This is a genomic window from Kitasatospora purpeofusca, from assembly GCF_000718025.1.
Lineage (GTDB): Bacteria > Actinomycetota > Actinomycetes > Streptomycetales > Streptomycetaceae > Kitasatospora > Kitasatospora purpeofusca.
In genome coordinates, this window is record NZ_JODS01000036.1 from 1 (window position 1) to 56,338 (window position 56,338).

Here is a 56,338-nt window from a genome sequence, read left to right on the forward strand (position 1 = left end):
CGGTCACCCGGTGCCCCGCCTCCAGCAGGTGGGCGGCGACCACACTGCCGACATAGCCGGCGCCACCCGTGACCAGGTACTTACTCATGATGCGACCTCGCTCCGATCATGTCGTCCTTCGCGCGGGCTCCCGCAGTCCGTGGGTCACCCCGGCAAGTCGAGTAAACATAATTAAACGTAAAACGACACGAGTCAACATCGCAATGGTCCAGGACAAGAGCCCGCCGGTATCTGCTGCTGTCGGCGCGCGCGGTCGCGGCCCGCTTCGAGCGGGTGGGCGACCGGTCGAGGGCGTCCACCGAAAGAGCCCGACCGGCGGGCACCGGTCGGGCTCTTCTTCTGACGGCCCAACAACAGGCGCCGCCCGGTTGCGTGCCGCCGGCCGTCGGGCCGGTCGTCAGCCGACGGTGGCTGGCTCCTCGACGACCCGGCCGTCGCGGAGTTCGACCACGCGGTCGGCGAGTTCCATCAGGTTGGGGTCGTGGGTCGCGACCAGGACGGTGACGCCCTCGCTGCGCACCACCGCGCGCAGCAGCTCCATGATCGAGCGGCCGGTCTCGGAGTCCAGCTGGCCGGTCGGCTCGTCCGCGATGATGAGGTCGGGCTCGTTGGCCAGGGCCCGGGCGATCGCGACGCGCTGCTGCTGGCCGCCGGAGAGCTCCCCGGGGCGCTGGTTGGCGTGGTCGGCCAGTCCGACCAGGGCGAGCAGGGTGCGGGCGCGCTCCTCGCGCTGGGCGGCGGGCACCTTGCGCAGCCGCATCGGGATGCCGACGTTCTCGGCGGCGGTGAGCACGGGCAGCAGGCCGAAGGACTGGAAGACGAAGCCCAGCCGGTCGCGGCGCAGGGCGAGCCGTCCGTCCTCGTCCAGGCTGCCGAGGTCGGTGCCGTCCAGGGTGATGGTGCCGCCGGTCGGGGCGTCCAGGCCGCCGACCAGGTTGAGCAGGGTGGTCTTGCCGGAGCCGGACCGGCCCTTGAGGGCGGTGAGTTCGCCGCGGCCGATGGTGAAGGAGACGCCGCGCAGGGCGTGCACGGCGCGCTCGCCGGAGCCGAAGCTGCGGTGGACCTCGGTGACGGCCACCATGGGAGTGGTCACGGTGCCGGCCGGTTGCTGAGTCATGCGGCGTCCCCCTGGGATTCGCCCGGCGGGTCCTGCCGACGGCGGCCGGCCGAGGTGATTTCGCGGTGTTGCTTCGAGAGGTGTACTTCGAAGCGTTTCTTTGAAGTGCTCATGTCTTAGCAGAATCGCGGGCCTGGTGCTCCGTCGGCCGCCGACCTGCATTGCCTTGTCGTACTGCGCATGCGATGCGCAGCATTTGCTCATTACTTACATCCTTCGCGCAAGTCCCTTCCTTTCCTTGACCGGATCTGAAAGCATCGTCCGCTATCCGGTGATCAAGCGCCGGTGATCACCATGACGAAAGCGCCCCGGGGGCCCGTCCGCGCAGTGCGAGACACCTGCCCGGACCGGATGCGGCGCGGACACCATTGACGACCGGGGGAGGATCGGGATGCTCGGCTTTGTCATGCGCCGTCTGCGCGGGCGACTGCCCCTGGCCACAGCCGCCCTGCTCACCGTACTGATCACAACGGCGGTGCTCACGGCGCTGGTCGCCTTCCAGCGCACCGTCGGCGAGATCGGACAGCGACAGGCACTGCAGGGCGCGGGCCACCCGCGGACCACCGTGGTGGTCAACTCCGAGCACGGGCTGGACCGGAAGGCCAAGGACGACGAGGCGGTCGCCGACTACGCCCGGACGCTCTTCGGCGACCTGCCGGCCGAGACCCGCGGCCTGTCCCGCAGCCGCTCCTACGGACTGCCGACCGGCCCGGCGGGCGGTGCGCAGGCTGCCCCGACGGGCAAGCAGGCGGGCACTCCGGCCGCCCCGGCGGACACCGGCGCACAGCCCGGCACCACCAGGGCCGACGACCTCACCCTGCTCGCCGCCCTCGACCGCGGCCACGTCCAACTCCTCGCCGGGGACTGGCCCGCAGCCGCGGCCCCCGGCACGTCGGGCCCCGTCCAGGCGGCCGTCCCGAGGTCCGTGCTCACCCGCCTCGGCCTCACCGCCGAGGCCCTGCCCGCCGAGGTCCGGCTCACCGACCGCTACGGCGGTCCCCCGCTGGTGGTCCGGGTCACCGGCGCCTACCGCGCCAACGACCCCGCCGACCTCTACTGGCGGCTCGACCCGGTGCAGGGCCGCGAGATCCTCTCCGGCGGCTTCACCACCTACGGCCCGCTGCTCGTCGACGAGACCGCCTTCGGTGCCGGCGGCATCCCCCAGAACGGCCGCAGCTGGCTGATCGACGCCGACTTCACCGGCGTCGGCACCGCCGCCGTGGACGCCGTCCGCGACCGGGTCACCCCGGCCGGCGACGCGCTCAACCGGAACGCCGGACTCATCGCCCGCACCGAACTCCCCGCCCTGCTGCGGGAACTGGACTCCGGTGCGATGGTCGCCCGGTCCACCCTGCTGATCGGCGCGCTCCAGCTGATCGTGCTGGCCGCCGCCGCCCTGCTGCTCGTCGTCCACCTCATCGCCAGCCGCCAGCAGTCCGAGAACGCCCTGCTCGCCGCCCGCGGCGCCTCCGGGACCCGGCTCGGCGGCTACACCGCCGTCGAGGCACTGCTGCTCGCGCTGCCCGCCGCCCTGCTGGCCCCGCTGCTCACCCCGCCGCTGCTGCGCGTCCTCGGAGGCTTCGGCCCGCTGCGCCACGTGCCGCTGGACACCTCGCTGCACTGGACGCTGTGGCCGGTCTCGGTCGCCTGCGCCCTCGGCTGCGTCCTGCTCGCCGCCGTCCCCGCGCTGCTGCGCGGCGCCGGCACCGCCGTACTGCGCCGGGCCGGCCGCCGCCAGGCCCTGGCCGCCGGCGCGGCCCGCTCCGGCGCCGACCTCGCCCTGCTCGCCCTGGCCGTCCTCGCCTACCAGCAACTCTCCCAGTACAGCGGCGGGTTGTCCCCGGACGCCGACGGCCGCCTCGGCCTGGACCCGGTCCTGGTCGCCACCCCCACGCTCGCCCTGGGCGCCGGCACCCTGCTCGTGCTGCGGCTGCTGCCGCTCGTCGCCCGACTCGGCGCCCGGCTGGCCGCCCGCGGCCGCGGCCTCGGCCCCGCCCTGGTCGGCTGGCAGCTCGCCCGCCGCCCCGGCCAGGCCAGCGGACCGGTCCTGCTCCTGGTGCTCGGCGTCTCCACCGGCGTCCTGGCGCTCGGTCAGCACGACACCTGGAACGACTCCCAGCAGGACCAGGCCTCCTTCGCCACCGCCGGCGGCCTGCGCATCCACGGCGCCCACACCGCCGCGATCGGCCAGGGCAGCCGGTTCGGCGCCCTGCCCGGCGGCGACCGGATCATCCCGGTCGGCCGGCAGGAGCAGTCGCTGCCCGACGGCTCCCACGGCCAGGTCCTGGCCCTGGACGCCGCCGCCTTCGCGGAGCACGTCCCGATCCGCTCCGACCTGCTCGACGGACAGGACCCGAAGAGCCTGTTCACCCCGCTCGCCGCCGACACCGCGGGCGCCGCCCCGACCGGCGTCCCGCTGCCCGGCAAGCCGCAGCGGATCGACGTCGACCTCACCTACACCCCCGGCCCGCGCCCCGCCGCGGCCACCGACGACAGCTTCGGACCGGCCCCGGCACCCAGGGCCCCGGAAGCCTGGCTGCTGCTCCGGGACGGCCACAACCTCTCCTTCGTCGCCCCGGTCACCGGCATCCCCGCCAGTGGTGACGCCCGCGCCACCGTCGACCTCGCCGCGCTCACCGACGGCGGCCTCAGCTCGGTGTCCGCGCCGCTCTCCGTGATCGGCCTGACCCTCTCCCTCGGCCCCAAGGACACCGGTGAACTGACGATCCGCCGGCTCGCCGCCGCCGACCGCGCCGGCGACCCCGGGGTACCGGCCGCCGTCCCCGCCGGACTCGGCTGGAGCACCAGCGGCGACGCCGCCGAACGCCCGGTCGGCGTGGACGTCGTCCCCGGCACCTCCGACGACCGGAAACTGCTGAGCGTGCGCTACGGCATCGGCTCCAACGCCCTCAGCAACCGGCGCGCCGTCATCACCCCGGCCGAGGCCAAGCCCCCGGCCGCGATCCCCGGCGTCGCCACCCGCGGCTACCTCACCGCCACCGGCTCCGCCGTCGGCGCGACCGTCCGGGTGCCGTTCGGCCTCACCACGGTGCCGGTGCGGATCACCGGCGAGGTGTCCTCCCTGCCCGTCGTCGGCGACAACGCGGTGCTCGTCGACCTCGGCGCGGTCGGCCGGACGCTCGCCGTCGGCGGCCGGGAGACACCCGCCCCCGCCGAATGGTGGCTGCCCGCCACCGGACCGGACGACCGGACCCCCGCCCAGGCCGCCGCCGCACTGCGCGCCGCGCCCGGCACCCCCGGACTCCAGCTCCGCGACGAGGTCGCCGCCGACCTGCTCGGCGACCCGCTCAGCGCGGCCCCGCAGAACGCCCTCGCCGCCATCGCCGTCGTCACCACCGTGCTCGCCGCGATCGGCTTCGGCGCCGCCGGGGCCGCCGCCGCCGGCCAGCGCTCCCGCGACTCCGCGCTGCTGCTCGCCCTCGGCGCCCCCAGGCGCCGCCTGGTCCGCACCGCCGCCGCCGAACAGGCCGTCCTGGTGGGCCTCGGCAGCGTCGTCGGACTCGCCCTCGGGGCCCTGATCGTCCATCTGATCGTGCCCCTCGTCGTCCTCACCCCGGCGGCCCGCCGCCCCGTCCCGGAGGCCCTGGTGGCCCTGCCGCTCGGCACCGCCGCGCTGCTGGCCGTCGCGATCTCCGCCGTCCCCCTGCTCTCGGCCCTGCTCGGCGGCCGCCGCCGCCGCGACGTGGCGCAGCGCCTGCGGCACCTGGAGGAGATGTGACCGGCCCGGCCGCCACCACCGCCCCCCGACCCACGGGCACCGGAGCGGGCCACCGCCCGGCCCCGTGGGTGCGCACCCGGCTGCGCGCGACCCCGCTCGCCGCCCTGCTCACCGCCGTCCTCGCGCTCGGCACGGTCTTCCTGGCCACCGCCTTCCCGCGGGTCCTCGACCGGGCCGCCGACCACGGCCTGCGCGACTTCCTCCGCGACCGGGGCACCGTCGCCACCAGCATGTACGCCTCCGCCGCGCTGGCCGGCGGGGCCAAGACCCTGGACGACGACGCCGCCCTGCTCGCCGCCCACGTCGGCCCCACCCTCGCCGTCGCCCCGGGCGGACTCGTCTACGGCGCCCGCAGCGGCAAGTCGCGCTCCCTGACCAACCCCGGCCTGGCCCGGCCCGAAGGCGTCGACCCGCAGATGGGCCTGCTCTACGTCCAGGGCCTGCGCGAGCACACCACGCTCGCCGAGGGCCGCTGGCCTGACGCCCCCAAGGGCGTCGCCGCGCCGGTCCCGATCGCACTCGTCCGCGACTCCGCCACCACCCTCGGGGTCCACCTCGGCGACATGCTGAACACCGGCGAGGCCCTCGACGGGGAGGAACCGCGCAAGGCCGAGGTGGTCGGCATCCTCGACGCCAAGGACCGCAACGACCCGTACTGGGCCGAACTCTCCTGCCCCGTCCAGGCCTGCCTCGACTTCACCCGGGGCAAGCAGTCCTACGCCTACTGGCGCCTCACCGGACTCGTCGACGGCAGCGCCCTCGACGCGGTCCAGACCTGGCAGACCGGCGCCCAGGACTTCTGGCGGATCCCGGTCGACGTCGACCGGCTGCGCGCCGACCGACTCGACCGCACCGACCGGGAACTCGCCGCCTTCCTCACCGGGAACACCGCCAACGCACTGGCGAACGCCACCAGCCGCCCCGGCCTGCAGATCACCTCGCCGCTGCCGGACCTGCTGGACAAGGCCACCGCCCGGCAGCAGGCCGCCGCGCCGCTCGCCGCCATCGGCCCGGCCGGCCTGGCCGGCGTCGGCCTGGTCGTGCTCGGCCTGGCCGCCGCCCTCGCCGGCGACCGGCGCTCCGCCGAACTGCGCCTGCTCCAGGCCCGCGGCGGCTCCCGGAGCGGCGTCGTCGGGCGACTGCTCGGCGAAGGCGTCGTCACCGTCCTGCTGCCCGCCGTCCTCGCCGGGGCGCTCGCGCTGTGGCTGCTGCCCAGCCCGCGCTGGGGCGGCGCCGTCCTGGCCGGCGCGGCCGTCGCCCTGTTCTCCCTGCTCACCCTGCCGGTGCGCGCCGCCCGGCTCTGGTCGCGGCCCCGGGCCGGCAGCGGCCGGCGGCGCCTGGCCGGCGAACTCGCCGTCCTGGCCCTGACCGTCGCCGCCGTCGCCGAGGTCCGGCGGCGCGGCGTCGCCCCCACCGGGACGGGCGTCGACCCGCTGCTGGTCGCCGCACCGCTGCTGCTCGCCCTCACCGGCGGACTGCTGCTCGCCCGCCTCCAGCCGCTGCTGCTCGGCGCCTTCGCCCGGGTGGCCACCCGGCGGCCCGGCGCCATCGGCTTCCTCGGCCTGGCCCGCGCCGCCCGGGGCAGCACCGAAGGGGCCCGGCCCTCCGTCCTGCCCCTGATCGCCCTGCTGCTCGCCGTCACCACCGCGGGCTTCGGCTCCACCGTGCTCGGGGCCGTCGACACCGAGCGCACCCACGCCGCCCGGCTGACCGTCGGCGGCGACGCCTCGGTGGTCGTCCCGATCGGCGTCCCGGTGTCGGAGGGCTTCGCCGAGGCGGCCGCCAAGCTGCCCGGGGTCCGCGCCTCCGCCCGGATCTGGGCCGACACCGAGGTGTTCGTGCTCGACGGCAACGGCTCCACCCGGGTCTTCGCCGTGGTCGCCGACCCGGTCGCGTACGCGGAGATGTCCCGCTCGCTCGGGCGGGGCGCCTTCGACGCGGCCGCGCTCTCCGGCGGCACCGGCGCGGCGGACGCCCCGGTGCCCGCCCTGGTCTCCACCGCCCTCGCCCGCAAGCTCGGCCCGGGCGCCACCCACCGCCTCCGGCTGCCCAACGGCGGGGAACTGCTCACCAGCACCGCCGCCACCGTCGACGGCACCCCGGCGCTCCAGGGCGACGACCGCCTGTTCGTCGTCCTCCCGGCCGGCCCGGCCGTCGCCCTCGCGCCCGAACTCGGCCGCGCCAACCTCTGGCTGGCCACCGGCTCCGTCGACCAGGACCGGCTGCGGAGCCTGGTGCGCGAGCAGATCGCCACCGAAGCCCAGCGGGCCACCGCCTTCCCCACCGCGGCCGGCGAAGGGAACGACGGACTGCCCCCCGGCTACAGCGTGCGCACCAGCGCGGCCGTGAGCGCCGCCCTCGCCGCCGACCCGCTCCAGTCCGCCGCGGCCCGGCTGTTCTGGACCGCCGTCCTCGGGGCCGGCACCCTCGCCCTGCTGGCCGTCCTGCTCACCCTGGTCCGGGCCGCGCCCGAGCGCACCGCGCTGCTGGCCCGGCTGCGCACCATGGGCCTGCGGCCCCGGCAGGGCCTGACCCTGATCCTGATCGAGACGCTGCCGCAGACCCTGGTCGCGGCGGTCGGCGGCGGCCTGGTCGCGGTCGCGGCGGTCGCGCTGCTCGGGCCCGCCTTCGACCTGTCGGTGCTGGTCGGCGCGGACATCGCGCCCGGCCTGCCGGTCGCCGTCCCGCCGGTGCTGCTGCCGACGGTGGGCCTCGCCGCCCTCGTCTCCGCGGGCGTCGTCGCCGAGGCGCTGATCGCCGGCCGGCGGCAGATCGCCACCGAACTGCGGGCGGGGGACCAGCGATGACCCTCCCGCCCCGATCCCCGTCCGGGGCCGGGAACGACCCCGGGTCCGACCCGGCGTCCGGGAACGACCCCGGGTCCGACCCGGCGTCCGGGACCGACCCCGGCGCCGCGTCCGGGGCCGCTCCCGGAACGCCGACCACACCCACGACGACAGGCCCCACGCCGACGAGAGGAGCACCGCGGTGAACGGCAGCGCCCAGGACCAGAAGACCGCCCCGGCCCCCACCTTCCAGGAACTCCAGGAGCGCGCCCGCGCCGCCGCGGCCGGACCGGCGGCGCACAGCGCGGACGCGGCCATCGTCTGCGACCGGCTGGTCCGCATCTTCAGCGCCCAGGGCGTCGAGGTGCAGGCCCTCCAAGGGCTCGAACTGACCATCCGGCAGGGCGACCTGGTCGCCCTGGTCGGCGCCTCCGGCAGCGGCAAGTCGACCCTGCTGACCATCCTGGCCGGGCTCGACGTACCGACCGCCGGCACCGCCACCGTGGCCGGCTGCGACCTGCTGGAGATGTCCGCCCGGGAACGGCTGCGCTACCGCCGCGAGGTGGTCGGCTTCATCTGGCAGCAGACCGCCCGCAACCTGCTGCCGTTCCTCACCGCCGCCGAGAACATCGCCCTGCCGATGCAGCTGCGCGGCGGCCGGTCCTCGCGCGTCGGCTCCCGGCAGCAGGCGGCCCGGGTCGCCGAGCTGATGGAGGCGCTGGAGATCGGCGAACTCGCCCGCCGGCGCCCGACCGAGATGTCCGGCGGCCAGCAGCAGCGCGTCGCCATCGCCGTCGCCATGGCCAACAACCCGCCGGTGCTGCTCGCCGACGAGCCCACCGGTGAGCTCGACTCGGAGACCGGGGCGAGCATCTTCGAGGCCTTCCGCACCGTCAACCGCGAACTCGGCGCCACCGTGGTGATCGTCACCCACGACCCGATGGTGGCCGGGGAGGTGCGCCGCACGGTCGCCATCCGCGACGGCCGCACCAGCAGCGAGGTGCTCCGCCGCACCCTCACCGACGAGCACGGCGAGGAGTCGGTCAACGAGACCGAGTACGTGATGCTGGACCGCACCGGCCGGGTCCAGCTCCCGGCCAAGTTCCTGGAGGCGCTGGGCATGGAGCACCGGGTCGCCGTCGAGCTGGCCCCCGACCACATCGCCGTCCGCCCGGACGACCTCGAGGGCCATTGAGGGTCCTGAGGGCCATTGAGGGTCCTGAGGGCCACTGAGGGTCCCGAGGGCCGCTGAGGGTCGCTGGGGGTCCGCCGTCGGTCCCGTCGCTGTCGGAGTGTCAGCGGCGGGACCGGCGGTCCTCCCGGCGGAACCGGAGGTACTCCCGGGCGAGCAGCCGCAGCGCGGCGGGCTTGGCGGGGCTCGCCGAGCGGCGCAGCAGCGCGCCGAGGTCGGCGCGCGCCGCCGCCCCGGTGAGCTGCTCCACCCCGACGATGCAGCGGACCATCGGCCGGTGGACGGCCGGGACCAGCCCGATCACGGTCCGGGCCTCGGCCAGGGTGCGGTCCGCCTCGTCCAGCAGGCCGCCGAGCAGCTCCCGGACCGCCGGCAGGTCGCGGGCCTGTTCCAGATCGGCGCGGGTGACCCCGTGCCGCTCCAGCCGGTCCCGGGGGACGGTCAGCCGGCCCTCCGCCAGGTCCTCGGCGAGATCGTTGACGAAGTCGAGCCGCTGGCTGCCGTCGATGAAGGTCCGGCACGCGGCGCGGTACTCCGACTGGTCGCCGGCCGGGCCGAGCAGCGCGGCGACGACCATGAAGCCCGGCAGCGAGTACCCGTCCACGTAGCGCTGGTAGTCCGCCTCGGTGTCGAAACCGGTGAAGTCGAGATCGGCCTCGGCCGCGGCGAGGTGGTCCAGGACCCGGTCGCGCAGCTCGGGACGGGCCGCCGCGCTGTGCAGCAGCGGCCGCAGCTCGGGGTCGTCGGTCCGGCCCTCGGCGAGGCTGCGGGTCACTTCCTCGTGCCAGCGGGCGGCGGCCGCCCGCCGTTCCGCGAGCGGGCCGCTGTCGAGCAGGGTGTCGGTCCGGTGCATGAACGCGGCCGCCGCGATCACGTGCGGGACGGTCCGCTCCGGCAGCAGCAGCCCGGCCGCCACCGCGACCTCGCGCCGGTAGCGGGTCACCTGCTCCCGCTGCCGCCCGTAGTCGGCCCGCAGCCCCGCCTCCCGCACCCCGGCCGCGTCCAGCGCCCGTTCCCACCTGCCCACTCGGCTCACCCGTCCCTCTGCTCGGAAGGACCGAGCCTATGGCGTGTCCCCCGGATCCCGGGGCCCGGGCCCGTCGGGGGCCGTCGGGGGCCGTCGGGCCCGGGTGGGGAGGCCGGGCCCGGGTGGGATACTGGACCGGTCCATTCCGCGGCGGCAGGTGGTGAGGGGCGGCACATGAGCAGCCGGGTGCGGGTGCTGAGGAAGCAGAACCGGCTCAGTCTGGAGGCACTGGCGGAGCGGGTCGGGGTGACCAAGAGCTATCTGTCCAAGGTGGAACGCGGCCTCAGCGACCCGTCGATCTCGACCGCGCTCAAACTCGCGCACGCGCTGAACGTCGATGTCGGCCGGCTGTTCTCGGACGAGGTGGAGCCCGAGCTGATCACCGTGGTCCGGGCCGACGAGCGGACCCAGATGGGCGCCGGGACCGGTCCGGGCGACACCCGCTACGAGGGCATCGCGACCGGTCTGACCGACAAGCGGATGGTGCCGTTCATGATGCACCCGCCGACGGATCCGGTCGACCCGCCGTTCAAGTCCCACGCGGGGGAGGAGTACCTCTTCGTCCACGAGGGCACCGCCGAGCTGGAGTTCCCGGAGCGCACGGTGACCCTGGGGCCGGGCGACAGCGTGTACTTCAACTCCGCCCTGCCGCACCGCTGCCGCTCCACCGGCGGCCGGCCCGCCGCGGTCCTCGTGGTCATCCACGACGAGCCGTCCGGTCCCGCCGACCGCGTCCCGACCCTGCCCTGACGCGCACCGGCCCCGGCGTACGCTCCTGACGCGCATCGGCCCCGGTACCGCCTGAGCGGTACCGGGGCCGCTGCGGCGTCGGCGGCTCAGCCCGCGGCGGAGAGCAGCTCCGCGAGGCGGGCGGTCCCGGCCCGGTCCAGGGGCAGCAGCGGACGGCGCGGCTCGCCGACGTCCAGACCGAGCAGGGCCAGACCGGCCTTCACGGTGGTGGGCAGGCCGCCGCCCAGGATGAACTCCAGTACCGGGAGCTGGCGTTGGAAGACCTCCAGGGCGAGGTCCCACTCACCCGCCCGGACGGCGCGGTGGAGTTCCAGGACCGGCCCGGGGATCAGGCAGGGCGCGGCGGTGCACCAGCCCGCCGCGCCGGCCGAGAAGGCCGCCAGCGCGAGCGGGTTGCTGCCGTTGTAGAACGGCAGGGCGCCGTCGGTGAGTTGTGTGAGCCGGTGCATCCGCCGTACGTCGCCGCTGCTCTCCTTCACCATGGTGATGTTCTCCACCCGCTCGACCAGCGAGACCATCAGCTCGGGGGAGAGGTCGACCCCGCTGGTGGCGGGGTTGTTGTAGAGCATCACCGGGACGCTGACCGCGTCCGCCACGGCCGTGAAGTGGCCGGCCACCTCACGCTCGTCGAGCTTCCAGTAGGCCTGCGGCAGCACCATCACGGCGTCCGCGCCCGCCTGTTCGGCGAACCGGGCGCGCCGGACCGCGCCCCGGGTGGTGAGGTCCGCGACACCTACCACGGCGGGCACCCGGCCGGCGACCGCGGCGAGCGAGGCCTCGGCGGCGGTGTACCACTCCTGGTCGTCCAGGTAGGCGCTCTCGCCGGTGGAGCCGAGCGGGGCGATCGCGTGGCAGCCGGCGTCGATCAGCCGGTCCACCAGGGCGGTGAGGGCTTCGGTGTCCACGCCGCCGTCGTCGCCGCCCTGCTCGCCCGAAGCGAACGGGGTGACCGGGTAGGCGATGATCCCTTCCAGTGCGAGTCCGGTCATCTCAGGCACCACCCTCGGAAGTCGCGTCGTCGTTGACGGCGTTGACGGCGTTGACGTTGATCGCGTCGCCGTGCCCGGCCCGCAGGGCGCGGCGGGCGTAGTACGCGAAGTTGGCCTGGCTGCGCTTGACGGTGGAGGTCCAGTCGTGGGCCTCCCGGGCGAGCGGCGCGGGTATCTCCTGGATCCGGCCGGCCGCCGAGGCCAGCAGTTGGAGCCGGGCGGCCCGTTCGAAGAGCACGGCGAGGGTGCAGGACTCCTCCACGCCGGCCGTGGCGACCAGCATGCCGTGGTGGGCCAGCAGCAGGGCCCGCTTGTCGCCGAGCGCGGCGGTGATGATCTCGCCCTCCTCGTTGCCGACCGGGATGCCGGGCCAGCTCTCCAGGAAGGCGCAGTCCTCGTACAGCGGGGTGAGGTCCATGTGCGAGACGACCAGGGGCGTCTCCAGCATCGACAGCGCGGAGATGTGAGCCGGGTGGGTGTGGATGATGCAGGAGACGTCGGGGCGGGCCCGGTACACCCAACTGTGGAAGCGGTTGGCGGGGTTGGCCATGCCCTCGCCCTCCAGGACCTCGAGGTCCTCGTCGACCAGGAGGAGGTTGTCCTCGGTGATCTCGTCGAAGCCGAGGCCGAGCCGCTGGGTGTAGTAGGTGCCCGGCCGTTCGGCGCGGGCGGTGATCTGGCCGGCCAGGCCGGAGTCGTGTCCGGCCTCGAAGAGGATCCGGCAGGTGAGGGCCAGCTTCTGGCGGATGGTCCAGTCGTTGTCGGGGATCGCGGTGCGCATTCTGCGGTGCGCGAGGTCGACCAGGTCCGCCTTGGCGGTGGTCAGGGTCTCGGCCATGGCCGGGGTGCTCCTTCGTTCGGGGGCGTGCCGCAGCGGCGCGCGGCGGCCTGGTGTCGCGTGCCGGGCGCACCAGCAGGACACTGTGTTCACCATAGGACACGTCGTGTCCTGGCGTCGACAGTGATGCCGGGAGCGACGCCGACGGTGACCCCGGGTTCGGAGCGGGAACGGGCCGCCCGGGCGTCAGCTTTCTCCGCTCGTGCGACGGATCAGCCCCGAGCGCTCGGCGTCCGAGCGCAGATCGCTGCCGGGGGCGCCCCGGTCGATGCGGTCGCCCCGGCCGGCGGCCGTGCAGAGGGCGAAGACGAGGATGGCGCTCGCCGCCGCGGCGAGGATGCCGAGGGCGGTGAGGACGCGGAGCCAGGTCACGGGAGATGCCTCCAGGGGGACGGCGCGAGGGAGTGCCGCCGGGGATATCGGCAGACCGGCCGACGAGGTCGAGTGTCCACGGGCGGTTCCGCCTACTGACCGCCGCGCGCACGGTCGTGCGCGCGGGCGGTCGAAGCACGAACGGCGTGCACTACGCCGGGCCGTGCGCCCCTGGTGCCGTCGTCACCGGTGCCGGGGGTGCCGGGGCACCGCAGGGGCGGCCGGGTCGGTCGGGGCGGCTGCATCCGGTACCAGGGCCCGGAGCGCCCCCAGGTCCGGCTTGCCGGTCCCGGACAGCGGGAGGTCCGGGAGCACCAGGATCGTCGCCGGCTCGCACAGCGGCCCGCCCCGCTCCCGCACCCACCGGCGCAGCTCCGCCACCGTCACCCCGCTGCCGGGGGCCACCGTCACGGCGGCGTGCGCGTGCTGGAGCCGGTCCCGGTCGGTGGTGGTGAACATGACCGCCTCGCGCACCGCCGGGTGCGTCAGCAGCGGGCCCTCGACCTCGCGGGGGAAGACGTTGTGCGCGTCGACGATCGCCACCGGATCGTGCCGCCCGGCCACCGTCAGATACCCCGAGCCGTCCAGCGCGCCCAGATCGCCGGTGTCCAGCCAGCCGTCCCGGAGCACCCTCGCGGTCGCCCCGGGGTCGCGCCAGTAGCCCTGCATCGCGGTCGGCGTGCGCACCCAGATCCGCCCGACGTCGCCCGTCGGCAGAGGCCGGCCGTGCTCGTCCAGGATCCGCACCCCGGTGTCCGGGAGCGGCCGCCCGGCCGTGGTCAGCAGCCGGGGGTCGAGGTGCTCGTCCGGGGTGAGCCGGGTCACCGGGCCGCACTCGGTGAGGCTGTACGTCTGGTGCAGCACCCGGCCCAGCCGGCGGGTGGCCTCGGCCAGCCGCTCCGGGGCCGCCGGGCAGCCGGTGTAGGTGACGCGGCGCAGACTGCCGAGGTCGGTCCGGGCCAGCGCGGGGTGGTCGAGCACCCGGTACAGCAGGTGCGGCGGGAGGTAGGCCCGGGTCACCCGGTACCGCTCGATCGCCGCCAGGACCTCCGCCGCCGCGAAGCCGTCCTGCAGCACCACCGTGCCGCCCGCCGCCAGGGCCAGGTCGGCCGTCGTCCCGCCGCCGTGGCAGAGCGCCGTGCACAGCAGGAACACCGACCCGGCGACCAGCTCCGGGCGCGGCGGCCGGGCGAAGCCGCGCTGCACCCCCTTCGGCCGCCCGGTCGAGCCGCCGGTGAACCGGATCGCCATCACGTCCTGCGGCCGGAACCGGGGCGCCACCGGCGCGGGCGACAGCGGTTCGGCCAGTGCCGTCAGGTCCGTGCCGAGCGGGCCGGGGCCGAGGGCCAGCAGCCGGGCCGACGGCAGCGCGCCCGCGATCCCGGCGGCCGCCGCGCCGCACCCCTCCGGGTCGAACACGAACGCCTCGGTCCCCGCCGAAGCGGCCAGCGCGATCAGCTCCGCGACCGTCCGGCCGGCGGGGAGCATCGCCACCCGGCAGCCGATCAGATTCGCGGCGAGCCGCACCAGCAGCGCCTCCGGCCGGTTCCCGGCCAGCAGCGTGACCCCGTCGCCGCGCCCCAGCCCGGTGGACCGCAGGGCCCGGGCGAGCCGGTGCACTGCGTCGAGGCACTCGGCGGCCGTCAGGGACCGCTCCCCGTACCGCAGCGCGACCCGCCCCGGATCACGCGCCAGCCCCGCCAGCACCTGCCCGGTGTACGTCGCGCCCGCCACCCCGGCATCCGCCCCACCCGCCCCGGCCCGCAGCGTCTCCGTCACTTGGCGCCCTCCACCCGCCCCGGCGGCCCGGGGATCTGACGGTGCATCATGAACGGCGACCACCATAGGACCCTCGACCCCGCCCCACCCGCCGGGGTCCGCCCCGGGAGCGTCGCCCGCCGACCGGAAGCCCCTCGCGCCCACCCGCGTGTCGCCGGTACCTCGTGCCGACTCCGCTGCCTGCCCCTCCGGAGCCACCGCTGATCCCGGCCGAGCCAGGCCGGGCCGGACCGTCCGGTGCCGACCGGACCCGATCCCGTTCCGCCGAGGCGTCGAGCTCGGAGGCCGGCTGTCGGACCCGGCGGATAGGTTCCGCGCATGGTCAGGTACGGAGAGCCGGGAGCTGTGGCGTGGGTGGAGTCCCTCGGGGGGCCGTTCGTCGTGCTTCCCGAGGTCGTGCTGGAGGCGTGGTCGGGATCGGCCGGGAACGACGACGCCGGTGACGACTACGACCGGGCCTGTGCCGTCGAGGGCTTCATCGGGCTGCTCCGGGTCGGCTCGGCGGAAGGCCTGGTCCTCGGGGACGAACCCGCCGCGACCGCCTACCTGCTGGCACAGGGTGTGTTCGTGCGCTGGTCGGCGGCGGAGTCCGAGGAGGCGATGCTCGGGAGCGTGGACGCGGCGATGCGTGCCGCTCCGTGGGAGCCGGAGCTGACCTGGAAGGTGCCGGGGCCGGTCGTGCTGTTCGACTCGGTCTGGACGGGTGAGGAGTCCCGTCTGCAGGAGCACGTACGGGTCGACCTGCAGGCCGGGTCCTACGGCGTTCGTGCCGCCTACGTCGAACCCGACCCGCAGACCGCGCTCACGCTGGTCGCCGTGCGCCGCCTCCCGGGGTGATGCGTCCGGACCGGAGCGCGTGACGAGGAGTCGTCCTGCGGCAGGAGGCGTACTGTTCGCCGGCAGGGACCGCGAGCTGTCCGCCCGTCCGCCCGTCCGGTTGCCGCGGTGTCCGTGGACAGCCCCGCCGCCGCACGCCTCCGGCAGCGGGGACCGGGCGCCGGGAACCGTGGCGGGAGTCGGCGGCGTGGATTGTTATCGTTCCAGGTCGGGCACGGACGGGACGGGTGAGCAGTATGGACGGGTCGGCCATCGTGGGCGGAGCGAGGGCGGGCGCGCCGGGCGCGGGCCGGACGGCGGGGGCGGGGATGGAACCGCGGGGACCGGTGGACCTGCGCGGCGTGGCCGGCGAGCCGTTCGTCGTGCTCTACCCGGCCGACGCGGTCGTGGTCGTCTCCGGGCTGCCCGGCAGCGGCAAGAGCACCCTGCTGCGGCGCTGGTCCGCCCGCGCGCCGCAGGCCGTGACCGTCGACCCGCGCGCCGTGCACGAGGCCTGCGCCGCCGTCATGCCGGACCGCCTGCCGTACGCGGTCTACCGCCCCTGGGCCCGGCTGGAGCACTTCCGGCTGCTGCGCCGCTCGCTGCGCCGGGGCGGCCCGCTGCTGGTGCACGACTGCGGCAGCCGGGCGTGGATGCGCCGCTGGCTGGCCCGCGAGGCCGCCCGGCAGGGGCGGGAGCTGCACCTCGTCCTGCTCGACGTCGGGGCGGCGACCGCCCTGGCCGGTCAGCGGGCCCGCGGACGCTGGGCCTCGAACCGGGTCTTCGCCCGCCACCGCCGGGGCCTGGACCAGCTGATCGCGGCGCTCACCGCGCACACCCGGGGCGACGGGGGGACGCCGGTGCCGGAGGCGGCGTCGGTGCTGCTGCTGGACGGCCGGTCCCGCTCGCGGGCGGCCGAGGCGCGGTTCGGCCGCGACGCGGTGGCCGACGGGGGCTGACCCGTGCTCGACCGCCGGCCCGGCCTTCGGACCGGTCCACCGCGCCGCCCGGGAGCCGCCGATGGACCGTGGCCGGACGATCCTGTTCCGGTGGGCGGTTGACGCGGGTAAGGGTCGGCCGGGGAGACTGTGCGGGTAGACCGTCCTGCCGATCAGTCAGTCGCGAGGGAGCGCACCCTATGCCCGGCCCCACCGCCGTCACCGACAGCCTCTGGTTCCGCCGTTTCCATCCGTTCGACACGGCGCCCGTCCGGGTCGTGATGTTCCCGCACGCGGGCGGCTCGGCGGGCTTCTTCCGGGACTGGTCGGCCGAGCTGTCGCCCTACGCGGACGTGCTCGCCACCCAGTACCCCGGCCGGCTGGACCGGATCGACGAGCGGGCGCTCGACTCGCTGCCCGAGCTGGCCGACCGGGTCTATGCCGCGCTGCGGCCGTGGGCGGACCGCCCGCTGGTCCTGTTCGGGCACAGCATGGGGGCGGCGGTCGCCTTCGAGGTGACCCGCCGGTTCGAGCGCGACAAGGTGGCCGGTCCGGTGCGGCTGGTCGCCTCGGGCAGCCGGGCGCCGTCCGAGCCGCGCGACTCCGCCGTGCACCTGCTGCCCGACGAGGGCCTGCTGGCCGAGCTGGCCAGGCTCGGCGGCACTGACGAACGCCTTCTGGCCGACCCGGAGTTGAGGGCGATGATCCTGCCCTCGCTGCGCGGCGACTACACGGCCGTCGAGACCTACGTGGCCGCGCCGGAGGACACGGTCCAGGTGCCGGTGACCTCCCTGACCGGCGACAACGACCCGCGGGTGACCCTCGACCAGGCGGGCGACTGGGCCGCGCACACCACCGGCGGTTTCGAGCTGAAGGTCTTCCCCGGCGGGCACTTCTACCTGACCCACGAGCGGACCGGCGTGCTGGACGTGCTGAAGTCCCACCTGCGCGAGATCTGAGTCGCCGGTCGTCACCGGTCGTCACCGGTCGTCGCCGGGGCGCGGGCGTGCGCGCCCCGGCGACCACCGACTCCTCCGGCCCTCACCCGGCCCGGTTCAGGGCCGGGCGAGGGCCTGTTCGAGCAGTTCCTGGAGCGCCATCCGCTGCTCCGGGCCCAGCCCTGCCAGCGGTGAGTCGGCGGCGAGCAGGGCCAGCAGCCGCTCCCGCAACCCGGTGCCCGCCGGGGTGAGGACGAGCTGCCGCGCCCGCCGGTCGGTGGGGTGGGGGCGCCGTTCGACCAGCCCCTGCCGTTCCAGCCGGTCGACGACGAAGGTGGCGTTGGACGGCTCGCAGCTCATCCGTCCGGCGAGTTCACGCATCGTCAGCGGGCCGTGCAACTCGCGCAGCGCGGTGGCCTGGGCCGCCGTGAGCCCGAGCCCGGCGGCGTGCTCGCGCAGATGGTCGCCGATCCGCTGGGCGAGTCCGTTCACCAGGCCGCAGAGGGCCCGCTCGGCCCGGACCCGTTCGGTACGGATCTGTTCGGCGCGGACCTGTTCGGCCCGGACCCGTTCGTCCGGCACATCCGGGGGCGGTGTCATGCGGCCATGCTACCCAGGAGAAAGCGTCAAGCCGGAACAATGCAAGCTTGAAGCATCTCGCCGGTGAGCTCCCGCCGATCGCCGTCACGGCGTCAGTCCTCCTTCGGGGGCCGGGGAAGTGCCCGGGGCGGGTGGTGGTCCCAGCTGCCCGGCCGGGGCGGTTCCCAGACCGAGCAGTCGTGGGCGAAGAGGACGCGTCGAGGGTCGAACTCGCCGAGCCGGTCCAGCCAGGGCCGGTAGTCGGGGAGCGGCTGTTCCACGCCTCGGTGGGCCGCGTGTCGGGCCAGGTGGTCCGATCCGAACTCGGAGGCGAAGTCGTAGGCCTGGCCGGCCAGTACCACGGTGCCGTCGCCCTGTTGGACCACGAGCGACTGGTGCCCCTCGGTGTGCCCGGGGGTGGGGAGGATCCGGATTCCGGGCAGGACCTCCGCCTCGCCGTCGAGCTCCTCGTAGGTCGCGCCGGGGAAGTCGACCAGTTCGTCGATGGTGTAGCCGCCCCGACGGGCGGTGGCCAACTCCACGGTCTGGACCAGGATCGGCGTGCCGCCCAGCAGCGGGTTCCCGCCGCAGTGGTCGAAGTGGAGGTGGCAGTTCACGACCAGGGAGACGTCCGCGAGGGTGACTCCCGCGGTGGCGAGGGCGCCCTCCAGCGGCCTGCGCCGGGGCCGGTAGTGGGCCTCCGTCCCGGGGTCGGCGGCGCCGATGCCGGTGTCGAAGAGGATCAGTCCCCGATCGTGCCGCACCAGATAGGCGAGCACGGGTTCGACACGTGGCCGGGAGCCGCCGGTCTCCGAGGCGGGGCGGACGAAGTAGCCCAGGTCGAGTCGGCGTACCGCTGTGTGATTACCCATCCGGTCATCCTGACGCGCGGCCGGGTCCGCTTCGGGACTGTCCGCCGACAGCGGATCCGGCCGGATGCACGGGCGCGGCCGATCGGCTCTCCGGGGCGACCGGGGCCCGCCGGTCGCACGGATGTGGCTCAGGTAGGGACGACCGGAATGACAGGAGCAATCGGGGAGACATCAAATGTTGACACGTTTGTGACAACAGGTCACGCGTAAAGCCTTCCCCAAATGCTTGCTGTTCTGGCATGTTGCGTTCAACCCCCGTGTGATCCCCTCAAGCACGGGCCCCGATCGGAGGACGCACGTGTCACCCCTGATATCCCGGCGGGTCGGCCGCCCCACCGCCGCGCTCGCCCTGCTGGCCGCCGCGGCCCTGGCCACCCCCGCGACCCTGGCCGTCGCGGCACCCGCCGCGCCCGCCTCCGCCCCCGTCGTCCAGGCCCCGGCCGCTCCGGCCGCCGCGGCCGCGCCGCAGAGCCAGGCCGCGCCGCAGGCTCCGGCCGCCGCCACCGCCTGGGCCGCCGGGACCCGTGCCTACCTGGTGATCAGCGCCCCCGCCGACGTCGCCGCCGCCAAGTCCGCGGTGACCGCCAACGGCGGCACCGTCTTTGCGAGTTACGACGCGATCGGCGTCGTCGTCGCCCACTCCACCGGCACCGGCTTCGCCGCCGCGGTGCGCGGGGCGGCCGGCGTCCAGCAGGTCGGCGCGACCCGCACCTCGGACGTCCCGGCCGACGCCTACAACCCGGCGCTGCCCGCGAACCCCGCCCAGTCGGCGACCACGCTGACCGAGTCCAACCGCTGGGACATGACCCAGATCAAGGCCGACCAGGCCTGGGCCGTCTCCACCGGCTCGTCCGCGGTCAAGGTCGGCGTGCTGGACACCGGTGTCGACGACCAGCACCAGGACCTGGCGCCGAACTTCGACGCCGCCGACTCCGCCTCCTGCGCCTACGGCAAGGCCGACACCCGCACCGGTGCCTGGCGCGACGTCGACACCCACGGCACCCACGTCGCCGGCACCATCGCCGCCGCCAAGAACGGCAAGGGCGTCATCGGCGTGGCCCCCGGCGTCAAGATCGCCTCGGTCCGGATCGCCGAGCCGACCAGCACCCTGTTCTTCGCCGAGAACACCGTCTGCGGCTTCGTCTGGGCCGGCGACCACGGCTTCAAGGTGACCAACAACAGCTACTACACCGACCCGTGGCAGTTCAACTGCCCGGACAACCTGGACCAGGCCGCCATCATCGAGGGCGTCCGCCGGGCCCAGGCCTACGCCGAGGGCAAGGGCTCGCTCCAGGTCGCCGCGGCCGGCAACTCCAACTACGACCTGGCCAACAAGACCACCGACAGCGACAGCCCCAACGACTCCACCAAGGTCACCCGGACCATCACCAACGCCTGCATCGACATCCCGACCGAGCTGCCCGGCGTGGTGACCGTCTCGGCCATGGCCAGCGGCACCGGCAAGGCCTCGTACTCGAACTTCGGCCGGGGCGTCATCGACGTCGCCGCGCCCGGCGGTGACGGCGCCACCGGCGTGTACTCCACGCTGCCCGGCGGCAAGTACGGCACCAAGAGCGGCACCTCGATGGCCTCCCCGCACGTGACCGGTGTCGCGGCGCTGATCGCGAGCGCCAACCCGACCTTCACCCCGGCCGACATCCGCGCCCGCCTGGCCACCCAGGCCAACGACGTGGCCTGCCCGTCCGACAGCCGCTGCACCGGCACCACCGCCAACAACGCCTTCTTCGGCGAGGGCCAGGTCGACGCGCTCAAGGCGGTCGGCGGCGGCACCCCGCCCACCGGCAAGTACTTCGAGAACCTGACGGACGTGGCGATCACCGACAACGCGACGGTGGACAGCCCGCTGGCCGTCACCGGGGTCGGCGGCAACGCCCCCACCGCGCTCAAGGTCGGCGTGGACATCAAGCACACCTACCGCGGTGACCTGGTGATCTCCCTGGTCGCGCCGAACGGCACGGTCTACCTGCTGGAGGACTTCACCGACAGCGACAGCGCCGACAACGTCGCCAAGACCTACACCGTCAACGCCTCCGCGAGCCCGGCCGACGGGACGTGGAAGCTGCGGGTCAAGGACGGCGCCTCCGGCGACGTCGGCACCGTCGACGCCTGGAACCTGACCTTCTGACGGTCGCCCCGTCCGGTGGGCAGTGCGGACGGGGACCGGGACGCGCCACGGCGGCGGGGGCAATCCCCGCCGCCGTGGCTTTTTCGTTCCTGCTCCCCGGGTTCCTCCGGTGGTTCCTCCGGCGCCGGCCCGTTGTGTCCTCAGCGGGAGGACGGCCCCGGCAGCAGGGGGCCGGGGAGCAGCGGGCCGGTGACGTTCTTGACCTCGTCGTCGTCGTTGTCGTTCACGGCCGTCGTGACCGAGCTGGTCACCCCGGAGGCCAGGCCGAGCACCAGGAAGAGCACCAGCAGTCCCCGGCCCGCGCCGCTCATGACCAGCGGGCGGGTCGCCGACACCGTCCCCTCGGGGTCCAGACCGGGCTCGTCGCCGAAGAGCCGCTTCGGGTAGGCCGGGGTGAGCATCACCAGGTAGGCCGTGTACCGCATCCGGTAGCGCAGCACCGCCGCGGTCGCCTCGAACAGCGGCTGCGGCATCCGTCCGAGGACCAGCACCACCAGCCAGCTGATCCAGCCGACCACCCACCAGCCCGCGTAGAGCAGCCACTGCACCACGGCGGCCGGGATGACCAGCACGATCCGGAACAGCACCGCGAGCCGGTTCAGCTCCCCGGGCCTGAGGCCGACCTGCACGGGGTACTCGGGGACGCGGAAGGCGAACGGCGGGTAGCTGCCCGTCGTCATCAGCAGGTACGCGTTCACCCGGGTCTCGTACGGCACGTACGCGCAGAGGTAGTCGGCGGCGAAGACCGGGAGCCGTCCGAGGACGAGCGCGCCGAACCAGCCGATGACCGTGACCACGAACGCCACGATCGACAGCACCCAGAGCACGATGAACTGCGGGATCAGCAGCAGGAGCCGGAACAGCACGGTCAGCCGGTTCTGGGCTCCGGGCGCGGGAATGTCGAGCGTGGGCAGCCATTCGTTCGGGTACGGGGCGGCGGCGGGGGGAGCCTGCCACATCGGGGCCTCCAGGGCTCGACACCGGGGCGCGCGGTGGACCCGCGCGTGCTCCGAAGATCGCAGCCGTCCGGGGAGCCCGCGCGCTGCGTTGCGCCACCCGTGCGACGCCGTCCGTGCGACGACGCCCGGCCGGCCGGAACCAGGCCGGTCCGGATCGGTCATTCAGGCAGTCGATCCGATAAGCAAGCGGTCGCGATACGACAGCGAAACCTTGGTGGAGTGGTCGTGATCGATCGATTGTGGTCGAAGGTTCTCCTGGGGGCGCAGACGGGGCAGCATCGGTTCCGGGGCGATCGGGAGTTCGCCCGATCGTCCGTCGGACGGGGAGCATCCTCCCGGCTGTCATGTCCGGGACGTGATGTGCCGTGATGCGCCGTGCTGTGCCGTGCTGTGCCGTGAATGCGACACGACGTGATGTGACCATGCGACCTGCTCACCATGGGGGTGCCGGCTTGCCAGGGTTCGACGACTACCATCACCGCCTCTCGGGACCGGTGGCCGAGGGGCTCGACCCCGGGGCCGACACCGACGAGCCGGACCGGGCGGCGTACGGCTTCCCCGCGTCGGGCGACCTCCTGGAGCTGACCGACTTCGCCGACTTCCTCCGCTTCTCCGCCGAGCTCACCGGCTTCGACGAGAGCGAACTGCGCGACACCGGCATGGCCCACGAGCACCACCGCACCCTGCTCGCCCACCGGGTCCGCGACGAGCACGCCCTGGTCCACCTCTGGTACGTCGGCGCCTGGCCGGACGAGCCGCCCGCCTCGCCCCGGGCCCACGACCGCGGCCTGATGTGGCGCACCTTCCACGGCGCCGCCCCCGGCAGCACCGCCCCCGGCCACGGCAGCTGGGCCGAGGCCCCGCAGGACGGGGCCGGCCGATGACCCGGGACGCCGCGCGGCACCGGGACGGCGCCCGGTCGGACGCCAACCGCCAGGACAGCACCCGCCAGGAGGCCCGCGGGCAGGAGGCCCACCGGCAGGAAGCCCACCGGCACTGGGACGTGATCGTCGTCGGCGCGGGCTTCGCCGGCTCGCTGGTGGCCCACCGCCTGGGCGGCCACGGCCACCGGGTCCTCGTCCTCGAAGCGGGCCACGACGTCCCCGACCCCGCCACGACCGCCACCGCCTACCTCGCGGCCGGCGGCGGCACCCCCACCTCGCCCTACCCCCGCAGCGCCGACGCGCCGTCCCCGGACGTCGACGACCTGACCGGCCTGCCCGACGGCGGGTTCACGGCCACCGGATACCTGCTCCAGCACGGCCCGCTGCCCTACGCGAGCGGCTACCTGCGCGCCAACGGCGGCACCGGCCTGCTCTGGACCGGTCTCACCCCGCGCATGCACCCCGAGGACTTCCGCACCGCCGACCTCGGCCACGGCCGCAACTGGCCCATCGGCTACCAGGACCTCGAACCGTACTACCGGCAGGCCGAACACGAACTCGGCGTCGCCGCCGACGCCGACCAGCAGCGCCGCGCCGTCGGACTGCCCATCCCCGCCGACTACGCCTTCCCGATGCGCGCGATCCCCGCCACCCACCTGGACCGGACCCTCGCCCGCGCCCTCGACGGCCGGACCGTCCGCGACCCGGCCGACGACGAGGACGCCCGCCTCGCCGTCAGCACCACCCCGCACGCCCGCAACGGCATGCCCACCCGACCGGAGCACCCGGTCGGGCCGCTCTGCCAGGGCACGGCCTCCTGCGTGCCGGCCTGCCCCAGCGGCGCCAAGTACACCCCGCTGCGCACCCAGGCCCGCTGGGCGCCCAGTGTCCGGCTGCGCACCGGAGCCGTGGCGAGCCGGGTCCTGGTCGACGGCACCGGCCGCGCCACCGGCGTCGAGTACCACGCGGACGGCACCACCCACCGCGTCCACGCCGACCTGGTCGTCCTTGCCGCCCACGCGATCGAGAACGCCCGGCTGCTGCTCCTCTCCGGCCTCGCCAACCGCAGCGACCAGGTCGGCCGCAACCTGATGGACCACCCGGCCCTGCTCACCTGGGGCCTGCTGCCGGAGCCGACCGGTCCCTACCGGGGGCCGGGCTCCACCAGCGGGCTGGAAGCCTTCCGCTTCGGCCGGGCCCGGGCCCGGCGGGCACCGTTCCGGATCGAGATCGGCAACTGGGGCTGGTCCTGGGCCGGGCGACCGCCCCAGGTCGAGACCGGGGCCCTGCTGCGCACCGGGGTGCGCGGCAAGGACCTGCGCGAGCGCCTCGGCGACCGGCTCGGCCGTCAGTTCTCGCTCCAGTTCGAACTGGAGCAGCCCGCCGACCCGGCCAACCGGGTCACCCTCGACCACAGCCGGCCGGACCGCCTCGGCCTGCCGAGACCGGCCCTCCACTACGACCTCTCCGGCTACGTCCGAGAGGGCATGGCCTCCGCCCGGGCCGTCTCCGACCAGCTGTTCGCCCTGCTCGGCGCCGAGGACCACACCCGCTACGAGGCCGGCCCCGGCTGGCCCGGGCGGCTCGAACACGACGGCCGGCCGTACGGCTACCGGGGCGCCGGCCACGGCGGCGGCACCCACATCATGGGCGTCTCGGCGGGCACCTCCGTGGTCGACCAGTGGCAGCGCTGCTGGGACCACCCCAACCTCTACGCCGTCGGCTGCGGCTCGATGCCCTCGCTCGGCACCTCCAACCCCTCGCTGACCATGGCCGCCCTCGCCCTGCGCAGCGCCGACCGCGCCCACCACGACCTGACGGCCCTGCGCGGCCCCGCGGAACTCACCGCGCCGCGACCGTCCGAGCCTTCCGCTGTGCCCGCCTCCTCCTCCACCTCCGCTGCCTCCGCCGCCTTCTCCGCCTCCTCCTCCGCGCCCGCGTCTTTACCGACCCCGTCCAGGGAGCCCTCATGACCGGTCTGCCACTGCCCCCCGTGCCGGAGCCGTACTACCTGCCCTTCCACTACGGAGCCCTGCACAACATCGGGGTGGACTACCTGGTCGACCCCGGACCGGTCCAGGAACTACTGGCCGAGCGTCATCCGGCTCTGGCCGCGGCCGACTTCGGCGGCCGGGCCTGCGTCTCGCTCAACTACCAGCTGTACTTCGCCCAGTACCCGACCGGCGGCGGGATCACCGAGGAGGTGGAGATCAACGTGATCGCCCACCCCCGGTCCGCCGCCGACCGCCTGCCGGCCGTCGACTACGGCCAGTACGCCCGGGGCCACGACCAGACCAGGCTGCTCGGCATCGCCCGCCTCCATGTGCTCTGCGACAACCCGCTCGCCATCGACGCCGGCACCCGGCTCTACGCCGAGCCCAAGCACCCCGGCTGGTTCACCGCCGTCCTGCCCTCCCTGAACGCGGCCGCCGTGCACGACCGCTGGTCGGTCGCCTGCCACCGCGCCACCCTCGGCCCGGACGGGTTGCGCCGGCACGAGGAGGAGCTGTTCGCCGTCGAGGCCGACCTGGCCGGCCTCGACAGCGAGCCGGTCGTCAACACCCCCGTCACCGGCTACGGCACCGACGAGGAGGGCCGACTGCTGGCCGGCCCGCTCACCGTCCACCAGCCCTACCGCTTCCACCCGCTGGACGCCCGCACCGCCGACCGGGTCCGCCTCACCCTCGGCGAACGCGGCCCGGAAAGCCCTGGCGCGGACAGGCCCGGTCCGGGCGGTCCCGCCCGGGAAGCCGTCGCCGACCTCGCCCGCCTGGTCGGCGACGCCCCCGCGGCCGGCGCCTGGACCTACCAGTCCGCACCGGTGGCCGCCCACCACCGCCCCTACTACATCCCCTGACGCCGGGTGGGTGCGGAGGTGGGTGCCTCCTGGTCGATGGTGGACCGGACCCGGAGGCTCCGTCCGCGTCCTTGCCCACAGTGACCGGTGGGCCGGACAGCAGCCGCCCGTGGGCTCCACCGGCGGCTGCTGTCACGGGCCCTGGTTGCGCCCGGCGCGCCCCGTGGGCCGCCGTTCGGTCAGAGGCAGGGTGCCGTGCGGAAGGTCGGATCCGGGCCTACGGCAGGTTGACGCTCGCGCTTCCGTAGATGGGGCTGGTCACCGGGGTGCCGCCGAGGACCGTCGTGATGGTCGCCCGCGCGCCGGTCTGGTACGAGCCCTGCTTCAGCGGGTACTCGGTGTCGGCGGTCGCATTCAGCGCGTTGTACGCGGTCCTGGAGTTGTAGGTGACCTGGGAGCCGTTGTAGTAGAGCGCCACATCGACCTGGATCTTGTAGACGAGGGCCGAGCACTCGACGCTCGCCAGGCCCTCCTCCCCTCCGCCGTAAGGGCCCCCGTAGTAGCGGAAGGGCGTCGACGGGGTCACGGTGCAGTCGATCGTCAGCGGCGCGGCCCCGGGGCGGCTGGCGGGGACGGTGAGGGTCAGGACGCCGGCGCCGTTGCCCGGCTTGGCCAGGGTGACGGTCGGGTGCGCGGTGGCCGCGTGCGCGGTGGTGCTCGGCACCACCAGGGCGGCCAGGGCCGCCGCGCAGGCGCCGAGGGCGGCGCGTCGGATGAAGGGGCGGGTGTCGTTGCTCATGGCTGTCTCCTTGGACCGCCCGCGCGCGGAGCCGGATGCTCCGGTGGCGGGGCTGTGAAGAAGTGACATGTACGAGCGGAACACTCCGGGGCGGCGGCGCCGGGGATGGTGCCGCGCCAGGGCCGTGCCAGTCTTCAGGCATCCTGACTGAACGTCAATATGCCTTTGTCATACTCGTGTTGACCCCCGAGCCTCCCTCGTCCGCCTGACCTGCGGGAGTCGGTTCCCCGTCCGCGGCTCGGGACCAGCGCCCGGCCAGGAGCGCGCCGGCCACCAACTGCAACTGGTGGTACATCATCAGCGGCAGCACCAGCAGACCCGCCTGGGAGCCGAAGAGGACGGTGGCCATCGGCAGCCCGGCGGCTAGGCTCTTCTGCGAGCCGCAGAGCACCGCAGCGATGCCGGAGGCGCGATCCAGGCCCAGCGCCCGCGCGCCGAGCCTGGCAATGGCGAGGGCGGCCGTGAGCAGGCACAGCAGCACCGCCAGCAGCCCGAGCAGCGCGACCGGTGTGACGGTGGCCCACACGCCCTGCTCGACCGCGCCGCTGAACGCGGTGTACACGACCAGCAGGATCGACCCCCGGTCGACCGGGGCGAGCGCCCGGCGGTGGCGCCCCAGGAAGTCGCCGATCCAGGGGCGCAGCAACTGCCCCGCCACGAAGGGCGCGAGCAACTGGGCGCAGATCCGCAGCAGCCCGTCGGCCGAGAGGGCCGCGCCCGCTCCCAGCAGCCAGGCCGCGAGGAGCGGCGTCAGCAGCAGACCCGCCAGGCTGGAGTAGGTGCCGGCGCAGATCGCGGCCGGGACGTTCCCCCGGGCGACGCCGGTCAGCGCCACCGAGGACTGGACGGTGGACGGCACCAGGCAGAGGAACAGCACCCCGGTCCGCAGCGGGCCGGTGTCCGCGACGGGGGTCACCGCCGTAAGGGTGAGACCGAGCAGGGGGAACACGACGAAGGTGCAGGCCAGGACCAGGCCGTGCAGTCGCAGGTGCCGCAGTCCGGCGACCGTCTCCCGGGTGGACAGCCGCGCCCCGTACAGGAAGAAGAGCAGCCCCACCGCGAGCTCGCAGGCCAGCTCGGCCCAGTGCGCCGCCCGTCCGGAGGCGGGGAGCAGCGCGGCCAGGGCCACGGCCCCGGCCAGCGCGGCCACATAGGGGTCGAGCACCCGCCACCACGGCCGCCGCCGTTCGCCGCTGCCCGCCGGGGGCGACGCCTCCGGCGGGGGCGTCGCCCGGTGCTGACCGACCGTGGTCATTCCTCGTCCTCCTCCGCTGCCGGGGGTGGGGGCAGGGGCGCGGCGGTGCTTCCGGCGAGGTCCAGCAGGCCGGGCAGCACCGAGGTCGAGCCGTCGTGGTCGCTGCCGGCGGACCCGTGCCCGAAGAGGAGATCGGCCGTCCGGTCGATCTCGACGATCGAGTCCGCCCCGGAGTTGTCGATCACGGTGAGGAGACTGCCTGCCCCGACGGCCACCCCCGGGACGGCGCAGCCGAGCAGGGCCCACGCCGCCAGCGCCAGCCCGACGGCGAGCACCCGGTGGCGGCCCCGGCGCGACGCCTCCGCCGGGGCCGGTACGGCCGGACCGGGCACCCGGAGCGTCATACGCCCACCTCCTCGCGCGTCCGGACGCCGGCGATGTTCCGCTCGAGCAGCTCGGTCGACTCGCGGACGCCGATCGGCTGGCGGCCTCCGGCCTCGGCCGGGAGCCGGCCGTCCGCGACCTTGAGGCCGGCGAGCGCCTCGTCCATCGCCCGGTGGGCGGCGAACAGGCACGGGGTGCTGTAGATGGCCACGTCCACCCCGAGGGCGTCCAGCTCGGAGAGCGACAGCCGGGGCGACTTGCCGCCGGCGATCTGGTTGAACAGCAGCGGCTTGTCGCCCACCACCCGGCGGATCCTCCGGATCCACTCCTCGCTGCGCACGCCGTCGACCAGCACCACGTCCGCCTCGGTGGCGGCGAGGGCCTCGGCCCGGCGCAGGATGTCGGCCTCCTCGGTGGCGTCCGTGCGGGCGACCACGACCAGATCGGTGCGGGCCGCGAGGACCTGGTCGAGCTTCTCCAGGTACTCGTCGAGGGGGAGGACCTGCTTGCCGTCGGCATGGCCGCAGCGACGCGGCCGCTTCTGGTCCTCCAGGATGACGCCCGAGGCTCCGATCCGCTCCAGCCGCCGCACCACGTGGCAGGCCACCTCGGGGTCGACGTAGCCGTCGTCGATGTCGACCAGCAGGTGGTGCCGGGGGAAGGCGCCGCGCAGCCGCTCGACGAAGGCGACCATGTCCGGCCAGGCGATGAAGCCGATGTCGGGCAGTCCGTAGTAGGAGGCCGCGAAGCCGAAGCCGGAGACGAACATGCCGTCGTAGTGCTCGGCCGCGATGGAGGCGGAGTACATGTCGTAGACGCCGATGAGCGGGGCCGTCCCCGGGGCGGCGATCCGCTCGCGCAGCCGCTGCCCGTAGCCGTCGTGAAGGTTCTCGTGACGCAACGTCATCTCCTTGTTTTCCGGGTATCCGTGCGCGACACGCACGGGACTTTGCCGAAAGTTGGCCATTCCTATGGCCAACTGAGGCATCATCACTATGCGCTCTTTAATGTTCCGTGGGCAAATCTTTAATGGATGTTCCCTCGTTCGAGTGAGTCCGATCAGATTTATCTGAATGGTCATTCCATCGGATATCGACTCATCGATCCGGCGTCTGCCCGACGGCCGGGTGGACTGCCGTGACACCGGCCGTGACACCGGCCGGGAACGGCAGCCGGCCGCCCCGCACGTACCAGTGGCCGCCCGCCCGCAGATGGTCGACCAGGGCGCGCTGGACGGCGGTGTCGCGGGGCAGGGAGTCCAGCGGCCGCTCGACGTCGCCGAAGACGAATTTCAGCGGATTGGTGTCCTCGGGCACCGACGGCCGGTCCGGCCGTTCCAGCGGGGAGAACCGCCGCTGGAACCGGACGATGTTCGACCCGGCCGGCAGGTGGTCGGCGAGCTGCGGATCGAGCAGCCAGGAGAAGATGTGGCAGCTCCGGTACGGCTCCCCGGGGAAGTGGCGGGGGAAGAACTCTCGGGCCCGGTCCAGCGCGCGGTCGCAGGCCGCGGGGGAGAGTGGCCCGCAGTGGTCGGGGATGTGCAGCTGCAGGCTCCACGCGTCGGCGCCCCCGGTCCCGGTGGCCGGGATGTCCTCGGCGGCGAGCCGGGTGCGCTGGAACTGGAGGCGGCCGAGCTGGAACAGCTCGCCCCGGAAGTGCAACGTCAGCCAGCGCGCGTTGCCCAGCCCGGACCGGCCGCGCCACCGGCTGACCGCGAGCTGCCGGCCGAGGTCGGCCAGCGTCGACCCGGTCACCTCGGCCGGGATGCCGAGCGCCCGGTGGTGCGCCCGGGCGAGCGGTGCCAACGCGACGAACAACAGGGTGGCGAGGCCCGCGCCGCCGGCCGTTCCGGCGGCCCAGTCGCGGTCCAGCCCGGCCGGTTGCCCGAGAGTCCCCACGGCCGCGGCCTGCGTGCGCAGCATCTCCTCGAAGAACGTCCGCAGTCCCCGGTCGCGGTCCAGCCGGGTCCGGGCCGCCAGCAGGCCGTTCACCTCCTCGAACGGCACCGCGAGCCCCCGCAGGGCCTCGACCAGTTCCTCGTCCGACGGGAGCGGGGGGAGTTGCGGGAGCGATGCGAGCTGCTGGAACTGCTCGAGCCGGGGGAGCCGAGCGGACTCGGAGGCGTTCGGTGGGTACGGCAGATCGGGCGTACGCGACGGCACTTCGGGGCCCTCCACGGGTGCGGCGTCCGGCCCGCCCGGCCGGCGGACCCGACCCGGCGACCCTATCGGCGGTCCGGCCCTACCCGCCGCGCCCGTCGCACCTCCGCTACGCCCCCGGCCCCCGCCGCGTCCGCAGCGCGCCCAGCGCCCGCCGGACCGACCGGGTGGCGACCGGCGGCAGCAGGTCGAGCAGCACCCGGCGCGCGCCCGAGCGCCGCGCCGCCGGACGGACCGCGTTGTTGAGCCGCAGCACCGACTCGCCGGCGATGGTGTCCTCGTCCACCGTGAACCCCTCCGCCCGCCAGTCGCGCGCCAGCAGCGCCCGCCGGACCGGCTCCGGATCGCCCCACGTCCCGTAGAACTTCATCGGCGTCAGCAGCACCGGCCGCAGTCCGCCGGTGAACACCGCCTGCCAGACCGCCGCCGACACGCCGGGCGTGTGCTCCGAGCGGTAGTCGTCCAGCACCACCAGGCCGCTCCCGGACAGCGCCCGCCGCGCCACCGCGATGTCCCCGGCCACGTGCTCGTAGAGGTGGGAGGCGTCGATGTGGACGAAGCGGCAGCTGCCGTCCGGGACCCGGCCGTCGGCCAGCACCGAGGTCGGTGCCTGCACGATGGTCGGCAGTTCGGGATGGAACGCGAGGTAGTTCGCCTCGAAGCCGCTCCGGGTGAGCGAGGCCCGGTAGGACATCGTCATCTCGGCGGCGTTGTCGGCGTCGCCCGCCTCCGAGTCGAACAGGTCGCAGACCGTCAGGTGCTCGCCCGGCCGCAGGTGGTCGCCGAGCAGGACGGCGCTGCGCCCCAGGTAGCTGCCGAGTTCGAGGATGTCGCCGGTGGTGCCGGCCGCGCTCTGGGCGGCGAGGAGGTGGCCGAAGGCCTGCTGGTCCAGTCGGAAGAACCAGCCGGGGATGTCCTCCCGGCGTGCGGCGGCCCGGGGCGCGCCCGGTCCGGGGCCGGTCGCGGACCGTGCGGCGCCGGCGGTGTGCGCGGTGTTCGCGGCGTCGGCGATGTCGGCACTGGGCACGGCGGTCTCCCTCGGGTGCGGACGGCGCGGGTCGGGGACCGGCCCGTGACCTGGCCACTCGCGGCGGGCGCCGGGGTGCCGGACGGACCGGCCGCGGGGGTGGCGGTCATCATAGCCACGCGCCGCGCCGGTGGGATCCCCTCGGGGGCGACGTGTCCGGCGGCCCGTTCAGGCGTTCGGAGTGCCGCGTTCCAGTTCGGCGATGGTCTCGGTCAGCCAGGCCCGCTCGGCCGCGCCGGAGGCCCGGGCGACCAGCAGGATGCCGCGCCGGAACGGGTTGGGTTCCTGCTCGGCGGTGACCGGGAGACCGTCCGCGTCGTAGAAGAAGCTGCTCGGCGCCTCCAGGAAGGCGAGCCGCCGCCCGAGGACGGCGGCCTGCCGGGCCGGGTCGGCCAGCCGGTCGAGGAAGGTGGCGACGGTGAAGAAGCGGATCTGGTCGGAGATCTCGACCTCGGTCGGCTCGGCCAGCCGCCGTTCCAGCTCGGCGCGCCCCTCGGCGGTCAGCTCCAGGACCTGCCGGGGGGCGGCGCCGGTGCCCGGCTCGGTGCGCCGCAGCAGCAGCCCGGCCTTCTCCAGCCTGGTGATCGCGGGGTAGAGCGCGCCGTCGCTGACCGGCCGGACATGGCCGGTCAGACCGGTGATCAGGGCCTTCAACTGGTAGCCGTGCAGCGGCTCGTCGTGCAGGAAACCGAGGATCGCGAGCGTCAGCACGGTCGTGGGCCCTCCGTCGTCGTGGCGTTCCGGCGTCGCGGCGCGTCGCCGTTGCGGTGGTCGCGGGCGTGGTGGTGCACAGGTGCGACGGCGCCACAATATCTCTTGTCGAGATGCCTCGGTTCGATGTATCTCTATTCGAGGCCAGCAGGCCAGCAGGCCAGCAGGCCAGCAGGCCAGCGGGCCGGCGAGGCCAGCGAGGCCATCGCGACCGAAGGCCGACGGGGACAGCGGAGGAAGCATGCGGGGGCATCTGCCACGGCTCGTGGCACTGGCGGGACCGGTCTACGGGGAACTGCTCTCGGGGGTGGTCGCCTCGGTCGTCGGCGCCTACTGGGTGGCCGGGTTGGGCGCACCGGCGGTGGCCGCCGTCACCCTGGCCGGCACCGTGGAGAACCTGCTGCTCGGCCTGGTCCTGGTGGTCGCGTCCGGCACCACCGTGCGGCTCGCGCACGCCCACGGCGCCGGTGACCGGGCCGGGGCCGGGCGCGTCGCCCGGGCCGCCTGGCGGCTCTGCGCGCTCGGCAGCCTCCTGATCGCCGTCCCCGGCTTCCTGGTCAGGGACCGTATCGCCGGCGCCTTCCTGGACGGCGAGGCCGCCGCGCTCGCCGCCGACTGGTTCACCGTGGCCTTCCCGGCCTTCGCCCTGTTCTTCGCCCAGCGGATCGCCGACGAGCTCTTCAAGGGCGTCGGCGACACCCGGACGCCGCTGCGGACGGCCCTGCTCGGCAACGCCCTGCTGCTCGTCCTGGACCCGTTGCTGATCCTCGGGCCCGGCCCGTTCCCGGCGCTCGGCGTGACCGGCGCGGCGCTGGCGCTGACCGCCTCCCGGGCGGTCGCGCTCGCCGTCACCGCCCTGCTCCGCCGCCGCCACCGGTTGCCGGCCCCGGCGGGCGGGGCGCTCGCTGAGGGGCCGCTCACGGAGGGCCTGCTCGCGGAGGGGCGCGCGATCACCGCGACCGGCGCGCCGTTCGGCCTGGACTTCACCGCGCGGATGGGCGTCGGGACGGTCCAGCTCGGACTGGTCGCGGCCTTCGGCGTGCCGGCGGTGGCCGGGTACGGAGTGGGCTACCGCGTCCTGCTGATCGTCACGATGGCCTTCTACGCCGTCCGGCAGGCCGCCGCCATCGAGGCCGCCCGGCTGACCGGCGCGGCCCGTCGGGCCGGAGTCGACCCCGCCGTCCTCGTGCGCTCCCTCGCCCGCGACACCGCCGGGCTGGCCGGGGTGCTCGGGGCGGCTGCGGCCCTGCTCTGCGCGGCGGCCGCGCGACCGGTGGCCGCGCTGTTCACCGACGACCCGGCGGTGGCCGGCGAGGCCGTCGGTTTCCTCCGGATGGCCGGCCTCTACCTGCTGCCCTACGCGCTGGTGGTCGCCCTCGGCGGAGTGCACCAGGCGGCCGGTGCCGGACGGCGGCCGGTGGTCGCGGTGCTGCTCGGCCTCACCGCCCAGCTCGCCTCCGGCGCGGCCCTGTCCGGTCCGTTCGGGGTCCGCGGCCTCTGGGCCGGGATGACGATCGGCGCGCTGGTCCAGCTCGCGCTGCTCCTGCTCCCGCTGTCCCGCCGCCGGGCCGGAGCAGTTGGGGACGAACCGCGCCGGAACGTGCCTGAGGAGGCGTCAGAAATTCGATTGATCGAGCGGAACGCGTCTGCCTAAGGTGCGTGCGATCGATTTCCGAGACCGGAGTGTGCGCCATGGAACTGAACAGCCGTCACACCGCCCTGATCGGTGCCGCCACCGCGGCGCTCGCCGCCGCCGCCGTGGTGAGCGGCGTCAGCGCGGTCCAGGAGCCGGCCACCGCCCCCGGCATCGTCGTCGAGGCGCACATAGCCCTGTTCGGGCAGCCCGTCGGCGGCTCCGACGGGCTGGCGGTCCAGGACCACATGGCGCTCTGACCGCTCGCCGGACACCGCCCATGACCGAGCCGACGGCTGCGCCCGGGCACCCCGGGGCGGGCGCCGCCGCCCGGCCCGGCGACCCCACCGCCCTGATGGTCGCCGGGACGGCCGAGCGGCTGATCCGCCTCTGGGCCGGCCGTGCCGAGCTGCACCATCCCGGGTGGGGCCGACCGTTCCGGCAACTCGGCGACCTGCTGCCCGAGCAGGACGTCGAGTTCGCGGCGCACAACCCGCAGATGGTGCCGCTGCTGTGGTACCCCGCGCTCCGCCACGGCAGCCGCACCCGACCGGTCGTCGAGGTGTTCGACCACCTGCCCGCCGGGCTGGGCCCCGCGCTGCCCCGGCGGCAGGAGCTCTCCCGGGTCTACAGCTGGGCCCTGGCCTCCCGCACCGCCCTGGACTGGATCGCGGACTGCCTGGACGGCCGGGGTCTGCTGGAGGTGGGCGCGGGCAGCGGTTACTGGGCCTGGCTGTTGCGGGCCCGCGGCGTCGACGTGCTCGCGACCGATGTCGAGGCCCGTACCGAACGGAACGGCTTCACCGACCGCTTCCAGTACACCGAGGTCCGGCCCGGCCGGGCCGCCGAGGACGCCGCCGCCCACCCCGACCGGGTACTCGCCCTGCTCTGGCCCCCGCACCGCGACCCGATGGCCGCCGACACCCTGCGCGCCTACCAGGGGCCGGGCGTGCTGTACCTGGGCGACCGCCCCGGCGGCCTCTGCGCCGACCAGGACTTCTTCACCGAACTGACCACCCACTGGCGCCCACTGTCCCGCTGCCCCCTCACGCTCCGCTGGCTCGGCAACCGCGACGCCGCCACCTACTTCGTCCGCCGCTGAGCCCGCCGCTGAGCCCGACCCACCGGCCACCCCGAGCCCGTCGGGGCACGCATCCGACGACCAGGCCCGACGACCGACCTTGGCGGAGCATCAGCGACGCCGGTAACCTCCTGGCGGTGACTCCGACGGAGAAGCAGGGCCTCGTGACGATGACCGACGGGGCGCAGGTGCACTGGAAGGCACTGGGGGACACGACTCGGCAGCCGGCCGTGGTCCTGCTCCACGGTGGTCCCGGGCTGCCGGACTACCTGGGCGGCATCGCCCCGATGGTCGCGGACCTCGCGCCCGTGTACCGGTACGACCAGCGCGGCACCGGTCGATCGGAGTGGTGCGGCCGTCATTCCCTCACCCGGCACGTCGAGGACCTCGCCGAACTCCTCGACGCCTGGGAACTGCCCGAGGCCGTGCTGATCGGGCATTCCTACGGTGCCGGTCTGGCGAGCCGGTTCTGCTTGCGCCACCCCGAGCGGGTGCGCGCCGTGCTGCTGATGTGCGGGCCTTTCGTCGGCGACTGGCGGACCGGCGAACGGGCGGAACGCGGCCGCCGGATGTCCGCGGCCCAGCAGCAGCGGCTCCGCGAGTTGGAGGAGTTGCCGCGGCGTACGGAGGAGCAGGAGGTCGAACTGCTCACCCTGGCCTGGTTCCCCGACCACTCCGATCCCGAACGCGGGTGGCGTTGGGCGGCCGAGGGTGCCCGGCGGCGTCGGCCGGTCAACTGGTCCATGAACGCCGAACTCGGCACGGAAGGTCGCGCCGATCCGCTCGACGGACACCTCGCCGAGCTGCGGGCACGCCTGCCCGCCCGGACGGAGCTCCTCGGTGGGGTCGACGACCCCCGCCCGGTGTCGGCGCTCGAGTCGCTGGCACGCCGGCTGGGCGTGCCGCTGACCCGGATCGAGGGCGCGGGGCACGAGCCCTGGCTGGAGCAGCCCGACGTGGTGCGCGCCCACCTGCGCCGGTTCGTTCGGGACGCCATCGGTACGGGCCAAAGGCTGTCCGACAGTTGATCTTGTCGCAGTTCGAGGCGAGCTGACGGACGGCGGCCCCGGATGGGCATCGGCCCGGGCCGGTGCCGGCGCTCACCCGATGGACTGGCCACGAACGGCCAGGCCGAGCGGAAACCCGCCACCCCGCAGACGATGTAGACCGGGCGCGGCCGCACGGCTGTGCCTGAACTCTCCACCCTGTTGGAAGGAAAGCGGAAGTGACTCGTACGAGAGCTCGCCGCATCAGGACCGGGCGCCTGGCCCTGGTGGCCGGAGCGGCCTTCATGGCCGTGCTGGTGCCCGCGACGACGGCCCAGGCGGCCCTGCCGTCGAATTCCGACCTGGAAGTGGTTCGGCTCGACCCGGACCCGGCCACGCCGGGCGGTTCGACAACGGTGCACGGCTTCGTCGCCAACGGCGGCCCTCAGAAGACCGCGAACAGCTTCACCGTCAGCGTCCGCCTGCCGCGCGGCGTGACACCCGAGGAGCCCTACTTCCCCGAGGACTGCCAGGCGACGCAGGGCCTGCTCGGCGTGTGGACCGTCCGGTGCGTCTTCCCGGCCGGTCTCAACGTGGACGACAGCGCCACCGCACTCGTCCCGGTCAGGGTCTCCGAGGATGCTCCGCTCGGGGATCTGACCGGCGGACGGGTCAGCGTCAGCAGCATCGACGACATCCTCCACCTCGGCAACAACTCCACGCCGTTCGTCATGAAGATCGTCGAAACAGGTCGGCAGGGCTGAAGTCCGGGTCCGGCGGCGAACCCCGCGAGCGCCCCCTGCTCACCGGCACCGCCGAGGAGCAGGGGGCGTCGCCCTTGCGCCGAGCACCGTGGCGGCGGCCCGGGCGGCGGCCCGGCTGCTGGAGCCGGTCGCGGACGGGGAGCCCGTCCCGGCACACGGCCGGAGGCATGTCCGAGGCCGGGCTTCAGCGCTCAGCGTCCCGGAACGCGGGCGCGGGCGCGGGCGCCGGTGTCGGTACCGGTGCGGCGGGTCGGTGGGCGGCCGGGAGGCGGGTGGCGAGGAGTGTGCCGGTGGCGGCCGCGGCTGCCAGGGTGAGCAGGGCCGGGGCGAGGGCTTCGGCCGGTGGGCGGCCGGCGGCGAGGGTGGTCGCGGCGGCGACGCCGAGGGCGGGGCCGATGTTCATCGCGGTCTGCTGGAGTCCGCCCGCGACCCCGGCGGCCCCGAGCGGTGCGGCGCGGACGACCGCCGTCGTCGCGGTGGCCATCACCGCCCCGAAACCGGCGCCCAGCAGCAGGAACGCCGCGCTCGTCACGATCACCGGGGTGTCCGGGCGGAAGCCCGAGGCCAGGAGGGTGCCCAGGGTGAGCGAGGACATCCCCGCCACCGCCGTCCGGCGCGGACCGTGACGCCGGCCCAGGGCGGCGGAGGCAGGCGCGGCCACCACCATGGCGAGTGCGAGCGGCAGCGCCCGGAGCGCGCAGGCGAGCGGGTCGAGGGCGAGCACGTCCTGGAGGAAGTAGGTGACGAGGAAGAGCGTGCCGGACAGGGCCGCCGAGGCGGTGAGCAGGACGCCCAGTGCGGGGGCCACCGTCGGGGCGCGGAGGACGGCCGGTGGCAGCAGCGGGTGCCGGGTCCGCCGTTCGTGACGGAGGAAGGCGGTGCCGAGCGCCGTCGCGGCCGCCAGTCCGAGCCAGACGGCCGGGGACGGGCCGTGCTCGGGCACCTCGGCCAGGGTGAACACCAGCGCGGCCAGCGCGCCGCCCAGCAGCCCGGCGCCCGGCAGGTCCAGCCCGGCACCCGGCGCGGCGGCGGTCGCCTCGGCCGACGGCGGCAGCCGCACCAGCAGCGCCGAGACCCCGGCGACCGCGGCGGGGACGACCGTCAGGAAGAACACCGACCGCCAGCCCAGTTGGGCGGTCAGGGCGCCGCCGACCAGCGGACCGGCGGCGGCCGACAGCCCGATCGCGCTGGTGCGCCAGGCGATCGGCCGGGCGAGCAGTTCGGCCGGGTAGACGGCCCGGAGCAGCCCGAGGGTGGCGGGTTGGAGCAGCGCGCCCGCCACGCCCTGGAGGACACGCAGACCGATCACCCAGCCGATGCCGGGGGCGAAGCCGATGCCCGCCGAGGCGGCGCCGAAGCCGATCGCGCCGACGGCGAAGACCCGGCGGTGGCCGAACCGGTCGCCGAGCCGGCCCGCGAACACCAGCAGGGCGGCCACGGTGACCAGATAGGCGGTGCTGGTCCACTGTACGGCGGCCAGGGAGGTGTCCAGGTCGCGGCGGAGGCTGGGTTGGGCGACGGTGAGCACCGTGCCGTCGAGGGCGACGACGGCGGCGCCGAGGATGCTGCCGACGAGGGTGAGGCGCCGGGTGCGGGCGGCCGTCATCCGGCGTCCCGGCCGAGGTGGGCGTCGAGGGTGGCGCGGAGGACCGGTTCGACGCTGTCGCCGCCGGTGGCGAGGCGGAGGCTGCCCCAGGCGCGGAGCTGGGCGAGACCGTGCAGATTGGCCCAGAGCGCCGCCGCGACCACGGTGGGCGGCGGCGGTCCGTCCCCGTCCCCGTCCGCATCCGCGGACGGCCGGATCGCGGCGACCAGGCGGGTGACGGCCTCGAAGAGGGGGAGCGAGGTGCGGCGCAGCTCCGCGCCGCTGCCCTCCAGCACGTCGTGACGGAACATCAGCTCGAACATGCCGGGCTGCTCGGCCGCGAAGGCGAGGTAGCCGCGGGCGAGTTCGTCGAGCCGGGTCCGGGCTGCTGCGGCGGAGATGGTGCTGGCGGGCGGTGCGTCGAGGCCCAGCGCGGTGGCCAGCTCGCCGAAGCCGTGCCCGGCGATGGCGGCGAGCAGTTCGGCGTGGGTGGCGAAGTACCTGCGCGGGGCGCCGTGCGAGACCCCGGCCTGGCGGGCGATCTCGCGCAGGGTGAGGGCGTGGACGCCCTCCAGCGCGAGCAGTTCGACCCCGGCCGCGACCAAGCGGGCACGCAGGCCGACGGACTTGTCCTGTTCGGTCATGGGGATGTGTCTATCAAGATCGAGTAGACATTGTCTACTCGCGCTCCCGTCCGGCCCGGGGGCACAATCTCCGCATGGACGAGGGCGGCGAGCCGGCCTGCTGGCTGGACCGGGTGTGCGAGGACTGCGGACGCGTGCGCGAGCGGCCGGGTCCCGGCCCCTGCGAGAACTGCGGCAGCGGCGCGGACGCGGTGGACGGGAAGAAGGAGCAGCACAACGAGAACCCCCGGGCGGATCACCGGAGGTGAGCCGCCCGGGGGCAGGGGAGTCAGGCGTGTCCCGGCGTCAGCGTGACAACCCGTCCAGAGCCTGATCGGGGCCGGGGTCCAGCACGGTCCCGGAGTCCGGCGAGTCCTCCACCGGCTCCACCTCCGGACCCTGCGCGGGCAGCACCGCCTCCGCGGCCGGGACGGCCGCAGTCACGCCTCCCGCCCGCGCCTCCGGCACCCAGGCGCCCCGCCGCCGCGCGATCACCGCGCCCAGCCGCTCCACGGCGGGCTGGGTGTACCGCGCGGCCAGCGGCCCGGTGATCACCAGGATCAGCACGTACGCCGTGGCCAGCGGCCCGAGCCCGGGCTCGATGCCGGCCGTCACGGCCAGCCCGGCGATGACGATCGAGAACTCGCCCCGGGACACCAGCGCCCCGCCGGCCCGCCATCGTCCACGGGTGGCGATCCCCGCCCGCCGGGCCGCCCAGTAGCCGGTCGCGACCTTGGTGACGGCGGTGACGGCGGCCAGCAGCAGGGCCGGCAGCAGCACCGGCGGGATGCTGGTCGGATCGGTACTGAGGCCGAAGAACACGAAGAACACCGCCGCGAAGAGGTCCCGCAGCGGGCTGAGCAGGGTGTGCGCGCCCTCGGCGGCCTCGCCGGAGAGCGCGATGCCGACCAGGAACGCGCCGACCGCCGCCGACACCTGGAGCTGCTGCGCGATCCCGGCGACCAGCAGCGTCAGCCCCAGCACCACCAGCAGCAGCTTCTCCGGGTCGTCGTGCGAGACGAAGCGGGAGATCAGTCGGCCGTAGCGGAGCGCGACGAACAGCACCGCTCCCGCCGTGGCGAGCGCGATGGCGAGGGTGATCGAGCCGGCGACCAGGCCGGCGCCGGCCAGCAGGGCGGTGAGGATCGGCAGGTAGACCGCCATCGCGAGGTCCTCCAGCACCAGGATGCTGAGGATCACCGGGGTCTCCCGGTTGCCCAGCCGTCCCAGGTCGCCGAGTACCTTGGCGATGACTCCCGAGGAGGAGATCCAGGTGACGCCGGCCAGCACCACGGCCGCCACCGGGCCCCAGCCGAGCAGCAGCGCGGCGATCGCGCCGGGTATCGCGTTGAGCAGGAAGTCGACCGCGCCGGCCGGGTACTGGGCCTTCAGATTGGTGACCAGGTCGGCGGCGGTGTACTCCAGACCCAGCATCAGCAGCAGCAGGACGACGCCGATCTCGGCGCCGGTCGCCACGAACTCCTCGCTGGCGCTCAGCGGCAGCAGCCCGCCGGTGCCGAAGGCGAGGCCGCCGAGCAGGTAGAGCGGGATCGGCGAGAAGCCGTACCGGCCGGCGATCCGGCCGAGCAGACCGAGGACGAGGATGACCGAGCCGAGCTCGATGAAGACGGTGGCGGTGTGCACCCCCCGATCACCCCCGGTCCAGGATCGCCGCCGCCGCGTCCACACCCTCGCGGGTGCCGATCACGATCAGCGTGTCTCCGCCGGCCAGCCGGAAGTCCGGCGCGGGGGAGGGCACGGCGCCGGTGCGCCGCAGGACGGCGACGATCGAGGCACCGGTCTCGGTGCGCATCCGGGTCTCGCCCAGCAGTCGCCCGTTCCAGTACGAGGTGCCGTCGACCGGGAGCCGCTCGGCGACCAGGCCGAGGTCGGTGGTGTGCAGCAGGCCCGGGCTGTGGTGGGCCGGCGTCAGGGCGTCGACCAGGGCGGCGGACTCCTCGGCCGTCAGCCGGAACGCCTGCGAGCAGGCGTCGGGGTCGTCCGAGCGGTAGACGTTGAGGCTGCGCGAGCCGTCGCGGTGTGCGATCACCGACAGGTGCCGCTGTTCTCGGGTGGTGAGGTCGTACTGGACGCCGACACCGGGCAGCGGGGTGGTTCGGACACGGGCGATCGACACGGCGGCTGTCCTCTCGTCAGGGGGGTTCCCTCGGTGGTGCGCGGACACGGACGCGGACACGGGCGTGCCGGGGCAGGGGAACACCGGCGCCTGACCGCGTACAGGACGCGAACGCGCTACCGGATCAATAGTAATGAGTATGTAAAGTCCGAAAATATGACCAGGCCCGTGCGGGGCGCCGAAAGGCGCGCGCACGGGCCTGGGACGGACCGGGCGACTGCGTGACGGTCCGTGGTTCTGGAGCTCGGGGGGTCCGACGCGGTGGGCCTACTGCGGCGGCCGGTCGTCCCGCAGCTGGTCCTTGATCTTGTCCTGCGCCGTGTCGACGTGGCCGCTGTACTTGCCTTGCGTCCGCTCGTCGACCATGTCGCCGGCTTTGTCCACGCCCCTCTCGGCCTGGTCCTCATGGCCCTTGAGCAGGCCCTTGAGCTTATCCATCATGGACATCTGGTCACACTCCCGGAAGAGACGGCCCCACCTCCTCCAGCATCGCCGCAGAGCGGGGTGTCCGCATCCGGTCAGCTTTCGCGCCGGGGTTGGCAAGACGTCCCGGAGCATGTCAAATCGGGAGACCCACAGACCGTCGGAAGGACTCACGTTGAACGCTCGGACCGGTCGCCCGGCCACCGCACCCCGCTCCAACGCCGCCCCCACCCGCCGGACGGCGGGCGCCGCGCTGGCTGTCGCGGCGCTGGTGACCCCGCTGCTGCTGGTCGGCACCGGCAGCGCCGCCGCCGACGCGGACCCGGCCCGCAACGGGGCGAAGCTGGCCGCCCGGCTGATCGCGGGCAGTGACGCCGACGACGCCTTCGGGACCCTGGAGGCGTTCCAGCGGTTCGCCGACCGCAACGGCGGTACCCGGGTGGCCGGCGCCCGGGGCCACGAGCAGTCCGCCCAGTACGTCTACGACCAGGCCCGCCGGGCCGGGCTGAAGGTCTCCAAGCAGGAGTTCGAGTACACCTTCTTCCAGGCCCTCTCGGAGAAGTTCGCCGTCGTCTCCCCGCAGGCCGAGGCGGTGCCGCTGAAGGCCATGACGTACTCGCTCAGCGGCCCGGGGGGCGGCATCACCGCCCCGCTCGCGGTCGTCCCGGTGGACGACACCACCGGCTGCGAGGCGTCCGACTACGCGGCCGGCGCCTTCACCGGCAAGGTCGCGCTGATCAAGCGCGGCGGTTGCAGCTTCGCGATCAAGCAGGCGGCCGCGGCGGCCGCGGGCGCCGCCGCCGCCGTCGTGTACAACAACACCGACGCCGAGCTCAGCGGCACGCTGGTGGAGCCGGACGCCGGGCGGCTCCCGGTCGGCAGCACCAGCAAGGCGGCCGGCGAGGCCCTCGCCGCCAAGGCCGCCGCCGGGCCCGTCACCGTCAGCCTGGACCTGCGCACCTTCATGGAGAAGCGCAAGACCTGGAACGTGCTGGCCGAGACCCCGGGCGGGGACCCGAACAACATCGTCATGGTCGGCTCCCACCTCGACTCGGTGGTCGAGGGGCCCGGCATCAACGACAACGGCTCCGGTTCGGCCGGCATCCTCGAGGTCGCCAAGAACCTCGGCACCCGGCCGGTCAAGAACAAGGTGCGGTTCGCCTGGTGGTCCGCCGAGGAGTTCGGCCTCAAGGGCTCCGAGGCGTACGTGAACTCGCTGTCCGAGGCCGAGAAGAAGAAGATCCGGCTCTACCTCAACTTCGACATGATCGCCTCGCCCAACTCGGCCCAGTTCGTCTACGACGGCGACGACTCCGACCACGTCGGCTCGGGCCCCGGCCCGGCGGGCTCCGCCCAGATCGAGCGCCTGATCACGGACTTCTTCGACGACTGGAGCGTCCCGCACGAGGGCACCGACTTCACCGGCCGCTCCGACTACGGGCCGTTCATCGAGGCCGGCATCCCGGCCGGCGGCACCGACACCGGCGCCGAGGTGATCAAGACCGCCGACCAGGCGGCCAGGTACGGCGGCACCGCCGGGGTCGCGTTCGACAAGTGCTACCACAAGGCCTGCGACGACCTGGACAACCTGGACCTCGCCGCCTTCGACCTCAACATCGACGCCATCGCCAACGCCGTCGGCCGCTACGCCTGGGACCTCTCCTCGCTGACCGCGCCCGTCGCGCCGAAGCAGACCGACGGCCAGGTGGGCAGCGGCGGCGGCCTCCAGGAGAGCCACGCACACGAGGTCGCGTCCTGACCCGTCCCGAACCGGCCCGAACCCGGGCCTGACCAGGCCTGATCCCGCCTTCGGCCCCGCCCCGCGCTTCTCGGGGGCGGGGCCGCGGGCTTGTCGGGCGGGCGCCGGTCCCGGGCGATCGGGGGTCCGCCGGGTGCGCGGAGCGGCGGCCTGACACCATGGACGGCGAGAGCACGACACCGTGACACCCTCGGAGGAATCAGCACCATGAGCAGCAGCACGCACTACGACGTCGTCGTTCTCGGGGCCGGTCCCGGCGGTTACACCGCGGCTGTGCGCTCCGCCCAGCTCGGCCTGAAGGTCGCCGTCGTGGAGTCGAAGTACTGGGGCGGGGTCTGCCTGAACGTCGGCTGCATCCCCTCCAAGGCCCTGCTGCGCAACGCGGAACTCGCGCACATCTTCACCAAGGAGGCCAAGACCTTCGGCATCAAGGTCGAGGGAACGGTCACCTTCGACTACAGCGAGGCGTTCAAGCGCAGCCGCACCGTGGCCGACGGCCGCGTCAAGGGCGTCCACTACCTGATGAAGAAGAACGGCATCACGGAGTACGACGGCCGCGGCACCTTCGTCGACGACCGCACCCTCCAGGTCGCCCTGAACGGCGGCGGCTTCGAGGTCGTCACCTTCGACCACTGCATCATCGCCGCCGGTGCCAGCACCCGGCTGCTGCCCGGTACCAGCCTGAGCGACCGCGTGGTGACCTACGAGGAGCAGATCCTCACCGAGGACCTGCCGGGCAGCATCGTCATCGCGGGCGCCGGCGCGATCGGCGTCGAGTTCGCCTATGTGCTGCACAACTACGGTGTGCAGGTCACCATCGTGGAGTTCCTCGACCGGATGGTGCCGCTGGAGGACGCGGACGTCTCCGCCGAGCTGGCCAAGCAGTACCGCAAGCTCGGGATCCAGGTGCTCACCTCGACCCGGGTGGACTCGATCGACGACAAGGACCCGGCCGCCAAGGTCAAGGTCACCGTCACCGCCAAGGACGGGCAGCAGCAGGTCCTGGAGGCGGACAAGGTCCTCCAGGCGATCGGCTTCGCGCCGCGCGTCCACGGCTACGGCCTGGAGAACACCGGCGTCAAGCTCACCGAGCGGGGCGCGATCGCGGTCGACGGCCGGGGCCGCACCAACGTCCCGCACATCTTCGCCATCGGTGACGTCACCGCCAAGCTGATGCTGGCACACGCCGCCGAGTCGATGGCCGTGATCGCGGCCGAGACGATCGGCGACGTGGAGACCATGGAGCTGGACTTCGCGATGATCCCGCGCGCGACGTACTGCCAGCCGCAGATCGCGAGCTTCGGCTACACCGAGGCGCAGGCCCGCGAGCTGGGTTACGACGTCAAGGTCTCCAAGTTCCCGTTCACCGCCAACGGCAAGGCGCACGGCCTCGGCCACCCGATCGGCTTCGTCAAGGTCATCAGCGACGGCACCCACGGCGAGCTGCTCGGTGCCCACCTGATCGGCCCCGAGGTCACCGAGCTGCTGCCGGAGCTGACGCTGGCCCAGCAGTGGGACCTCACCGTGCACGAGGTCGCCCGCAATGTGCACGCGCACCCGACGCTGGGCGAGGCGGTCAAGGAGGCGATCCACGGGCTGGCCGGTCACATGATCAACATGTGATCAGCCCGTTGAACGGCCGGGTCCGTCCGGCGGGGACCGCCCCGCCGGACGGACCCGTCGTGTTTCCCCGGCGGCTGTCGCCCTCGCCCCGGTCAGAGCGCCGGTGACGGCGGCCGCTCGAAGAAGGACTCCAGCACCACGGTCGCCTGGGTCCCGTTGACGCCCTCGATCGCGTACAGCCGGCGCAGCACGTCCTGGAGCTGCTCGGTCGTCGGCGTCCGCACCTTGACCAGCACCGACGCGGCGCCGGCGATGACGTGGGCCTCCTCGATCTCGGGGATCGCGGCGAACGCCCCGGCCGAATCGCCCATCCACGCCGACGAGTCGACCATCACGAAGGCCAGTACCCCGAGGCCGAGCGCCTTCGGGTCGACCTCCACCGTGGTGCGGCGCAGGACGCCGCGCTCGCGCAGTTTGCGCACCCTCTCGTGGGCGGCGGCGGTGGAGAGCCCCACGGCGCGGCCGAGTGCCGCGTAGGCCTGGCCCGCGTCCTGCTGGAGCAGCGCCACCAGGGCCCGGTCGGTGTCGTCCAGATTTTCGATCGCCATGGTGGAACCATACCTGGTTCTGTCATACTCATGATCATCAGAATCACGTTCGGCCGTTTGCGATAGGACATGAATGATGTCTGGTCAGATTGAGTTCGGGTTGTACGAGATCCTGGACGACCGCTTCCGCCCCTGCACCTACGGGGACACCCGGCTCGAGCAGCTCCACGGGGACTGCCGCTGGGCCGAGGGCCCGCTCTACGTGCCCGCCTGGCGGCAGCTGATCTGGAGCGACATCCCCAACGACCGGATCCTGCGCTGGGACGAGTCCACCGGGACGGTCGGCGTCCTCCGGTCGGTGGCCGGGCACAGCAACGGCAACACCCTCGACCGCGAGGGCCGCCTGATCACCTGTGAGCAGGGCAACCGCCGGGTGACCCGCACCGAGCACGACGGCACGGTCACCGTCCTCGCCAGCCACTACCGGGGCAAGCGGCTCAACTCGCCCAACGACGCGGTGGTCCGCTCGGACGGCGCGATCTGGTTCTCCGACCCGGACTTCGGCATCACCAGCGACTACGAGGGCCATGTCGCCGAGAGCGAGATCGGCGCCTGCAACCTCTACCGGATCGACCCGGACAGCGGCGAGGTCCAGCTCGCCGCCGACGGCTTCCGCGGCCCCAACGGGGTCCTGCTCTCCCACGACGAGCAGCGCCTCTACGTCTCCGACAGCCGCGCCGGGCACATCCGGGTCTTCGACATCCGCGAGGACGGCACCCTGGCCGGCGGCGGCGTCCACATCGAGGGCAGGGGCAGCCGCTTCGACAACATCCGCTTCGACCGCGACGGCCGGCTCTGGGCGGCGGCGTTCGAGAACGGCATCCACTGCTACGCCGAGGACGGCACCCTGATCGGCCGCATCCTCGTCCCCGAACCCGTCTCCAACCTCACCTTCGGCGGCCCGAAGCACAACCGCCTCTTCATCACCGCCACCACCTCGCTGTACTCGCTGGTGACCTCGATGACCGGCACCCACCGGGTCCCCCGCCACGCCTGACGCGGGACCGGTACGACGGCCCCCGGTGCGACGTTCCGCGTCGCCCGGGGGCCGTCGTCCTGCTCGCGCCGCCGCCGTCGTCAAGGTGCCGTCAAGGCGGGGCCGGTTCGCGTACGCCCCGCGTCAAGAGCCGGTGCGGACCCCCGCCCGTGGGGGTGGACTGGATCTGCGAGCGGGACCGACCGAGGCCCCCGCCGCGACCGGAAGGACGACGACCCGCCATGACCGAGTTCCAGGTGATCTCCGACGACCCCCGCAACCGCCGGCTGTCCGGCGCCGCCGAGGAGGCCCTGCTGCGCCGACTGCTGCACGGCACCGTCTTCGACCCCAAGGCCGGCGCGGCCGCCACGACGACGGCGGAGCGCGAGCCCGAGGAGCGCCGCGCGAGCTCCGCGCACTGCCGCCACGCGATGTACTACGAGGACTGACCACCCGTCGGCCGGCCCACCGCGCGCCGCCGACCCCGTCCTTCCCCTCCCGTACCTCCCCTCCCGTCCTGTTCCGACCAGGAGCACCGTGTGACGACCACCCTGCGCACGCCCCCGTCCTCCCCGGACCCCGAACCCGTCCGGTTCCCCCTGCCCCTGCCCGCCGCCGAGCCCGGCCCGCTCGGCAGCCCCTGGCCCGCTTCCGCCCGCCCCGGCCCGAACGGGGACCTGCTGATCGGCGGCGTCGGGCTGGCCGAGGCCGCCGACCGCTTCGGCACCCCGCTCTACGTCCTCGACGAGCAGGAGTTCCGCTCCCGCGCCCGGGCCTTCCGCCGTGCCCTGCCGACCGCCGAGGTGTTCTACGCGGCCAAGGCCTTCCTGTGCAGCGCGGTGGTGGACTGGGCCGCCGACGAAGGCCTCGGCCTCGACGTCTGCTCGGCGGGCGAACTCCGCCTGGCCGCGGCCGCCGGCTTCCCGCCCGAGCGCATCCTGCTGCACGGCAACGCCAAGACCCCCGAGGAACTGCGCCTCGCCCGCCGCCTGCGGGTCGGCCGGATCGTCGTCGACGGCGCCGCCGAGATCCCCCGGCTGGCCGCCCTGGCCGTCGCGGACGCCCCGCAGCGGGTACTGGTCCGGGTCCTGCCGGGGGTGGCCGCCGGGCACCACCGCGCGGTGCGGACCGGCGTCGACGGGCAGAAGTTCGGCTTCCGGATCGACGGCGGGGACGCCGCCGACGCGGTCGCCCGGATCCTCGGCCAGCCCGGCCTGCGGCTCACCGGGCTGCACTGCCACCTGGGCTCCCAGATCACCGAGTCCGGACCCTACCTCGCCGCCGTCGACCGGCTCGTCGGACTCCTCGCCGAAATCCGCGACCGGCACGGCGTCGAACTGCCCGAACTCGACCTCGGCGGCGGCTACGGCGTCCGCTACCTCACCGGGGACGCGGAGCTCGACCCGGAGCGCTTCGCCGCCGAGCTCACCGCCCGGCTCGCCGCCCGCTGCGCCGAACACGGCCTCGCCGTCCCGAGCCTGCTGGTCGAACCCGGCCGGGCGATCGCGGCTCCGGCCGGGGTGGCGCTCTACCGCGTCCTGTCGGTCAAGCGCGGCACGGACGGACGGGCCTTCGCGGCCGTGGACGGCGGCATGAGCGACAACCCGCGCCCCGCCCTCTACGGCTCCGCCTACCAGGTGCGGACGGTCGGGCGGCCCACCGACGGCCCGACCGCGACCTTCGACGTGGTCGGCCGGCACTGCGAGGCCGGGGACGTCCTGGTGCACGGCGCCACGCTGCCGGCCGACCTGCGCCCGGGGGACCTGCTGGCCGTTCCGGCCGCCGGCGCCTACCAGCTCTCGATGGCCTCCGGCTACAACCTGGTCGGCCGGCCGCCGGTCGCCGCCGTGCGGGACGGGCGGCTGCGGCTGCTGATCCGGCGGGAGACCGTCGAGGACCTCCGCGCCCGCGAGGTCGGCCGCTGACCCCGTCGGTGGCTGACCCCGTCGGTTGCCGACCCTGCCGACAACTGACCCTGTGGACAACTGCCCCTGCCGACAGCTGACCCGCCGACAGCCGTCCGGCACGCCGGGCCCGGGAGCGGATCCGCCTCCCGGGCCCGGAAATCCAGGTGCGCCCGGGCCGACTCCCGCCGCACACTGGGCCGGTCACGCACCGTCGCCGCGAAGGAGCCCCGTGCAGGGAGCAGTCAGCGTCTCGCCCGCCCAGATCCCCGAACTGCTGCTCGGCCTGGCCACCGTCCGCCCGGTGTTCCTCTGGGGCGCCCCGGGGATCGGGAAGTCCTCCCTGGTCAGGGAGTTCGCCGAGGCGCTCGGTCTGGAGTGCGTGAGCCTGGTCGGCACCCAGCTGGCCCCGGAGGACCTCATCGGCGTGCCGCAGCTCACCCCCGAGGGCCGCTCCCGCTTCTGCCCGCCCGAGCAGATCGCCCGCGACCAGCCCTACTGCCTGTTCCTGGACGAGCTCAACGCGGCGTCGCCGGACGTCCAGAAGGCCTTCTACTCGCTGATCCTGGACCGCCGGATCGGTTCCTACGAGCTGCCGCCCGGCTCGATCGTGATCGGCGCCGGGAACCGCGCCACCGACGGCGCGCTCGCCCGCCCGATGGCGTCCGCACTGGTCAACCGCATGGTCCACGTGCATCTCCGGGCCAGCGCCGAGGACTGGCTGCGCTGGGCGGGCGGCGCCGGCATCCACCCCTGGATCGTCGACCACCTCACCGACCGGCCCGACCACCTGTGGTCCGCGCCGCCCAAGACCGAGGAGCCGTTCTCCACCCCGCGCGCCTGGCACATGCTCTCGGACGCGCTGCACTCCTTCGGGCCCACCCTGGACGAGGGCACGCTCAAGGTCGTCGCCCACGGGCTGCTCACCGCGCAGCACGCGATCGCCTTCTGCGGCTACGCGAAGATTGTCCGCAACTCCTACGGCCTGGAGGCGATCCTCAAGGGCGACGCGCGCTGGCCGCACCGGGTGGAGGACCGCGACCTGCTCTACTACCTGGCCGACGCCTTCCGCGGCCGACTCGTCAAGGAACTGCCCGCGCAGAAGGAGCACGCCTCCGGGGCGCAGCGGCAGACCGCGTTCCGGGCGAAGTCGCTGCTGGTCCAGCTGGCCGAGATCTCGGTGGAGGTCGCTCGGACGGTGATCGCCGACGGTGCGGACGGCAACCCGGTGCTGCCCGCCTGGTTCCTGATCGAGGCCGCCCGGGACATGCCCCGGCTGGTCGAGGCCCGCCGGTGAGGCGCACCGCCGGCCCGCCGGTGAAGCCCGTCGTCGAGGTCCGCCGGTGAAGCGCACCGCCGAGGTCCGCGGGTGAAGCGCGCCCAGGCCGACCGGAGGGAGCCGGACCCGGGCACCGAGGCCTTCGCGGAGGGCGTCCGGCTGCTTCGCCGCAATCCGGCCCTCGCCGCCCTGCGCGCCGACATCTGCCGCACCGAGAACTGCGACACCGCCCCGCCGGACGGCTGGGCGGTGGCCGACTCCAACGGCACCCTGCACATCAACCCGCGCCGCCGGGCCGAACCCGAGGAGTGGGCCTGGGTGCTCGCGCACGCCCTGCTGCACCTGGGCCTCGGCCACCTCCCGGGCGCCCGCGGCACCCGGACCCCGCCCGACGCCTTCGAGGCCGCCGCCCGCTGCGCGGTGGTCAACCGCTTCCTCGCCACCTTCCCGGTCGGCCGCGCCCCGGTCGCCCTCCCGCAGGAGTACCCGGGCGGCGGCGAGGAGGAGTTGGCCGCCCGATGGCGCCGCGACGGCCTGCCCGCACCCGCGGTCGCCGGGACCGCCGGGACGGCCGGAACCGCCGAGCACGACCAACTGCTGCTGGAGTGGCGCGGCCACGGGCCGCCCGAGGACTGGACGGTGGAGTTCGCGGCCGCGCTCACCCGCACCATGTCCGCCGCCATGGACCGGGCCGGCGGCCGGTTCGACGCCGAGACCGGCGAACGCCTGCCCGAGCGGCCCTGGAGCAGGGCGCTCAACTGGTTCGTCTCCTCCTACCCGCTGCTCGGCGTCGTCGCGGCCGGCCTCACCGTGGTGGCCGACGCCGAACTGGCCCGGGCCCACGACATCGCCGTGGCCGCCGTCGACAGCGAGGCCGGGGAGATCTACGTCAACCCGCTGCGCCGCTACTCCGACGAGGAGTGGCGGTTCGTCCTCGGCCACGAGATCCTGCACGCCGCCCTGCGGCACGGCGAGCGCCGCGGCGGCCGGGACCCGTTCCTGTTCAACGTCGCCGCCGACTACGTCATCAACGGCTGGCTGCTGGAGATGGGTGTCGGCGAGATGCCGGACGGGCTGCTGCACGACCCGCAGTTGAAGGGCCTGTCGGCCGAGGAGGTGTACGACCGGATCGTCCGCGACCGGCGCCGGATCCGCCGGCTGGCCACCCTGGCGGGGAAGAACCGACCGGACATCCTCGGCGAACGGCTGGGGCCGCCCCGGGACTTCGTGGACCTCGACGACTTCTACCGGCGCGGCCTCCAGCAGGGCTTCGAGCTGCACGGGCGCGAACGCGGGCTGCTGCCGGCCGGGTTGGTGGAGGAGATCCGCGCACTGGCCCACCCGCCGCTCCCGTGGGACGCGCTGCTGGCGCGCTGGTTCGACGAGTTCGTGCCCCGGCCGGAACCGGTGCGCAGCTACGCCCGCCCCGCGCGCCGGCAGTCCGCCACGCCGGACATTCCCCGGGCGGGCCGCCACCACCCGGAGGAGGAGGTGCCGCGCTGCACCTTCGGGGTCGTCCTGGACACCTCCGGTTCGATGGACCGGACGCTGCTCGGCAAGGCGCTCGGCGCGATCGCCTCCTACGCCGCCGCCCGGGACGTGCCCGCGGCGCGGGTGGTGCACTGCGACGCCGCCGCGCACGACGCCGGGTACCTCCCGGTGGAGGAGATCGCCGGGCGGCTCCGGGTGCACGGGCGCGGCGGCACCGTGCTCCAGCCGGGCATCGACCTGCTGGAGCGGGCGGAGGACTTCCCTCCCGGGGCACCCGTGCTCGTGATCACCGACGGCGAGTGCGACGTACTGCGGCTGCGCCGCGAGCACGCCTTCCTCGTTCCGCGCGGTGCCGCACTGCCGTTCACGGCGCGCGGGCCGGTGTTCCGGATGAGCTGAGGCCCGCCGCACCGGGCCGGGCCGCACCGGGCCGCACCGCATCGGGCCGGACCAGTGGCCCGGCCCGGTGCGGACGGAGGGTCAGCCGACCGGCCAGCCGTCCACGGTGGTGACGGTGCGGTGGTAGGGGCCGTCCGGGCCGGTGCTGCGGTAGTCCTCGGTGGCGGTGCCGGTGCGGACGGTGGTGTCGCCGTCGTGGCGGTGGGCGGTCGGGCGCAGGGTGTGGTCGACGGTGCTGCGTTCGGTCACCCGGGCGCCGGTCGCGGTGGTCGCCTCCCGGTGCTGGCCGAGTTCCATGGCGGTGGTCTGGTCGGTGTTGCCGGCCGCGTCCTGGGTGTACCGGTAGGTGACGTCGAGCGGCTGGCTCTCGTGCACCGTGCTGGTGCGCCGGGGTCCGGAGCCCCAGGTGGCGGTGGAGCGGGTGAGGTCGGTGCGGTTGTGCAGGGTCAGGTCGTTGCCGTTGGCGCGGAAGCGCTGGGTGGAGCCGAACACGAGGTCGTCGCGGACCTCGGTGGTGACCCGGCCGTGCGAGGTCTGCAGCCAGCCCCGGGCGAGGTCGTGCCGGGCGGCGGTGACCGTCCAGTCGCCGCTGCCGCCGCCGTGGTCGCGCTGGGCGGTGGTGGTCGCGGCCTCCGGGGCGACCCGGTAGTCGGTCAGCTGCCCGGTGGTGCGGGCCGCGCCGCGGTCGACCTCGGCGAAGAGGTTGACCTGGCCGGTCCAGAGGTCGTTGCTGCGGGCCTCGGCGGCGTTGACGGCGATCGCGACCCGGTGCGGGCGGCCGTCCACCAGCAGCCCGGCGTACGGGGTGAGGTCCAGCCGGTAGGCGGGCAGGTCGAAGGCGAAGACGCCCGGGGTGGGCCGCCACAGCAGCGGGTCCCAGCCGCCGGTGTAGATCACGGGGTAGGGCCAGACCGCGCCGACCACCCGTCCGTCGACGCTGAGCCGCAGTTCGCGGAACGGGCCCTGGCCGCAGACGCCCGTCCCGGGGTTGGCGCGGGCGAACTCCTCGGGCGCGGAGGCGTAGGCGAACTCCTCGCAGGCGCCGCCGCCGCGTGCGTACACCTCGGCGGTCAGGCGTTCCAGGTTGGGCGGGAAGGTGAGGTCGGTGCCTGCGCTCGGTGTGGCCCGGTCGAGTCCGAAGGCCCCGGTGGTGAGCAGCCGGTCGGCGGTCCTGGCGGCGGGCCAGTGGGCGGAGGCGGTGTAGAAGGTCAGGCTCGCGGAGATCCGGAAGACGCCGGTGTAGGTGTCGTCCGTGACGTTGGCGAGGTCGAGCGCGAAGGGCTGAGGTCCGGCGGCGAACAGCGGCGCGTAGCGGGTGACATCGCGTTCGAGTGCCCACTCGATGCCGTCCTTGGACGGTTCGGGGGTGGAGGAGAGCAGGACCTGCACGCCGCCGACTCGGACGGTGAACAGCCGGTCGAACTGCCGCCCGGCGACCTGCCCGTGCAGGTCGAGCGCGACGGCGGACCAGGGGCCGGCGCAGTCGGCGGGCGGGGCGACGGTGGTGTTGTAGGGCGTGTCCGGCGGGTTCCCGTAGCCGTTGCGGAACGGCTGGTCACGCATCACTTCGACGGTGCAGGAGCGGGTGTCGGGCCGGGTGAGCGGCTTCGCCGCGGTGAACGGGTCGTGGTAGTCGGTGCCGAAGTCGGCGTGCGCCGGTCCGGCGGCCGTCAGTGCCCCGGCGAGGGCGAGGAGGACGGCGGCGGCCGTTCGGCCGGCTCGTCGGATCAGTGGATGGACGGCCAAGGGGGGCCCTCTCCCGGCCGACCGGAGGGTGGGGCGAGGACGGTCGGCGCGTAGCTCGTCGGACGGTTCCGGCATCCTCCCGAGCATGGCATGCAAGCGTCAAGCGGTAGGCCGGGCCGTGGGAAGCGCGCCGGGACGCGGGGAGTGCCCCGGCGCGGTCCGGCACGGTCCGGGAGGCAGGATGGCCCGGTGACCGACATCATCCTCAACCTCTGGCGGCAGCACCTCGGCACCGTGCCCGAGGAGGTGTGGGACCGCACCGATCTGACGGTCCTCGTCCTCGCGGACACCGGCATCACCGAAGTCCCGCCCCGGATCGGCCGGCTGCACCGGGTGCGGACCCTCGACCTCGGGCACAACCGGATCTCCGCCGTCCCGGCGGAGCTCGGCGACCTCGCCGGCCTCACCGACTTCCTCTACCTGCACGACAACGCGCTCACCGGACTCCCGGCCGCCCTCGGCCGGCTCACCGCGCTCCGCTACCTCAACATCGGCGAGAACCGGATCGCCGAACTCCCGTCCGAGATCGGCGCGATGACCGGCCTGGTCGAACTGCGCGCCCAGCACAACCTGCTCACCGCGCTGCCGGACTCGCTCGGCGGCCTTCGCGCGCTGCGCGAACTCTGGCTGCGCGGCAACGCGTTGACCGGCCTGCCGGACTCCTTCGCCGGGCTCGCCGAACTGCGTGAACTCGAGCTCCGCGAGAACGCGCTCACCGAGGTGCCCCCGGCCCTGGCCGGCCTGCCCCGACTGCGCCGACTGGACCTGCGCGGCAACCGGATCACCGCGCTGCCGGACTGGCTGGCCGACGGGGCGGCGGGGCTGCCCGCGCTGGAGAAGCTGGACCTGCGCTGGAACCCGGTCGAACCGGCGCCGTCACTGCTCGCCGCCCTGGCGGCACGCGGCTGTGAGGTCCTGCGCTGAGACCGGGCGGAAAACCGTTCGCCCACCGAGGCGTTCGGCTGTAGCGTGGACCGTATGAAGCGCGCTGCAGCCGTCCTCACGACGACGCCGGAGAGAGTCCCGGCGCGCTGACTGCTGACTGAGTCCGAAGCCCCGGGGCGAGTGCCCCGGGGCTTCGCCGTACCCGTCCACTCGCCCGCACCGCAGAGTGGAGACCCCCGTGAACAGCCACCCGATCGCCCCCGACGCCGGCCCCGGCGCCGCATCCGATGCCGGCCCCGACGCCGCTCCCGTCCCCGTCCGCGCTGCCGGCCCCGACGGCGACCACCGCCGGCTGGGCCGCGCGCTCGGACTCTTCGACACCGATCCGCTGATCGGCTCCGGCCTCCCGTACTGGCTGCCCGACGGCGCCGCGATCCGGCACACCCTGGAGGAGTTCGTCCGCGACCGCGAGCGGCGCGCCGGATACCGCCATGTGTACTCGCCCGTCCTCGGCAGACGCGAGCTGTACGAGATCTCCGGCCACTGGCAGCACTACCGGGACGACATGTTCCCGCCGATGGACCTCGGCGCCGAGCAGGTCGTGCTGCGCCCCAGCCTCTGCCCGCACCACGCCCTGATCTACCGCTCACGGCCCCGCAGCCACCGGGAGCTGCCGCTGCGGATCGCCGAACTCGGCGGCATGTACCGCTCCGAACTCTCCGGCGTGCTCGGCGGGCTGACCAGGGTGCGGGCGATCCAGCTGAACGACGCGCACGTGTTCTGCACCCCCGACCAGGCCGCGGACGAGGCGGTCGCCGCGCTGGAGCTGATCGGCGAGGCGCACCGCGCGCTCGGCATCCGGCCGGTCCGGTACCGGCTCTCGCTGCCGGGCGAGGGCGGCAAGTACGTGGCGGACCCGGCGCTCTGGGAACGGGCCACCGCGCTGCTCACCGAGGTGCTGTCGCGCTCCGGCGTGCCGTTCGAGGCGGTGCCGGGCGAGGCCGCGTTCTACGGGCCGAAGATCGATGTCCAGATCGCCGACGCGGCCGGGCGCGAGTCCACCCTCTCCACCGTGCAGATCGACTTCCACCAGCCGGAGAGGTTCGGGCTCCAGTACATCGGGCCGGACGGGGCGAAGCACCGCCCGTTGATGGTGCACCGCAGCGTCATCGGCAGCGTGGAACGGGTGGTCGCCCACCTGATCGAACTGTACGGCGGGGCCTTTCCCGCCTGGCTGGCACCGACCCAACTGGTGCTGCTGCCGCTGACCGAGGGCGAGCGGGCGCTGGCCGGGCAACTGCGCGAACGCTGCCTGGACCTCGGGCTGCGGGCCGAGGTCGCCGGGCCCGAGCGCGGCAGCCTGGGCGCGCGGATCCGCGAGGCCCGGCTGGTCCCGTACCAGGCGGTCGTCGGCCCGCGCGAGGCGGCGGACGGCCGGCTCGCCCTGCGCCTGCGCGACGGCCGGCGGCCGGAACCGCTGCCGGCGGGGGAGGCGCTGGCCCGCATCCGCGCGCTCGTCGGCGCCTGCGCCGAGGAGCTGTGGGACGAGCCGGGGGAGAGCCGGGGCGGGTCCGCCGGCTGACACCGGGTGAGCCCGGGTGGCCGCCGCCGGATCGCCCCGGACGCAGTCGTACACATACGACTAGCGGCGCGCGCGGTGTGTCGGCCGGGCCGCCCGGCGCACCCGCCGTTCGAATGGGGGCGGCGGCCACCGTCCCCGGCCGCCGCCGTCCCTCAGTCGAGCTCCTCCGGAGGTACCCCATGCGCCTCGCCCGCCGAATCGTCGTCACAGCCCTGACGGCCGGGCTGACCCTCGGCGGGGTGGCGGTCGCCGCCCCCGCCACCGGCGTCACGCTGCGCCCGCTGCCGGTCCCGGACTCCCGGTACTGCACGGCCGCGGTCGGCCACACCCCGGCCGCCGCCCGCCAGATCAGCCCGCTGCACGGCCGGACCTGCTCGGCGCTCTACCACCTGGACGCCCCGCGCTAGGGTCCCGTCCTCGGACCCCCGCCTGCCGCGCGACGCTCCTCACCCCGACCGGTGGCACCCGCAACGACAGCGCCCCGTCCACCCTGCCCGCCCCGTCCACCCTGCCCGCCTCGTCCGCCTCGTCCGCCCTGCCCGCCCCGTCCGCCCCGGACGGGGCGGTGCCGTTTGCCGCCGCCCAGCGGCCTCGACCGAGAGCCCGTCGAGTGCGAGTGAGTCTCCTCGGCGTTTCGTCAGTTCCGTGCTTGTGATCGTTCTTTCCTCGCCTCCGGCAGCCGGGTCCTGAATCCGGATCAGTCCGCCGGAGCGGCACGAGCGGACCGGCGTCGGCCGTGACCTGCGTCTTCAGGAAACGTTCAGCCTGCCTCGGCCATGCTGGCCGCGCCGCCCGATCGCACTGGCGCGCGAACGCCGCGCAGCCCCTGGGCCCGGCAGCCCGTTGCGGGGCCGCCGCCCGGCGATAACGGCGGTGCAGGCAGCGGTCCGGCCCGGGCTGCGGGACGGCGCCCGGGCCCCTCCTCCGAGCGGAACGGGACAGACACGATGCGAAGCGAACAGCGGGCCTGTGCGGCGGGTGTCCGGTGATCAGCTGGTTCCACGCGGCCGTCCTCGGCCTGATCCAGGGGCTCACCGAGTTCCTCCCGGTCTCCTCCAGCGCCCACCTGCGGGTCTTCTCCGCGCTGCTGGGATGGGACGACCCGGGCGCCGCGTTCACCG

Annotated in this window: 52 protein-coding genes (1 of these 52 cut by a window edge); 28 read left to right on the plus strand and 24 right to left on the minus strand. The window is 74.5% G+C overall.

Annotation, left to right across the window (positions count from 1 at the left end):
• Window positions 1–88 (minus strand): NAD-dependent epimerase/dehydratase family protein (locus tag IF01_RS47860; protein ID WP_157855224.1); only part of this gene is annotated, 88 nt, incomplete at its 3' end.
• A 309-nt stretch (window positions 89–397) separates the two neighbouring features.
• On the minus strand, window positions 398–1,117 hold the full coding sequence (locus IF01_RS0134970) for an ABC transporter ATP-binding protein (RefSeq protein ID WP_030397643.1): 720 nt from the start codon (window positions 1,115–1,117) through the stop codon (window positions 398–400).
• 391 nt (window positions 1,118–1,508) lie between these two features.
• On the opposite strand from IF01_RS0134970, the gene IF01_RS0134975 reads away from it, so the two are divergent.
• The 3 genes from IF01_RS0134975 to IF01_RS0134985 all read left to right on the plus strand — a co-directional run bounded on the left by IF01_RS0134975 (window position 1,509) and on the right by IF01_RS0134985 (window position 8,837).
• Entirely contained in the window at window positions 1,509–4,856 is a 3,348-nt protein-coding gene (locus IF01_RS0134975; protein ID WP_051756815.1) for an FtsX-like permease family protein, read from the plus strand.
• A complete protein-coding gene (locus IF01_RS48685) occupies window positions 4,853–7,663 on the plus strand; it encodes an FtsX-like permease family protein (protein WP_030397645.1) in 2,811 nt (936 codons plus the stop codon). Before IF01_RS0134975 ends, IF01_RS48685 begins: the two co-directional genes overlap by 4 nt.
• 181 nt (window positions 7,664–7,844) lie before the next feature.
• The gene (locus IF01_RS0134985; protein WP_030397646.1) at window positions 7,845–8,837 is read left to right on the plus strand and encodes an ABC transporter ATP-binding protein; all 993 of its coding nucleotides are present in this window, start codon (window positions 7,845–7,847) and stop codon (window positions 8,835–8,837) included.
• Between the two features lie 100 nt (window positions 8,838–8,937).
• Here the strand turns inward: IF01_RS0134985 and IF01_RS0134990 are convergent, their stop codons facing one another.
• Window positions 8,938–9,861: a phytoene/squalene synthase family protein gene (locus IF01_RS0134990; protein ID WP_030397647.1), complete on the minus strand. Its 924-nt coding sequence runs from the start codon at window positions 9,859–9,861 to the stop codon at window positions 8,938–8,940.
• A gap of 174 nt (window positions 9,862–10,035) precedes the next feature.
• Between IF01_RS0134990 and IF01_RS0134995 the strand changes: the two genes are divergently transcribed.
• On the plus strand, window positions 10,036–10,611 hold the full coding sequence (locus IF01_RS0134995; protein ID WP_037782335.1) for a helix-turn-helix domain-containing protein: 576 nt from the start codon (window positions 10,036–10,038) through the stop codon (window positions 10,609–10,611).
• 86 nt (window positions 10,612–10,697) lie between these two features.
• Here the strand turns inward: IF01_RS0134995 and IF01_RS0135000 are convergent, their stop codons facing one another.
• The 4 genes from IF01_RS0135000 to IF01_RS0135015 all read right to left on the minus strand — a co-directional run bounded on the left by IF01_RS0135000 (window position 10,698) and on the right by IF01_RS0135015 (window position 14,589).
• The gene (locus IF01_RS0135000; RefSeq protein ID WP_030397649.1) at window positions 10,698–11,600 is read right to left on the minus strand and encodes a dihydrodipicolinate synthase family protein; all 903 of its coding nucleotides are present in this window, start codon (window positions 11,598–11,600) and stop codon (window positions 10,698–10,700) included.
• 1 nt (window position 11,601) lies between these two features.
• The gene (locus tag IF01_RS0135005) at window positions 11,602–12,438 is read right to left on the minus strand and encodes an aldolase (protein ID WP_051756817.1); all 837 of its coding nucleotides are present in this window, start codon (window positions 12,436–12,438) and stop codon (window positions 11,602–11,604) included.
• A 186-nt stretch (window positions 12,439–12,624) separates the two neighbouring features.
• Window positions 12,625–12,810, minus strand: a complete 186-nt coding sequence (locus IF01_RS0135010) for a hypothetical protein (RefSeq protein WP_030397651.1) — start codon at window positions 12,808–12,810, stop codon at window positions 12,625–12,627.
• A gap of 183 nt (window positions 12,811–12,993) precedes the next feature.
• Window positions 12,994–14,589, minus strand: a complete 1,596-nt coding sequence (locus IF01_RS0135015; protein WP_078880570.1) for an AMP-binding protein — start codon at window positions 14,587–14,589, stop codon at window positions 12,994–12,996.
• A gap of 318 nt (window positions 14,590–14,907) precedes the next feature.
• On the opposite strand from IF01_RS0135015, the gene IF01_RS0135020 reads away from it, so the two are divergent.
• From IF01_RS0135020 to IF01_RS0135030, 3 genes are all read left to right on the plus strand, one after another.
• Entirely contained in the window at window positions 14,908–15,426 is a 519-nt protein-coding gene (locus IF01_RS0135020) for an Imm21 family immunity protein (protein ID WP_030397653.1), read from the plus strand.
• 308 nt (window positions 15,427–15,734) lie between these two features.
• Complete coding sequence (locus IF01_RS42790) at window positions 15,735–16,364, plus strand: AAA family ATPase (RefSeq protein WP_094745719.1); 630 nt, start codon at window positions 15,735–15,737, stop codon at window positions 16,362–16,364.
• Window positions 16,365–16,543: 179 nt separating this feature from the next.
• Window positions 16,544–17,302: a thioesterase II family protein gene (locus tag IF01_RS0135030; protein WP_030397655.1), complete on the plus strand. Its 759-nt coding sequence runs from the start codon at window positions 16,544–16,546 to the stop codon at window positions 17,300–17,302.
• Between the two features lie 96 nt (window positions 17,303–17,398).
• Here the strand turns inward: IF01_RS0135030 and IF01_RS0135035 are convergent, their stop codons facing one another.
• Together IF01_RS0135035 and IF01_RS0135040 are read right to left on the minus strand one after the other, a co-directional pair.
• Complete coding sequence (locus IF01_RS0135035) at window positions 17,399–17,881, minus strand: MarR family winged helix-turn-helix transcriptional regulator (RefSeq protein ID WP_078880571.1); 483 nt, start codon at window positions 17,879–17,881, stop codon at window positions 17,399–17,401.
• Between the two features lie 92 nt (window positions 17,882–17,973).
• Window positions 17,974–18,732 (minus strand): N-acyl homoserine lactonase family protein, encoded by a 759-nt coding sequence (locus IF01_RS0135040; protein WP_051756822.1) that lies wholly within the window; start codon window positions 18,730–18,732, stop codon window positions 17,974–17,976.
• A 298-nt stretch (window positions 18,733–19,030) separates the two neighbouring features.
• Between IF01_RS0135040 and IF01_RS0135045 the strand changes: the two genes are divergently transcribed.
• Window positions 19,031–20,878: a S8 family peptidase gene (locus tag IF01_RS0135045; RefSeq protein ID WP_375341018.1), complete on the plus strand. Its 1,848-nt coding sequence runs from the start codon at window positions 19,031–19,033 to the stop codon at window positions 20,876–20,878.
• Between the two features lie 140 nt (window positions 20,879–21,018).
• On the opposite strand, the gene IF01_RS0135050 is transcribed toward IF01_RS0135045, so the two are convergent.
• Entirely contained in the window at window positions 21,019–21,837 is an 819-nt protein-coding gene (locus IF01_RS0135050; RefSeq protein ID WP_051740322.1) for a DUF4389 domain-containing protein, read from the minus strand.
• 452 nt (window positions 21,838–22,289) lie between these two features.
• Here IF01_RS0135050 and IF01_RS0135055 point away from each other — a divergent pair, with 452 nt between their 5' ends.
• The 3 genes from IF01_RS0135055 to IF01_RS0135065 are packed head-to-tail and all read left to right on the plus strand — an operon-like array spanning window position 22,290 to window position 25,578.
• The gene (locus IF01_RS0135055) at window positions 22,290–22,721 is read left to right on the plus strand and encodes a hypothetical protein (RefSeq protein WP_233290029.1); all 432 of its coding nucleotides are present in this window, start codon (window positions 22,290–22,292) and stop codon (window positions 22,719–22,721) included.
• A complete protein-coding gene (locus tag IF01_RS0135060; protein ID WP_063764381.1) occupies window positions 22,718–24,694 on the plus strand; it encodes a GMC family oxidoreductase in 1,977 nt (658 codons plus the stop codon). The genes IF01_RS0135055 and IF01_RS0135060 overlap by 4 nt, the downstream gene beginning before the upstream one ends.
• Window positions 24,691–25,578, plus strand: coding sequence for a hypothetical protein (locus IF01_RS0135065; protein WP_030397662.1), 888 nt, complete (start codon window positions 24,691–24,693; stop codon window positions 25,576–25,578). The genes IF01_RS0135060 and IF01_RS0135065 overlap by 4 nt, the downstream gene beginning before the upstream one ends.
• Before the next feature lie 217 nt (window positions 25,579–25,795).
• Here IF01_RS0135065 and IF01_RS0135070 read toward each other — a convergent pair whose 3' ends face one another.
• From IF01_RS0135070 to IF01_RS0135100, 7 genes are all read right to left on the minus strand, one after another.
• Window positions 25,796–26,317, minus strand: a complete 522-nt coding sequence (locus IF01_RS0135070; RefSeq protein ID WP_030397663.1) for a hypothetical protein — start codon at window positions 26,315–26,317, stop codon at window positions 25,796–25,798.
• Window positions 26,318–26,471: 154 nt separating this feature from the next.
• Window positions 26,472–27,572, minus strand: a complete 1,101-nt coding sequence (locus tag IF01_RS0135075) for a bile acid:sodium symporter family protein (protein WP_078880572.1) — start codon at window positions 27,570–27,572, stop codon at window positions 26,472–26,474.
• Complete coding sequence (locus IF01_RS50485) at window positions 27,569–27,916, minus strand: hypothetical protein (protein WP_037782338.1); 348 nt, start codon at window positions 27,914–27,916, stop codon at window positions 27,569–27,571. The genes IF01_RS0135075 and IF01_RS50485 overlap by 4 nt, the downstream gene beginning before the upstream one ends.
• On the minus strand, window positions 27,913–28,803 hold the full coding sequence (locus tag IF01_RS0135085) for an isocitrate lyase/PEP mutase family protein (RefSeq protein WP_030397666.1): 891 nt from the start codon (window positions 28,801–28,803) through the stop codon (window positions 27,913–27,915). Before IF01_RS0135085 ends, IF01_RS50485 begins: the two co-directional genes overlap by 4 nt.
• A gap of 190 nt (window positions 28,804–28,993) precedes the next feature.
• Complete coding sequence (locus tag IF01_RS0135090; RefSeq protein ID WP_244215723.1) at window positions 28,994–30,058, minus strand: acyltransferase domain-containing protein; 1,065 nt, start codon at window positions 30,056–30,058, stop codon at window positions 28,994–28,996.
• A 106-nt stretch (window positions 30,059–30,164) separates the two neighbouring features.
• Entirely contained in the window at window positions 30,165–31,082 is a 918-nt protein-coding gene (locus IF01_RS0135095; protein ID WP_375341019.1) for a class I SAM-dependent methyltransferase, read from the minus strand.
• Between the two features lie 168 nt (window positions 31,083–31,250).
• Complete coding sequence (locus IF01_RS0135100; RefSeq protein ID WP_030397669.1) at window positions 31,251–31,793, minus strand: PadR family transcriptional regulator; 543 nt, start codon at window positions 31,791–31,793, stop codon at window positions 31,251–31,253.
• A 265-nt stretch (window positions 31,794–32,058) separates the two neighbouring features.
• On the opposite strand from IF01_RS0135100, the gene IF01_RS0135105 reads away from it, so the two are divergent.
• From IF01_RS0135105 to IF01_RS0135125, 5 genes are all read left to right on the plus strand, one after another.
• A complete protein-coding gene (locus tag IF01_RS0135105) occupies window positions 32,059–33,447 on the plus strand; it encodes an MATE family efflux transporter (RefSeq protein WP_051756824.1) in 1,389 nt (462 codons plus the stop codon).
• A 38-nt stretch (window positions 33,448–33,485) separates the two neighbouring features.
• A complete protein-coding gene (locus tag IF01_RS0135110; RefSeq protein WP_030397671.1) occupies window positions 33,486–33,686 on the plus strand; it encodes a hypothetical protein in 201 nt (66 codons plus the stop codon).
• Window positions 33,687–33,706: 20 nt separating this feature from the next.
• Window positions 33,707–34,528, plus strand: a complete 822-nt coding sequence (locus IF01_RS0135115) for a class I SAM-dependent methyltransferase (RefSeq protein ID WP_030397672.1) — start codon at window positions 33,707–33,709, stop codon at window positions 34,526–34,528.
• Between the two features lie 116 nt (window positions 34,529–34,644).
• Complete coding sequence (locus IF01_RS46300) at window positions 34,645–35,535, plus strand: alpha/beta fold hydrolase (RefSeq protein ID WP_244215724.1); 891 nt, start codon at window positions 34,645–34,647, stop codon at window positions 35,533–35,535.
• Between the two features lie 197 nt (window positions 35,536–35,732).
• Window positions 35,733–36,257: a hypothetical protein gene (locus tag IF01_RS0135125; protein WP_157855443.1), complete on the plus strand. Its 525-nt coding sequence runs from the start codon at window positions 35,733–35,735 to the stop codon at window positions 36,255–36,257.
• Between the two features lie 184 nt (window positions 36,258–36,441).
• On the opposite strand, the gene IF01_RS0135130 is transcribed toward IF01_RS0135125, so the two are convergent.
• Together IF01_RS0135130 and IF01_RS0135135 are read right to left on the minus strand one after the other, a co-directional pair.
• A complete protein-coding gene (locus IF01_RS0135130) occupies window positions 36,442–37,863 on the minus strand; it encodes an MFS transporter (protein ID WP_030397675.1) in 1,422 nt (473 codons plus the stop codon).
• Window positions 37,860–38,486: a TetR/AcrR family transcriptional regulator gene (locus IF01_RS0135135; protein WP_030397676.1), complete on the minus strand. Its 627-nt coding sequence runs from the start codon at window positions 38,484–38,486 to the stop codon at window positions 37,860–37,862. The genes IF01_RS0135130 and IF01_RS0135135 overlap by 4 nt, the downstream gene beginning before the upstream one ends.
• A gap of 74 nt (window positions 38,487–38,560) precedes the next feature.
• Here IF01_RS0135135 and IF01_RS49115 point away from each other — a divergent pair, with 74 nt between their 5' ends.
• Window positions 38,561–38,734 (plus strand): hypothetical protein, encoded by a 174-nt coding sequence (locus tag IF01_RS49115; RefSeq protein ID WP_167349793.1) that lies wholly within the window; start codon window positions 38,561–38,563, stop codon window positions 38,732–38,734.
• Window positions 38,735–38,771: 37 nt separating this feature from the next.
• On the opposite strand, the gene IF01_RS0135145 is transcribed toward IF01_RS49115, so the two are convergent.
• From IF01_RS0135145 to IF01_RS0135155, 3 genes are all read right to left on the minus strand, one after another.
• Window positions 38,772–40,109, minus strand: a complete 1,338-nt coding sequence (locus tag IF01_RS0135145) for a cation:proton antiporter (RefSeq protein ID WP_051756827.1) — start codon at window positions 40,107–40,109, stop codon at window positions 38,772–38,774.
• Window positions 40,110–40,116: 7 nt separating this feature from the next.
• Window positions 40,117–40,602: a cation:proton antiporter regulatory subunit gene (locus tag IF01_RS0135150; protein ID WP_030397678.1), complete on the minus strand. Its 486-nt coding sequence runs from the start codon at window positions 40,600–40,602 to the stop codon at window positions 40,117–40,119.
• Between the two features lie 267 nt (window positions 40,603–40,869).
• Window positions 40,870–41,049: an antitoxin gene (locus IF01_RS0135155; RefSeq protein WP_030397679.1), complete on the minus strand. Its 180-nt coding sequence runs from the start codon at window positions 41,047–41,049 to the stop codon at window positions 40,870–40,872.
• Window positions 41,050–41,158: 109 nt separating this feature from the next.
• Between IF01_RS0135155 and IF01_RS0135160 the strand changes: the two genes are divergently transcribed.
• Window positions 41,159–42,784, plus strand: coding sequence for a M28 family metallopeptidase (locus IF01_RS0135160; RefSeq protein ID WP_078880573.1), 1,626 nt, complete (start codon window positions 41,159–41,161; stop codon window positions 42,782–42,784).
• Between the two features lie 207 nt (window positions 42,785–42,991).
• On the plus strand, window positions 42,992–44,407 hold the full coding sequence (gene lpdA, locus IF01_RS0135165; RefSeq protein WP_030397681.1) for a dihydrolipoyl dehydrogenase: 1,416 nt from the start codon (window positions 42,992–42,994) through the stop codon (window positions 44,405–44,407).
• Window positions 44,408–44,499: 92 nt separating this feature from the next.
• Here lpdA and IF01_RS0135170 read toward each other — a convergent pair whose 3' ends face one another.
• Window positions 44,500–44,940 carry an Lrp/AsnC family transcriptional regulator gene (locus IF01_RS0135170; protein WP_030397682.1) on the minus strand — a complete coding sequence of 147 codons (441 nt, stop codon included), beginning with the start codon at window positions 44,938–44,940 and terminating at the stop codon, window positions 44,500–44,502.
• A gap of 91 nt (window positions 44,941–45,031) precedes the next feature.
• On the opposite strand from IF01_RS0135170, the gene IF01_RS0135175 reads away from it, so the two are divergent.
• The 5 genes from IF01_RS0135175 to IF01_RS0135195 all read left to right on the plus strand — a co-directional run bounded on the left by IF01_RS0135175 (window position 45,032) and on the right by IF01_RS0135195 (window position 51,004).
• Complete coding sequence (locus tag IF01_RS0135175; RefSeq protein ID WP_030397683.1) at window positions 45,032–45,952, plus strand: SMP-30/gluconolactonase/LRE family protein; 921 nt, start codon at window positions 45,032–45,034, stop codon at window positions 45,950–45,952.
• A 221-nt stretch (window positions 45,953–46,173) separates the two neighbouring features.
• Entirely contained in the window at window positions 46,174–46,380 is a 207-nt protein-coding gene (locus IF01_RS0135180; protein WP_030397684.1) for a hypothetical protein, read from the plus strand.
• A 150-nt stretch (window positions 46,381–46,530) separates the two neighbouring features.
• Window positions 46,531–47,856, plus strand: a complete 1,326-nt coding sequence (gene lysA / locus IF01_RS0135185) for a diaminopimelate decarboxylase (protein WP_051756842.1) — start codon at window positions 46,531–46,533, stop codon at window positions 47,854–47,856.
• 211 nt (window positions 47,857–48,067) lie between these two features.
• Window positions 48,068–49,132, plus strand: a complete 1,065-nt coding sequence (locus tag IF01_RS0135190; protein ID WP_030397686.1) for an ATP-binding protein — start codon at window positions 48,068–48,070, stop codon at window positions 49,130–49,132.
• A 72-nt stretch (window positions 49,133–49,204) separates the two neighbouring features.
• Window positions 49,205–51,004 (plus strand): vWA domain-containing protein, encoded by a 1,800-nt coding sequence (locus IF01_RS0135195; RefSeq protein WP_030397687.1) that lies wholly within the window; start codon window positions 49,205–49,207, stop codon window positions 51,002–51,004.
• Window positions 51,005–51,085: 81 nt separating this feature from the next.
• Here the strand turns inward: IF01_RS0135195 and IF01_RS0135200 are convergent, their stop codons facing one another.
• Complete coding sequence (locus IF01_RS0135200; RefSeq protein WP_051756829.1) at window positions 51,086–52,750, minus strand: peptide-N4-asparagine amidase; 1,665 nt, start codon at window positions 52,748–52,750, stop codon at window positions 51,086–51,088.
• 189 nt (window positions 52,751–52,939) lie between these two features.
• On the opposite strand from IF01_RS0135200, the gene IF01_RS0135205 reads away from it, so the two are divergent.
• The 4 genes from IF01_RS0135205 to IF01_RS0135220 form a co-directional block, all read left to right on the plus strand.
• A complete protein-coding gene (locus IF01_RS0135205; protein WP_030397689.1) occupies window positions 52,940–53,674 on the plus strand; it encodes a leucine-rich repeat domain-containing protein in 735 nt (244 codons plus the stop codon).
• 199 nt (window positions 53,675–53,873) lie between these two features.
• Window positions 53,874–55,217 carry a threonine--tRNA ligase gene (thrS, locus tag IF01_RS0135210; protein WP_279617288.1) on the plus strand — a complete coding sequence of 448 codons (1,344 nt, stop codon included), beginning with the start codon at window positions 53,874–53,876 and terminating at the stop codon, window positions 55,215–55,217.
• A gap of 179 nt (window positions 55,218–55,396) precedes the next feature.
• Entirely contained in the window at window positions 55,397–55,624 is a 228-nt protein-coding gene (locus tag IF01_RS0135215) for a hypothetical protein (protein ID WP_030397691.1), read from the plus strand.
• A 581-nt stretch (window positions 55,625–56,205) separates the two neighbouring features.
• A protein-coding gene (locus tag IF01_RS0135220) for an undecaprenyl-diphosphate phosphatase (protein WP_030397692.1) crosses the window boundary here: on the plus strand, window positions 56,206–56,338 show its 5' end (the start). Its footprint extends 710 nt past the window's final position; 133 of the gene's 843 nt are visible here — the first part of the coding sequence; it begins with the start codon at window positions 56,206–56,208; its stop codon lies off the right edge, out of view.

Coding starts and splice junctions, on each gene's coding strand:
- IF01_RS0134970 (WP_030397643.1), bottom strand. CDS start 1,117: ATGACTCAGCAACCGGCCGGCACCGTGACCACTCCCATGGTGGCCGTC.
- IF01_RS0134975 (WP_051756815.1), top strand. CDS start 1,509: ATGCTCGGCTTTGTCATGCGCCGTCTGCGCGGGCGACTGCCCCTGGCC.
- IF01_RS0134995 (WP_037782335.1), top strand. CDS start 10,036: ATGAGCAGCCGGGTGCGGGTGCTGAGGAAGCAGAACCGGCTCAGTCTG.
- IF01_RS0135000 (WP_030397649.1), bottom strand. CDS start 11,600: ATGACCGGACTCGCACTGGAAGGGATCATCGCCTACCCGGTCACCCCG.
- IF01_RS0135005 (WP_051756817.1), bottom strand. CDS start 12,438: ATGGCCGAGACCCTGACCACCGCCAAGGCGGACCTGGTCGACCTCGCG.
- IF01_RS0135020 (WP_030397653.1), top strand. CDS start 14,908: ATGGTCAGGTACGGAGAGCCGGGAGCTGTGGCGTGGGTGGAGTCCCTC.
- IF01_RS42790 (WP_094745719.1), top strand. CDS start 15,735: ATGGAACCGCGGGGACCGGTGGACCTGCGCGGCGTGGCCGGCGAGCCG.
- IF01_RS0135030 (WP_030397655.1), top strand. CDS start 16,544: ATGCCCGGCCCCACCGCCGTCACCGACAGCCTCTGGTTCCGCCGTTTC.
- IF01_RS0135035 (WP_078880571.1), bottom strand. CDS start 17,881: ATGACACCGCCCCCGGATGTGCCGGACGAACGGGTCCGGGCCGAACAG.
- IF01_RS0135040 (WP_051756822.1), bottom strand. CDS start 18,732: ATGGGTAATCACACAGCGGTACGCCGACTCGACCTGGGCTACTTCGTC.
- IF01_RS0135050 (WP_051740322.1), bottom strand. CDS start 21,837: ATGTGGCAGGCTCCCCCCGCCGCCGCCCCGTACCCGAACGAATGGCTG.
- IF01_RS0135060 (WP_063764381.1), top strand. CDS start 22,718: ATGACCCGGGACGCCGCGCGGCACCGGGACGGCGCCCGGTCGGACGCC.
- IF01_RS0135065 (WP_030397662.1), top strand. CDS start 24,691: ATGACCGGTCTGCCACTGCCCCCCGTGCCGGAGCCGTACTACCTGCCC.
- IF01_RS0135070 (WP_030397663.1), bottom strand. CDS start 26,317: ATGAGCAACGACACCCGCCCCTTCATCCGACGCGCCGCCCTCGGCGCC.
- IF01_RS0135075 (WP_078880572.1), bottom strand. CDS start 27,572: ATGACCACGGTCGGTCAGCACCGGGCGACGCCCCCGCCGGAGGCGTCG.
- IF01_RS50485 (WP_037782338.1), bottom strand. CDS start 27,916: ATGACGCTCCGGGTGCCCGGTCCGGCCGTACCGGCCCCGGCGGAGGCG.
- IF01_RS0135085 (WP_030397666.1), bottom strand. CDS start 28,803: ATGACGTTGCGTCACGAGAACCTTCACGACGGCTACGGGCAGCGGCTG.
- IF01_RS0135110 (WP_030397671.1), top strand. CDS start 33,486: ATGGAACTGAACAGCCGTCACACCGCCCTGATCGGTGCCGCCACCGCG.
- IF01_RS0135115 (WP_030397672.1), top strand. CDS start 33,707: ATGACCGAGCCGACGGCTGCGCCCGGGCACCCCGGGGCGGGCGCCGCC.
- IF01_RS0135130 (WP_030397675.1), bottom strand. CDS start 37,863: ATGACGGCCGCCCGCACCCGGCGCCTCACCCTCGTCGGCAGCATCCTC.
- IF01_RS0135135 (WP_030397676.1), bottom strand. CDS start 38,486: ATGACCGAACAGGACAAGTCCGTCGGCCTGCGTGCCCGCTTGGTCGCG.
- IF01_RS49115 (WP_167349793.1), top strand. CDS start 38,561: ATGGACGAGGGCGGCGAGCCGGCCTGCTGGCTGGACCGGGTGTGCGAG.
- IF01_RS0135155 (WP_030397679.1), bottom strand. CDS start 41,049: ATGTCCATGATGGATAAGCTCAAGGGCCTGCTCAAGGGCCATGAGGAC.
- IF01_RS0135160 (WP_078880573.1), top strand. CDS start 41,159: ATGTCAAATCGGGAGACCCACAGACCGTCGGAAGGACTCACGTTGAAC.
- lpdA (WP_030397681.1), top strand. CDS start 42,992: ATGAGCAGCAGCACGCACTACGACGTCGTCGTTCTCGGGGCCGGTCCC.
- IF01_RS0135175 (WP_030397683.1), top strand. CDS start 45,032: ATGTCTGGTCAGATTGAGTTCGGGTTGTACGAGATCCTGGACGACCGC.
- IF01_RS0135180 (WP_030397684.1), top strand. CDS start 46,174: ATGACCGAGTTCCAGGTGATCTCCGACGACCCCCGCAACCGCCGGCTG.
- IF01_RS0135215 (WP_030397691.1), top strand. CDS start 55,397: ATGCGCCTCGCCCGCCGAATCGTCGTCACAGCCCTGACGGCCGGGCTG.